The organism is Herbidospora galbida, assembly GCF_005233835.1.
GTDB classification, from domain to species: domain Bacteria; phylum Actinomycetota; class Actinomycetes; order Streptosporangiales; family Streptosporangiaceae; genus Herbidospora; species Herbidospora galbida.
The window spans coordinates 57,356-110,165 of sequence record NZ_SZQA01000017.1; the positions used below are offsets into that span (position 1 = coordinate 57,356).

The 52,810-nt window shown below is 70.7% G+C and carries 65 protein-coding genes, 1 tRNA gene and 1 pseudogene (2 of these 67 cut by a window edge); 29 read left to right on the top strand and 38 right to left on the bottom strand.

The genetic code is table 11. The features are described 5' to 3' along the window. Positions 1 to 310: the beginning of an ACP S-malonyltransferase gene (locus FDA94_RS18595; RefSeq protein WP_137248334.1), read on the bottom strand. It extends 602 nt beyond the left edge of the window; only the first 310 of its 912 coding nucleotides appear in the window; it begins with the start codon at positions 308 to 310; the stop codon falls past the left edge of the window. 116 nt (positions 311 to 426) lie between these two features. Continuing rightward, on the bottom strand, positions 427 to 1,527 hold the full coding sequence (locus FDA94_RS18600) for a PucR family transcriptional regulator (protein WP_137248432.1): 1,101 nt from the start codon (positions 1,525 to 1,527) through the stop codon (positions 427 to 429). 112 nt (positions 1,528 to 1,639) lie between these two features. Between FDA94_RS18600 and FDA94_RS18605 the strand changes: the two genes are divergently transcribed. Continuing rightward, positions 1,640 to 2,314 carry a helix-turn-helix domain-containing protein gene (locus tag FDA94_RS18605; RefSeq protein ID WP_212735381.1) on the top strand — a complete coding sequence of 225 codons (675 nt, stop codon included), beginning with the start codon at positions 1,640 to 1,642 and terminating at the stop codon, positions 2,312 to 2,314. On the opposite strand, the gene FDA94_RS18610 is transcribed toward FDA94_RS18605, so the two are convergent. From FDA94_RS18610 to FDA94_RS18625, 4 genes are read right to left on the bottom strand one after another with little or no spacing between them, the layout of a single operon-like run. Then, complete coding sequence (locus FDA94_RS18610; RefSeq protein ID WP_137248335.1) at positions 2,274 to 2,660, bottom strand: VOC family protein; 387 nt, start codon at positions 2,658 to 2,660, stop codon at positions 2,274 to 2,276. The two genes, FDA94_RS18605 and FDA94_RS18610, sit on opposite strands and share 41 nt — an antisense overlap. Positions 2,661 to 2,719: 59 nt before the next feature. Then, positions 2,720 to 3,160, bottom strand: a complete 441-nt coding sequence (locus FDA94_RS18615) for a DUF350 domain-containing protein (protein WP_170991013.1) — start codon at positions 3,158 to 3,160, stop codon at positions 2,720 to 2,722. Positions 3,161 to 3,189: 29 nt separating this feature from the next. Beyond that, positions 3,190 to 4,350, bottom strand: a complete 1,161-nt coding sequence (locus tag FDA94_RS18620) for a glutathionylspermidine synthase family protein (RefSeq protein ID WP_137248337.1) — start codon at positions 4,348 to 4,350, stop codon at positions 3,190 to 3,192. Between the two features lie 3 nt (positions 4,351 to 4,353). Then, positions 4,354 to 4,782: a hypothetical protein gene (locus FDA94_RS18625; protein WP_246060029.1), complete on the bottom strand. Its 429-nt coding sequence runs from the start codon at positions 4,780 to 4,782 to the stop codon at positions 4,354 to 4,356. 93 nt (positions 4,783 to 4,875) lie between these two features. Between FDA94_RS18625 and FDA94_RS18630 the strand changes: the two genes are divergently transcribed. Beyond that, positions 4,876 to 5,880 carry a PHP domain-containing protein gene (locus FDA94_RS18630; protein WP_137248338.1) on the top strand — a complete coding sequence of 335 codons (1,005 nt, stop codon included), beginning with the start codon at positions 4,876 to 4,878 and terminating at the stop codon, positions 5,878 to 5,880. A 47-nt stretch (positions 5,881 to 5,927) separates the two neighbouring features. Continuing rightward, complete coding sequence (locus FDA94_RS18635) at positions 5,928 to 6,386, top strand: helix-turn-helix transcriptional regulator (protein WP_170991014.1); 459 nt, start codon at positions 5,928 to 5,930, stop codon at positions 6,384 to 6,386. Between the two features lie 13 nt (positions 6,387 to 6,399). Here FDA94_RS18635 and FDA94_RS18640 read toward each other — a convergent pair whose 3' ends face one another. Then, positions 6,400 to 6,867: a MarR family winged helix-turn-helix transcriptional regulator gene (locus tag FDA94_RS18640; RefSeq protein WP_137248340.1), complete on the bottom strand. Its 468-nt coding sequence runs from the start codon at positions 6,865 to 6,867 to the stop codon at positions 6,400 to 6,402. A gap of 45 nt (positions 6,868 to 6,912) precedes the next feature. Here FDA94_RS18640 and FDA94_RS18645 point away from each other — a divergent pair, with 45 nt between their 5' ends. The 4 genes from FDA94_RS18645 to FDA94_RS41135 are packed head-to-tail and all read left to right on the top strand — an operon-like array spanning position 6,913 to position 8,897. Next, a complete protein-coding gene (locus tag FDA94_RS18645) occupies positions 6,913 to 7,368 on the top strand; it encodes a hemerythrin domain-containing protein (protein ID WP_137248341.1) in 456 nt (151 codons plus the stop codon). A 10-nt stretch (positions 7,369 to 7,378) separates the two neighbouring features. After that, entirely contained in the window at positions 7,379 to 8,116 is a 738-nt protein-coding gene (locus tag FDA94_RS18650) for an alanyl-tRNA editing protein (RefSeq protein WP_137248342.1), read from the top strand. 60 nt (positions 8,117 to 8,176) lie between these two features. After that, on the top strand, positions 8,177 to 8,713 hold the full coding sequence (locus FDA94_RS18655) for a PDDEXK family nuclease (protein ID WP_137248343.1): 537 nt from the start codon (positions 8,177 to 8,179) through the stop codon (positions 8,711 to 8,713). A 49-nt stretch (positions 8,714 to 8,762) separates the two neighbouring features. Beyond that, complete coding sequence (locus FDA94_RS41135) at positions 8,763 to 8,897, top strand: hypothetical protein (RefSeq protein WP_281286595.1); 135 nt, start codon at positions 8,763 to 8,765, stop codon at positions 8,895 to 8,897. A gap of 4 nt (positions 8,898 to 8,901) precedes the next feature. On the opposite strand, the gene FDA94_RS18660 is transcribed toward FDA94_RS41135, so the two are convergent. Then, positions 8,902 to 9,786, bottom strand: a complete 885-nt coding sequence (locus FDA94_RS18660; protein WP_137248344.1) for an LLM class flavin-dependent oxidoreductase — start codon at positions 9,784 to 9,786, stop codon at positions 8,902 to 8,904. A gap of 32 nt (positions 9,787 to 9,818) precedes the next feature. Between FDA94_RS18660 and FDA94_RS18665 the strand changes: the two genes are divergently transcribed. Next, complete coding sequence (locus FDA94_RS18665; protein ID WP_137248345.1) at positions 9,819 to 10,292, top strand: MarR family winged helix-turn-helix transcriptional regulator; 474 nt, start codon at positions 9,819 to 9,821, stop codon at positions 10,290 to 10,292. Between the two features lie 39 nt (positions 10,293 to 10,331). Here FDA94_RS18665 and FDA94_RS39945 read toward each other — a convergent pair whose 3' ends face one another. The 9 genes from FDA94_RS39945 to FDA94_RS18710 all read right to left on the bottom strand — a co-directional run bounded on the left by FDA94_RS39945 (position 10,332) and on the right by FDA94_RS18710 (position 18,144). Further along, positions 10,332 to 10,658: a hypothetical protein gene (locus tag FDA94_RS39945; RefSeq protein ID WP_212735382.1), complete on the bottom strand. Its 327-nt coding sequence runs from the start codon at positions 10,656 to 10,658 to the stop codon at positions 10,332 to 10,334. Positions 10,659 to 10,815: 157 nt separating this feature from the next. Then, positions 10,816 to 11,925, bottom strand: coding sequence for an alpha/beta hydrolase family protein (locus FDA94_RS18675; protein ID WP_137248346.1), 1,110 nt, complete (start codon positions 11,923 to 11,925; stop codon positions 10,816 to 10,818). Continuing rightward, entirely contained in the window at positions 11,922 to 13,229 is a 1,308-nt protein-coding gene (locus tag FDA94_RS18680; protein ID WP_137248347.1) for a S41 family peptidase, read from the bottom strand. Before FDA94_RS18680 ends, FDA94_RS18675 begins: the two co-directional genes overlap by 4 nt. Continuing rightward, positions 13,226 to 14,278 carry an ABC-2 transporter permease gene (locus tag FDA94_RS18685; protein WP_137248348.1) on the bottom strand — a complete coding sequence of 351 codons (1,053 nt, stop codon included), beginning with the start codon at positions 14,276 to 14,278 and terminating at the stop codon, positions 13,226 to 13,228. Before FDA94_RS18685 ends, FDA94_RS18680 begins: the two co-directional genes overlap by 4 nt. Beyond that, complete coding sequence (locus FDA94_RS18690) at positions 14,275 to 15,156, bottom strand: ABC transporter ATP-binding protein (RefSeq protein WP_137248349.1); 882 nt, start codon at positions 15,154 to 15,156, stop codon at positions 14,275 to 14,277. The genes FDA94_RS18685 and FDA94_RS18690 overlap by 4 nt, the downstream gene beginning before the upstream one ends. After that, entirely contained in the window at positions 15,153 to 15,560 is a 408-nt protein-coding gene (locus FDA94_RS18695; protein WP_170991015.1) for a GntR family transcriptional regulator, read from the bottom strand. Before FDA94_RS18695 ends, FDA94_RS18690 begins: the two co-directional genes overlap by 4 nt. A 58-nt stretch (positions 15,561 to 15,618) precedes the next feature. Continuing rightward, entirely contained in the window at positions 15,619 to 15,849 is a 231-nt protein-coding gene (locus FDA94_RS18700; protein ID WP_137248350.1) for a hypothetical protein, read from the bottom strand. A 40-nt stretch (positions 15,850 to 15,889) separates the two neighbouring features. Beyond that, positions 15,890 to 16,549, bottom strand: a complete 660-nt coding sequence (locus tag FDA94_RS18705) for a DNA alkylation repair protein (RefSeq protein WP_137248437.1) — start codon at positions 16,547 to 16,549, stop codon at positions 15,890 to 15,892. A 98-nt stretch (positions 16,550 to 16,647) separates the two neighbouring features. Next, on the bottom strand, positions 16,648 to 18,144 hold the full coding sequence (locus FDA94_RS18710; RefSeq protein ID WP_137248351.1) for an alkaline phosphatase PhoX: 1,497 nt from the start codon (positions 18,142 to 18,144) through the stop codon (positions 16,648 to 16,650). 117 nt (positions 18,145 to 18,261) lie between these two features. Between FDA94_RS18710 and FDA94_RS18715 the strand changes: the two genes are divergently transcribed. The 3 genes from FDA94_RS18715 to FDA94_RS18725 all read left to right on the top strand — a co-directional run bounded on the left by FDA94_RS18715 (position 18,262) and on the right by FDA94_RS18725 (position 22,462). Continuing rightward, positions 18,262 to 20,376 carry a TerD family protein gene (locus FDA94_RS18715; protein WP_137248352.1) on the top strand — a complete coding sequence of 705 codons (2,115 nt, stop codon included), beginning with the start codon at positions 18,262 to 18,264 and terminating at the stop codon, positions 20,374 to 20,376. 175 nt (positions 20,377 to 20,551) lie between these two features. Beyond that, positions 20,552 to 21,469 (top strand): RNA polymerase sigma factor, encoded by a 918-nt coding sequence (locus tag FDA94_RS18720; protein WP_212735384.1) that lies wholly within the window; start codon positions 20,552 to 20,554, stop codon positions 21,467 to 21,469. 99 nt (positions 21,470 to 21,568) lie between these two features. Next, entirely contained in the window at positions 21,569 to 22,462 is an 894-nt protein-coding gene (locus FDA94_RS18725) for an alpha/beta fold hydrolase (protein WP_212735385.1), read from the top strand. Here the strand turns inward: FDA94_RS18725 and FDA94_RS18730 are convergent. After that, positions 22,437 to 22,847: a nucleoside triphosphate pyrophosphohydrolase gene (locus FDA94_RS18730; protein WP_212735386.1), complete on the bottom strand. Its 411-nt coding sequence runs from the start codon at positions 22,845 to 22,847 to the stop codon at positions 22,437 to 22,439. The genes FDA94_RS18725 and FDA94_RS18730 overlap by 26 nt on opposite strands. A 128-nt stretch (positions 22,848 to 22,975) precedes the next feature. Next, positions 22,976 to 23,347: a DUF5997 family protein gene (locus FDA94_RS18735; protein ID WP_137248355.1), complete on the bottom strand. Its 372-nt coding sequence runs from the start codon at positions 23,345 to 23,347 to the stop codon at positions 22,976 to 22,978. Positions 23,348 to 23,402: 55 nt separating this feature from the next. Here FDA94_RS18735 and FDA94_RS18740 point away from each other — a divergent pair, with 55 nt between their 5' ends. Beyond that, positions 23,403 to 24,134 (top strand): LysR family substrate-binding domain-containing protein, encoded by a 732-nt coding sequence (locus tag FDA94_RS18740; protein ID WP_246060030.1) that lies wholly within the window; start codon positions 23,403 to 23,405, stop codon positions 24,132 to 24,134. Between the two features lie 63 nt (positions 24,135 to 24,197). Here the strand turns inward: FDA94_RS18740 and FDA94_RS18745 are convergent, their stop codons facing one another. Both FDA94_RS18745 and FDA94_RS18750 read right to left on the bottom strand, forming a co-directional pair. Then, entirely contained in the window at positions 24,198 to 24,680 is a 483-nt protein-coding gene (locus FDA94_RS18745) for a hypothetical protein (protein ID WP_137248357.1), read from the bottom strand. A 49-nt stretch (positions 24,681 to 24,729) separates the two neighbouring features. After that, positions 24,730 to 25,119: pseudogene (locus tag FDA94_RS18750) on the bottom strand (DUF4352 domain-containing protein); the annotation flags it as partial. A 303-nt stretch (positions 25,120 to 25,422) separates the two neighbouring features. Here FDA94_RS18750 and FDA94_RS18755 point away from each other — a divergent pair. Next, on the top strand, positions 25,423 to 25,740 hold the full coding sequence (locus FDA94_RS18755; protein ID WP_137248359.1) for a hypothetical protein: 318 nt from the start codon (positions 25,423 to 25,425) through the stop codon (positions 25,738 to 25,740). A 24-nt stretch (positions 25,741 to 25,764) separates the two neighbouring features. Here FDA94_RS18755 and FDA94_RS18760 read toward each other — a convergent pair whose 3' ends face one another. After that, positions 25,765 to 26,019: a hypothetical protein gene (locus tag FDA94_RS18760; protein WP_137248360.1), complete on the bottom strand. Its 255-nt coding sequence runs from the start codon at positions 26,017 to 26,019 to the stop codon at positions 25,765 to 25,767. A gap of 329 nt (positions 26,020 to 26,348) precedes the next feature. Between FDA94_RS18760 and FDA94_RS18765 the strand changes: the two genes are divergently transcribed. From FDA94_RS18765 to FDA94_RS41565, 8 genes are all read left to right on the top strand, one after another. Next, on the top strand, positions 26,349 to 26,762 hold the full coding sequence (locus FDA94_RS18765; protein ID WP_246060031.1) for an Asp23/Gls24 family envelope stress response protein: 414 nt from the start codon (positions 26,349 to 26,351) through the stop codon (positions 26,760 to 26,762). Continuing rightward, positions 26,759 to 27,115 (top strand): Asp23/Gls24 family envelope stress response protein, encoded by a 357-nt coding sequence (locus tag FDA94_RS18770; RefSeq protein WP_246060032.1) that lies wholly within the window; start codon positions 26,759 to 26,761, stop codon positions 27,113 to 27,115. The genes FDA94_RS18765 and FDA94_RS18770 overlap by 4 nt, the downstream gene beginning before the upstream one ends. Continuing rightward, entirely contained in the window at positions 27,112 to 27,297 is a 186-nt protein-coding gene (locus FDA94_RS18775; protein ID WP_137248362.1) for a hypothetical protein, read from the top strand. The genes FDA94_RS18770 and FDA94_RS18775 overlap by 4 nt, the downstream gene beginning before the upstream one ends. After that, positions 27,294 to 27,620, top strand: a complete 327-nt coding sequence (locus FDA94_RS18780) for an Asp23/Gls24 family envelope stress response protein (protein WP_170991016.1) — start codon at positions 27,294 to 27,296, stop codon at positions 27,618 to 27,620. The genes FDA94_RS18775 and FDA94_RS18780 overlap by 4 nt, the downstream gene beginning before the upstream one ends. Further along, positions 27,595 to 28,230, top strand: a complete 636-nt coding sequence (locus FDA94_RS18785; RefSeq protein ID WP_137248364.1) for a DUF6286 domain-containing protein — start codon at positions 27,595 to 27,597, stop codon at positions 28,228 to 28,230. The genes FDA94_RS18780 and FDA94_RS18785 overlap by 26 nt, the downstream gene beginning before the upstream one ends. Further along, positions 28,227 to 28,820, top strand: a complete 594-nt coding sequence (locus tag FDA94_RS18790) for an Asp23/Gls24 family envelope stress response protein (protein ID WP_137248365.1) — start codon at positions 28,227 to 28,229, stop codon at positions 28,818 to 28,820. The genes FDA94_RS18785 and FDA94_RS18790 overlap by 4 nt, the downstream gene beginning before the upstream one ends. Positions 28,821 to 28,901: 81 nt before the next feature. After that, positions 28,902 to 29,669 (top strand): protein phosphatase 2C domain-containing protein, encoded by a 768-nt coding sequence (locus FDA94_RS18795; RefSeq protein WP_137248366.1) that lies wholly within the window; start codon positions 28,902 to 28,904, stop codon positions 29,667 to 29,669. A 247-nt stretch (positions 29,670 to 29,916) separates the two neighbouring features. Further along, complete coding sequence (locus tag FDA94_RS41565; protein WP_137248367.1) at positions 29,917 to 30,414, top strand: transposase; 498 nt, start codon at positions 29,917 to 29,919, stop codon at positions 30,412 to 30,414. Here the strand turns inward: FDA94_RS41565 and FDA94_RS18805 are convergent. Next, complete coding sequence (locus tag FDA94_RS18805) at positions 30,403 to 31,125, bottom strand: DUF305 domain-containing protein (RefSeq protein ID WP_137248368.1); 723 nt, start codon at positions 31,123 to 31,125, stop codon at positions 30,403 to 30,405. The genes FDA94_RS41565 and FDA94_RS18805 overlap by 12 nt on opposite strands. A gap of 226 nt (positions 31,126 to 31,351) precedes the next feature. On the opposite strand from FDA94_RS18805, the gene FDA94_RS18810 reads away from it, so the two are divergent. Next, entirely contained in the window at positions 31,352 to 32,743 is a 1,392-nt protein-coding gene (locus FDA94_RS18810; RefSeq protein ID WP_137248369.1) for an LVIVD repeat-containing protein, read from the top strand. Positions 32,744 to 33,241: 498 nt separating this feature from the next. On the opposite strand, the gene FDA94_RS18820 is transcribed toward FDA94_RS18810, so the two are convergent. The 7 genes from FDA94_RS18820 to FDA94_RS18850 all read right to left on the bottom strand — a co-directional run bounded on the left by FDA94_RS18820 (position 33,242) and on the right by FDA94_RS18850 (position 38,246). Then, positions 33,242 to 33,313, bottom strand: a tRNA-Val gene (locus FDA94_RS18820). A gap of 15 nt (positions 33,314 to 33,328) precedes the next feature. Continuing rightward, on the bottom strand, positions 33,329 to 34,276 hold the full coding sequence (locus FDA94_RS18825) for a quinone oxidoreductase family protein (protein ID WP_137248370.1): 948 nt from the start codon (positions 34,274 to 34,276) through the stop codon (positions 33,329 to 33,331). Further along, a complete protein-coding gene (locus tag FDA94_RS18830) occupies positions 34,273 to 34,635 on the bottom strand; it encodes a hypothetical protein (protein WP_137248371.1) in 363 nt (120 codons plus the stop codon). The genes FDA94_RS18825 and FDA94_RS18830 overlap by 4 nt, the downstream gene beginning before the upstream one ends. Further along, a complete protein-coding gene (locus FDA94_RS18835) occupies positions 34,632 to 35,495 on the bottom strand; it encodes a DODA-type extradiol aromatic ring-opening family dioxygenase (protein ID WP_137248372.1) in 864 nt (287 codons plus the stop codon). The genes FDA94_RS18830 and FDA94_RS18835 overlap by 4 nt, the downstream gene beginning before the upstream one ends. Before the next feature lie 13 nt (positions 35,496 to 35,508). Then, positions 35,509 to 36,264, bottom strand: a complete 756-nt coding sequence (locus FDA94_RS18840; protein ID WP_137248373.1) for a citryl-CoA lyase — start codon at positions 36,262 to 36,264, stop codon at positions 35,509 to 35,511. After that, positions 36,261 to 37,367 carry a CaiB/BaiF CoA transferase family protein gene (locus tag FDA94_RS18845; protein ID WP_137248374.1) on the bottom strand — a complete coding sequence of 369 codons (1,107 nt, stop codon included), beginning with the start codon at positions 37,365 to 37,367 and terminating at the stop codon, positions 36,261 to 36,263. Before FDA94_RS18845 ends, FDA94_RS18840 begins: the two co-directional genes overlap by 4 nt. Before the next feature lie 69 nt (positions 37,368 to 37,436). Continuing rightward, on the bottom strand, positions 37,437 to 38,246 hold the full coding sequence (locus FDA94_RS18850) for an IclR family transcriptional regulator domain-containing protein (protein WP_137248375.1): 810 nt from the start codon (positions 38,244 to 38,246) through the stop codon (positions 37,437 to 37,439). 118 nt (positions 38,247 to 38,364) lie between these two features. On the opposite strand from FDA94_RS18850, the gene FDA94_RS18855 reads away from it, so the two are divergent. Beyond that, entirely contained in the window at positions 38,365 to 39,756 is a 1,392-nt protein-coding gene (locus tag FDA94_RS18855; protein WP_137248376.1) for an amidohydrolase family protein, read from the top strand. 120 nt (positions 39,757 to 39,876) lie between these two features. On the opposite strand, the gene FDA94_RS18860 is transcribed toward FDA94_RS18855, so the two are convergent. From FDA94_RS18860 to FDA94_RS18880, 5 genes are all read right to left on the bottom strand, one after another. Beyond that, positions 39,877 to 40,791: an ROK family protein gene (locus FDA94_RS18860; protein WP_137248377.1), complete on the bottom strand. Its 915-nt coding sequence runs from the start codon at positions 40,789 to 40,791 to the stop codon at positions 39,877 to 39,879. Between the two features lie 14 nt (positions 40,792 to 40,805). Further along, positions 40,806 to 41,114, bottom strand: a complete 309-nt coding sequence (locus FDA94_RS18865; protein WP_137248378.1) for a hypothetical protein — start codon at positions 41,112 to 41,114, stop codon at positions 40,806 to 40,808. A gap of 11 nt (positions 41,115 to 41,125) precedes the next feature. Beyond that, a complete protein-coding gene (locus FDA94_RS18870; protein WP_137248379.1) occupies positions 41,126 to 41,566 on the bottom strand; it encodes a peroxiredoxin in 441 nt (146 codons plus the stop codon). Positions 41,567 to 41,632: 66 nt separating this feature from the next. Next, a complete protein-coding gene (locus tag FDA94_RS18875; protein ID WP_062334571.1) occupies positions 41,633 to 42,058 on the bottom strand; it encodes a DUF3052 domain-containing protein in 426 nt (141 codons plus the stop codon). A 122-nt stretch (positions 42,059 to 42,180) separates the two neighbouring features. Further along, on the bottom strand, positions 42,181 to 42,591 hold the full coding sequence (locus FDA94_RS18880; protein WP_062334568.1) for a secondary thiamine-phosphate synthase enzyme YjbQ: 411 nt from the start codon (positions 42,589 to 42,591) through the stop codon (positions 42,181 to 42,183). Between the two features lie 268 nt (positions 42,592 to 42,859). Between FDA94_RS18880 and aceE the strand changes: the two genes are divergently transcribed. Next, positions 42,860 to 45,607, top strand: a complete 2,748-nt coding sequence (aceE, locus tag FDA94_RS18885) for a pyruvate dehydrogenase (acetyl-transferring), homodimeric type (protein ID WP_137248380.1) — start codon at positions 42,860 to 42,862, stop codon at positions 45,605 to 45,607. 13 nt (positions 45,608 to 45,620) lie between these two features. Here the strand turns inward: aceE and FDA94_RS18890 are convergent, their stop codons facing one another. Genes FDA94_RS18890 through FDA94_RS18900 form a run of 3 tightly spaced genes read right to left on the bottom strand, consistent with a single transcriptional unit; the run spans position 45,621 to position 48,562 of the window. Then, positions 45,621 to 46,205: a TetR/AcrR family transcriptional regulator gene (locus FDA94_RS18890; RefSeq protein WP_137248381.1), complete on the bottom strand. Its 585-nt coding sequence runs from the start codon at positions 46,203 to 46,205 to the stop codon at positions 45,621 to 45,623. Beyond that, positions 46,205 to 46,687 carry a hypothetical protein gene (locus tag FDA94_RS18895; protein ID WP_137248382.1) on the bottom strand — a complete coding sequence of 161 codons (483 nt, stop codon included), beginning with the start codon at positions 46,685 to 46,687 and terminating at the stop codon, positions 46,205 to 46,207. Before FDA94_RS18895 ends, FDA94_RS18890 begins: the two co-directional genes overlap by 1 nt. A 30-nt stretch (positions 46,688 to 46,717) precedes the next feature. Then, a complete protein-coding gene (locus tag FDA94_RS18900; protein ID WP_137248383.1) occupies positions 46,718 to 48,562 on the bottom strand; it encodes a C1 family peptidase in 1,845 nt (614 codons plus the stop codon). Positions 48,563 to 48,688: 126 nt separating this feature from the next. On the opposite strand from FDA94_RS18900, the gene FDA94_RS18905 reads away from it, so the two are divergent. The 5 genes from FDA94_RS18905 to FDA94_RS18925 all read left to right on the top strand — a co-directional run. Beyond that, on the top strand, positions 48,689 to 50,425 hold the full coding sequence (locus FDA94_RS18905) for a S1 family peptidase (protein WP_137248384.1): 1,737 nt from the start codon (positions 48,689 to 48,691) through the stop codon (positions 50,423 to 50,425). A 114-nt stretch (positions 50,426 to 50,539) separates the two neighbouring features. Further along, positions 50,540 to 51,046, top strand: a complete 507-nt coding sequence (locus tag FDA94_RS18910; RefSeq protein ID WP_137248385.1) for a hypothetical protein — start codon at positions 50,540 to 50,542, stop codon at positions 51,044 to 51,046. Beyond that, positions 51,043 to 52,056 carry a peptidoglycan-binding protein gene (locus tag FDA94_RS18915; RefSeq protein ID WP_137248386.1) on the top strand — a complete coding sequence of 338 codons (1,014 nt, stop codon included), beginning with the start codon at positions 51,043 to 51,045 and terminating at the stop codon, positions 52,054 to 52,056. The genes FDA94_RS18910 and FDA94_RS18915 overlap by 4 nt, the downstream gene beginning before the upstream one ends. Beyond that, positions 52,053 to 52,721: an ABC transporter ATP-binding protein gene (locus FDA94_RS18920; protein WP_137248387.1), complete on the top strand. Its 669-nt coding sequence runs from the start codon at positions 52,053 to 52,055 to the stop codon at positions 52,719 to 52,721. The genes FDA94_RS18915 and FDA94_RS18920 overlap by 4 nt, the downstream gene beginning before the upstream one ends. Further along, a protein-coding gene (locus FDA94_RS18925) for an ABC transporter permease (protein WP_137248388.1) crosses the window boundary here: on the top strand, positions 52,714 to 52,810 show its 5' end (the start). Its footprint extends 1,091 nt past the window's final position; only the first 97 of its 1,188 coding nucleotides appear in the window; its start codon is at positions 52,714 to 52,716; the stop codon falls past the right edge of the window. Before FDA94_RS18920 ends, FDA94_RS18925 begins: the two co-directional genes overlap by 8 nt.

The window sequence follows — 52,810 nt, forward strand, 5'->3', positions numbered from 1 at the left end:
CGGCCTGGTCGGCGGTGATGACCCCGGCCAGAGCGGCCGCGGCGAACTCGCCGACGCTGTGGCCGGCGACGAGGTCGGGGGTGACGCCGAGCTCCTCGAAGGCGGCCAGCGCGGCGGCCACCAGAAGCGGCTGCGCGACGGCCGTGTCGCGGATCTCCTCGGCTTCGGCGGTGGTGCCGTAGGCGATGAGGTCGAGCTTCGCGATCTCGGACCATGCTGACAGACGGTCACGGAATCCGGGGAGCTCCAGCCACGGACTCAGGAAGCCTGGAGTTTGGGCGCCTTGTCCCGGCGCGACGATGACGAGCACGGTACCACCCTGCCCTGTAGCCCTTCGACACAGAGCTGGGGATCCGAACGAACTTCGGCCTGCCTCTGTTGTGGAATCCCTACAGTTCTGGTTTCTCCGCAATTAACATGCGGCGGTCAGATTACGGTCAGTCGACCGAGTATCAACCCAACCTGAAGGGTGAATGCGGACCGCCCCTCCGTCGGGGTGTAGCCGGTCAGCTCGGCGATCTTCCGGAGCCGGTAACGCACCGTGTTCGGGTGGACGAACAGCAGCCGCGCCGTCGCCTCCAGCGAGGTGCCCTGTTCGAGGTAGGTCGCCAGGGTGTCGAGCAGCGGCGTGCCGGCCAGCGGCTTGAACACGTTCTCGACCAGCGCCGCGCGGGCGTCCTCGTCGCCGTCGATGGCCCGTTCGGCGAGCAGGTCGTCGGCGAGCACGGGCCGGGGCGCGTCGGGCCACCCGGCGGCGGCCCGCAGCCCGGCGATGGCGGCCCGCGCCGACCGGGCGGCGGCGTGCAGGTCGGGCACCTCGGGGCCGATCACGATCGGGCCGGCGGCGAACCTCGGGACGACCAGGCGGGCGGCCTCACGCAGGCTGTCGGCCCCGCCGACGATCACGATCAGCCGGTCGCCCTGGACCCCGGCGAGCAGGTCGTGGCCCGCCCGCCGGCCCCGGTCGCGCAATCCGTCGATGACGCTCTGGGGGTCGTCGCCCGGGGCGTGCCCGGCGAAGACGACCACGGGCGCGGAGGTCCAGCCGAGGGCGGCGGCCCAGGAGTGGAGGCCGTCGTCGACCTCGCCCCGCACCAGCGCGTCGACGATCAGGGCCTCCAGCCGGGCGTCCCAGGACCCGCGGGCCTCGGCCTCGCGGGCGTAGACCTGGGCGGCGGCGAAGGCGACGTCGCGGGTGTAGCGCAGCATCGCGTTGCGCAGCACCTCCTCGCCGCCGGGCGCGGCGAGTTCCTCGACCTCGGCCTCGACGACCTCGACCACGATGCGGACGAGGTCGACGGTCTGCTGGAGGGAGACGCTGCGTTTGAGCTCGCGGGGCGCGGTGCCGAAGAACTCGATGCTCGGGGTCGGGCGGCCCTGCCCGGCGTGGCCGAACCACTCGACGAAGGCGGCGATCCCGGCCTGCGCGACCAGGCCGACCCAGGAACGGTCTTCGGCCGACAGGGCGCGGTACCAGGCGAGCTGCTCCTCCATGCGGGCCATCGCGGCGGTGCCCAGACTCCCCATCGCGCGGTCGAGCCGCCGCGCCGTGTCTTCACGCACCCTCTCGTTCACGGTTATAGCGTGCCAGGTCGCCTGCGCGGATTCGTCAACGGTACGGGCGTGGCAAGCTGGGACGGTGTACCGGGAACGGCCGTCGGTCATTCCGGGCGCGGTCGTGTGGCACACGCCTGCGGTGTCCGCCGAGGCCGCGCGCCGGGTCCTCCCCGACGGCTGCATGGATCTGCTCTGGACGTCGGGCCGGCTCGTCGTGGCGGGGCCCGATTCGGTCGCGTACGTCACCTCGATCGTCCCCGGCGCCGACTACACCGGCCTGCGGTTCGCCCCCGGCGACCTGCCCGGGCTGCTCGGCGTGCCGGCCTGCGAACTGCGTGACCGCCGGGTCCCGCTCGACGAGGTCTGGTCGGCCCGCCGGGTGCGCGCCCTGGAGAACCGGCTGCGGAGAGGCGGCGGGATCGAGGCCGTGGCCGACGGTCTCACCGCCGACCCGGTGGTCCGCGGCGCGGTCGCGCTGATCGGCGGAGGGCTGGGCGTGGCCGCCGCGGCCGACCGCCTAGACCTGGGCGAACGCCGCTTCCACCGGCTCTGCCTGCGCGCCTTCGGCTACGGGCCGAAGACGCTGGGCCGCATCCTGCGGATGAACCGGGCGCTCGGGAAGGCCCGCGCCGGGGGAGGGTTCGCCCAGGTCGCGCACGACGAGGGCTACGCCGACCAGGCCCACCTCGCGCGGGAGGTGCGGGCGCTGGCCGGGGTCACGCTGACTGATCTAGTGCGGCGTACAGATCGACGCTGATGCCGTCGGGGTCGCTCAGGACCGCGTAGCGCTGGCCCCAGAAGGCGTCCCACGGCGGGAGGTGGCCGAACTCCGACATCTCGGCGTAGGTCTTGTCGACCTCGGCCGGGCCGTCGCACTGGAACGCCAGGCCCGTCCGGCCGGGGCCCGGCGTCCATTCGGGGTCGAACGACCTGATGGTCTCCTCGGTGTCCCAGCAGAGGCGGAAGCCGCCGGGCAGGGTCACCTCGACGTGGGGCTCGCCGTCGGCCTCGGCCGGGATGTCGAGGCCGAGGCGACGGTAGAAGGCGAGCGAGCGGCCCATGTCGCTGACGACCAGGCCGATGACGTTGAACTGAATAGCCATGGTCCGACGGTACGCAGCCACGTACCGGCCTGTCTTGAAGGAATCGGACGGGGGACCCGTCAGATGACCGCCACCGCCGTGATGAGGCCGATGGCGACGTGGGTGACCGAGAGCAGGATGGCGGCGGGCTGGAGCTGCGGTTCGGCGACCAGGGCGCGGATGGAGATGCCGGCCACCTTGTCGAAGGCGAACATGCCGAGCGTCTGCACGGCGATGCCGAGCACGCCGAACACGGCGGTGGCGATGAGGCCCTCCTGGAGCCGGCCGCCGGAGGAGAAGATCGAGGCGGCCACGATCAGCCCGACGGCCGCCAGGCCCGCCGAGGTGAGGGCGGTCGCGTTGGGGTTGCGGTCTTCGCGGATGAGCTTGCTGAGTTTGCCCGGCGTGGCCATGTCGATGACGTAGAAACCGACGATCAGCAGCAGCACGCCGAGGACGGCGTAGGCGGCGATGGCCAGGGCGCCGTTGCCGAGGACCTCTCCGAACGAAGTGGTGTCCATTGTCATTGACCCTGCTCCTATGGGGGGTGTTAACCGTTGATTCGATGGGGGACGAACGACGAGGTGTCGTCGGTGATCAGGCCGGCCGTCTCTCGGATGCCGAGCCCGGCCGACTCGTCCTCCACCACCCAGGCGCCCAAGACGGGCCGCTGGCCCTCGAAATCGGGCAGGGCCTGGAACTCCTGGAAGACGAACCCTTCGGCGCCGTAGGCGCCTCCGGTCTCCAGGGAGTGTTCGGGCGACAGGATCGTCATCGAGGCGCCCTCGCGGCCCAAGAGCGGCTTCCGGATGAATCCTGCCAGGTCACGGGGGCCGTCGAGGTAGGCCGGCAGCAGGTTGGGGTGACCGGGGTAGAGCTCCCAGAGCACCGCCAGCAGGGCCTTGTTCGACAGCAGCATCTTCCACGCCGGTTCGATCCAGGTCATCGACGGCATCAGCCGCAGCGCGTGCGCGCCGAACGGCTCGTGGACGATCCACTCCCACGGGTAGAGCTTGCAGAGCGACCGGATGACCCGTTCCTCGACGTCGACGAAGCGGCGGTTGAGGGCGTCCCAGCCGATGTCCTCCATCGCGATGGAGACGGTGGTCAGCCCGGCCTGGGTGGCGGTCTCCTGCAGATAGCCGAGGGTCATCGCCTCCTCGCCGGAGGTGTCGAGGCTCGTCCAGGCGAAGTGGGAGGGGCCCGTCGGGAGGGTCGCGGCGATGGCCTTCCAGCGGTCGACCAGGCGTTCGTGGATGGAGTTCCACTGGTCGTCGTCGGGGAAGACGTCCTGCAGCCAGTACCACTGGACGACCGAGCTTTCGAGCAGGCTGGTCGGGGTGTCGGCGTTGTATTCGAGCATCTTCGCCGGGCCGGAGCCGTCGTAGCGGAGGTCGAAGCGGCCGAACAGGTGGGGTTCGCGGCGGTACCAGGAGTCCTTGATCGCCTGCGTCCACTCGGGCGGCACGGCGAAGTCGTGGAAGCGGCCGGTGACCACGACGTGGTCGACCGCCTCCAGGCACATCCGGTGCAGCTCCTCGACCTGGGCCTCCAGCGCGAGCACCTCGTCCATCGAGAAGACGTAGTGGACGCTCTCGTCCCAGTAGGGCCGGTCGACTCCGCGCGGATGGGCCGACCGGTGGTAGGCCAGGCCGTGGCTCTCGACCGTGCTCTCCCAGCCGGGCCGGGGTGCGGACCGTTCCCTTCGCACGGGTCAGCTGCCGCCGCTGCTGCGCGAGCCGAAGCCGCCCCGCTGGATGACCTTGCCGGACCGGGTGGAGATCTGCGCGTTCGACGGGCGCAGCGTGGTGCCCCCGCGGATGTGCGTGCCGTTGCGGACGCCGCCGTAGTACCAGCCGTAGGCGCCGTGCGAGCCGTGGTATACCCGGCCGTCGTCGTCACACAGGTCGTCGTCGACGACCGGGAAGGACCCGTCGGGAAGAGGGTTGTTCACGTCGACGCAGTCGGCGTCGACCTCCTCGTAGTCGTCGTCGACGGCCGCGCAGAAGCCCACGACCAGCACCGACAGCACGCCGATGGCGCCCAGCTTGACGGCGGTGGAGGCCTTCTTGTTCTTCTTCGGCGGCGGGCCGCCGGCCATGGGGAACGTCGGCGGTCCCGGCGGTGGGGGTGAGGCGGCCATAAGGCTCCATGATTCCTTGAGGTCGGGCAAGCCTATCGGTGTCTGTTTGAACGGTACAAACATCAATTCTGGCCGGTTGATAACGTCTTCGGCATGGAGCCTCTTGACGCCTTGCGCCAAATCGCGTTCCTGCTCGAACGGGCCGGTGAACCCACCTATCGGGTCCGCGCCTTCCGGGGCGCCGCCAAGGTCATCGAGGACTTGCCGCGCGAGGAACTGGAGGAGCGCGCCCTCGCCGAGACGCTGACCGAGCTGCCCGGCGTCGGCAAGGTGACCGCGCTGGCGATCACCGAGGCGCTGGCCGGCCAGACGCCCACCTACCTGCGCCGCCTGGAGGCGACGTCCGGGACCGACCTGTCCGAGGCGGCCGACTCGCTGCGGCGGGCCCTGAAGGGCGACCTGCACAGCCACACGACGTGGAGCGACGGCGGGTCGCCGATCGAGGAGATGGCCGAGGCGGCGCGGGCCATCGGGCACTCCTACCTGACGATCACCGACCACTCGCCCCGGCTGACGGTGGCGCGCGGCCTGTCGGCCGAGCGGCTGACCGAGCAGATCGAGGTCATCGAGGGGTTGCGCGAGCGGTTCGCGCCCTTCCAAATTCGGACCGGCATCGAGGTCGACATCCTGGCCGACGGGTCGCTCGACCAGGATCCGGCCCTGCTGGCCCGGCTCGACTGCGTGGTCGCCTCGGTGCACTCCTCGCTGAAGATGGACGCCGGCGAGATGACCCGCCGGATGGTCACCGCCGTCGCGAACCCGCACGTCGACGTGCTCGGCCACTGCACCGGCCGGATCGTGAAGGCGGGCGGGAAGCGCGGCGGCCTGCGCGCCGAGTCGTCCTTCGACGCCGAGATCGTCTTCGAGGCGTGCCGGCGGTTCGACGTCGCGGTCGAGATCAACTCCCGCCCCGACCGGCTCGACCCGCCCAAACGGCTGCTGCGCCTGGCCTACGAGATGGGCTGCGTGTTCGCGATCGACAGCGACGCCCACGCTCCGGGTCAGCTCGACTGGCTCATGTACGGATGTGAGCGCGCCGCCCTGTGTGGTGTGGAACCGGAACGAGTGGTCAATACGGGTATATGGCCGCGGAGTTAGGTGGGAAATACCAGGATTTGTCGCTCACCGCACGTAACGTCGGCGTTATGGACCGTCGACGTGCGCTGGTAGAGGAGTTACGGAGCAACGGGCAGCTGTCGGCCAAAGACCTCGCCGACCGGCTCGGGGTGAGCAAACGGACGGTGATCCGCGACATCGCCAGACTCCAGGGCGAGGGCGTGCCGATCCGGCTCGACCCGGCCGGCTACACGATCGACGGGGCCGAAGAGGTCAAACGCGCCATCGACCGCGCGCTCACGGGCCGCCGGGTCCTGCGCATCGACTACCTGAACAGCAAGAGCGAGGTCAGCACCCGCGATCTGGAGCCCAGCATCATGCTGGGCGGGCGCGGCGGGTTCTGGTATCTGGTGGCGTGGTGCCGGTTACGTGAGGACGTGCGGGTGTTCCGGGTCGACCGGATCACTCGGGCGGAGGTCCTCGACGAGCGCTACCCGGAGCCCGACAAGCAGCGGCTGTCGGAGATGACGTCGGCCTTGCCGCTCTGACGCGGCGGTCTCCCTACAGGTCCTCCACGAGCTGGCACCGGTGGCTGACGGGGTCGGCCGCGTCGGCCCGCCGGGCCAGGTGTTCGAGGGTCTGCCGGAAGGCCGTCGCCTCCGCCTCCGGCAGGTCGCCCAGCAGGTGGGCGCCGACCGCCCTGAGGCGGCGCTCGGCGTGCTCCCAGGTCTCGCGGCCGCCTTCGGTGATCACGATCCGGCGGTTGCGGCGGTCTCTCGGGTCGGGCTCGCGTCTGACCAGGCCCGCCTTCTCCAGGTCGTCGACCAGGTAGGTCATGACCGTCCGGTCGACGCCCAGTTCCCGGCACAGGGCCACCTGGCTGCCGGCGTCGCCGTGGACGGCCGCCGTCAGGATCTGGTAGCCACGCGGGCCGCCCGGGATGTCGGCGAGCACCACGTTGGACGCCTTCACGTAGGCCCGGAAGAGCACCCCCAGGTTGAATCCGAGGTCCTGCCGCAGTCCCTTCATGATTCCATAATAATCTGTACGACAGATGATCTGGGGGACTGAACGATGTCGCTGCTGTCCGAACTGACCTTCGTCCACAACATGCTCCGCCGCGACCTCGCCACGATCCGGCGGATGGCCGAGTCCGCCGCCGCCGGGGGAGACCTCGCCGAGGTGCGGCAGGGGCTGCGCGAGCTGGCCACGCGTGGGCCGTTGTTCCAGCTCAAGGCCAACTGCCTCAGCTACTGCTCGATCGTGCACACCCACCACGGCATCGAGAGTGCCACGCTGTTCCCGCGCATCCGGGTGCTGGCGCCCGAGCTGAACGCGGCGGTCGACCGGCTGGAGGCCGACCACGTCGCCGTCTCGGGGCTGCTCGACGAGGTCGAGGCGGCCGCGCGGGCCGACGACGACCGGGCGCGGCTGGTCAAGGCGCTCGACGCGCTCGCCGACCGGTTCCTGGAGCATCTGGCGTACGAGGAGGAGGCGCTCGGAGCGGTGTTGTCGCAGATGACGCACTAGGCTGCCGCGCATGCGGACGGAACGGCTCGAACTCGCCGACCAGGACCTGCGCGACTGGGAGGCGACGGTGCTCGACGCCACTCCCGACGGCATCGTGCTGAACCGGTCGGCCTTCTATCCCGGCGGGGGCGGGCAGCCCGCCGACCAGGGGACCCTGCTGTGGCAGGGCGTGGAGACCCGCATCGCCGGGGTGCGCAAGGGCGACGACCTCGTGCTCATCCCCGCCGAGGGCGATCCGCTGCCGGCGGCCGGGACGGTCGTCCGGGCGGCGCTGGCCGATGAGCGGCGCAGCGCGCTGATGCGCACCCACTCCGGGCTCCACGTGCTCTGTGGCGTGGTGTTCCGCGACTACGGGTCGCTGGTGACCGGCGGGAACATGGACGTCGCCGCCACCCCGGGCGTGGTGGGCACCGCGCGCATGGACTTCAACCTGCCGGAGGTGCCGCCCGGCTTCAAGGAGGCCGTCGAGGCCGCCTGCAACGCCGAGATCGAGGCCGACCGGCGGATCGACGTGCGGGTGCTGCCGAGGGCCGAGGCGTTCGCCATCCCCGACATCATCCGGACCGCGACCAACCTGGTGCCCGACGACGTGGCCGAGGTGCGGATCGTCGACATCGTCGGGCTCGACTGCCAGGCCGACGGCGGGACCCACGTCGCCTCCACCCGGCAGATCGGCCGGGTGCGGGTCGCCAAGATCGAGAGCAAGGGCAGGGGGTTCCGGCGGGTCCGGCTGGAGGTGTCCGACTAGTTGTCCACAGGGCGTCCCGAGGCCGGTCGCGGCCCTTCGCGGCGGTGACAGGGTGCCCGGATGGACCTCAGCGCGGTGCCGCTCGTCTACAACGGCGTCATGTTCCGGTCGACGCTGGAGGCCGACTGGGCGGCCACCCTCGACGCCCTGGGCGTCTACTGGCAGTACGAACCGATCGCGCTCCGGCTGCCGAGCGGGGCCGTCTACGTGCCCGACTTCTACCTGCCGGCGTTGAACGCCTGGGCCGAGGTGAAAGGGCCCCACTGGGAGCGGCTGGCCAAGCCCGTCGAGCTGCGGGCGACCCTGGCCGTCGCCGGCGGGGCCGGGTGGTGGGAGCAGGTCCACGTGGTGGTGCTGGAGGCGCCCGGACCGGGCGACGCCGCGAGCTGGCACGTGCCGGTGGGGTCGTGCTGGCTGGTCGAGTGCGGCGAGCGGCAGAACCGGTTCGCCTGGGACGACGGGCGGTGCTGGGCCTGCCAGCGGGAGGACCTCGGCGGATCCCACTACTTCTACCGGCCGGCCCGCGCCCCGGCCGCCGGGCCGACGTGGCGGATGACGCGGGCGCCCCGGCCCGAACCCCTGCGGCGGGCCGCCTGAGTTTCGGCGATGGCCGGTAGGTGACCGGAAAGATGCGTACCGTGATCGCATGGCGAACGAGGACCTGCCGCCGATCTGCCGCACGTGCGGAGGCGAGGGCGGCGAATGGATCAGCAAGGACGGCGAAGAGGTGTGGGTGAGCTGCACGCCCTGCGGCGGGGTGGGGCGGCAATCTCCCCGGTGACGTGTCAGTTCACCGCCGCGCGCACCCTCGGCACGACCTCTTCCGCCCAGCGCCGCCTCATCGTCTCGGCCGACGGCCCGCCCGGCGGGAAGTAGACGAAGCCGCCCGCGCCGTGGTCGAGCACCGCTCCCGTGAGTTCCTCGGCCCACTGCTCGGCGGAGCCGCCGATCCACCGGCCCTCGTCGTCGCGGGTGGCGTCGAGCGGGGCCGGGGTGATGCGGCCCGGGAGGTTGTAGACGGTCGCGACGTCGGCCGGGCTGCGTCCGGCCGACGTGGCCGCCTCGTCGATCAGGGGGCGGGAGGTCCGGAAGCGCTCGCTGAGCCAGTCGGCCGCGTGGCCCGGGATCCAGCCGTCGGCCAGCCTGCCGGTCACGGCCAGTGACTTGGGGGCGCCCGAGCCGGTCCAGATCGGCGGGGTCGGCGCCTCGGCCGGGGCCAGGTCGGTGACCTGGTAGAACTCGCCGTCGAAGGTCACCCGGTCGCCGCCGCCCGACAGGGCCCTGATCAGGGTGATGGCCTCGGCCAGGGCGCGGACCGCCTCGCCCGGGGTCCGGCGCGGGGCGCCGAGGCGGGCGATGTCGTCCCACAGGCCGCCGGCGCCCATGCCGAGGACGATCCGCCCGCCGGTCAGCGCCGACAGGGAGGTGACCGTCCGGGCCAGCATCGGGGCCGGTCGGCTCGGCAGGTTGGTGACGTTGACCAGGCCGGAGATCCGGCTGGTCGCGCCGAGTGCGGTGCCGACCACGGCGTAGGCGTCGAGCCGGTCGCCGTAGTAGGGGTGGTCGGAGACGCTGAACAGGTCGAGGCCGTCGGCGTCGGCCGTGACCACCTCGCGCAACGTCTGCGTGGCCGCCGGGGCGGCGCTGGAAACTCCTATGCCGAACCACATGGGTCGCTTCTTTCCGTACTAGTTTGGCCCGCATGGGTGGGCAGGAAGAGAATCTCGGGGTCGTCGCGGCCCTGGTGCGGGCGTCGTTCCTGATCTCCGCCGTCTACGCCGAATCGGCGCGCGACCACGGCTTGACCCCGCAGCAGGGGCAGTTGCTGTGCGTGCTGATGGGCCGCCCCTACCGCATGAACGACCTGGGCGCGACGCTGCGGCTGGCCAAGTCGAGCCTGACCGAACTCGTCGACCGGACGTCGCAGCGCGGGCTGGTCAGGCGGGAACCCGACCCCTCCGACGGCCGGGCGGTGCTGGTGACCCTCACCGACCAGGGCGCCGCCGCCGCGGAGACCTTCTACGCCGAGACGTGCGACCGCGTCGCCCGGGTGCCCGGGAGCCTCGGGGCGGGGGAGCAGGGGGTGCTGGCCGAGCTGCTCGGACGGGTCGTCAAAGACAACACGGTGGGCACGGTGTTCCTCGATTGGGACGACGACGTTCACCCCCCGGCTTGAAGTTCGTACTACGAACAATATTGGTTCGGGTCACGAACTTCAATCGCGCTGCCAGGCGATGACGTCTTCTCTCGCCCAGAGGGGGCCGGAGGCCAGGTCGTACAGAGCGGGCGGGAAGTCGGGCCGGGCGGTCAGCTCGCGCGCCTGCTCGGGAGGCACGCCGAGGAGTTCGGCCGCGCCCGACCGCCCGACCAGGCCGGTGAGGCGTTCCAGGGCCACCAGCAGGAGTTCGCTGTTCTCCCAGTCGAGCCGCCCCTCGGCGGCCAGTTCGACGGCGAGGAGGTTCGCGTCGGCGGGATCGTGGCCGAGCGCACGGGCGACGGCCTTGGCGGCGGCGAGAACCTGGTAGTTACGGCTGCGCGTCATGGTCTCGTCGTACCAGAGGGCCCGCCGTTCCGCTGACCGCCCAGGCGCGTGCGGTCATCTCCAGCGGGCCCGGGCCCAGACGCGACCGCAGCAGGTCGCGCACGGCCGCTCTGCCGTCGTCGTGGCGCGGCCTCCCATGTCTCCATGGGAGACGTCCCTACGATCCGAACTTCACCTCGGGATAGCGGGACGACGGGCCCGCCCAGAGGGGCTGCGGGCGTGACCTCAGGTGCTCGTCCAGGAACGCCGCCACATAGGTGCGGGTGATCTCGGCCAGGCGGGCGGCGCCCGGCGTTCCGGCGAGCGGCTTCAGGCCGAGGGCGCTCTGCAGCTGGGGCAGGTCGGTGAACGACTGGTGGTCGGCGCCGGTCACCGTGAGCCAGCGTTTCCAGCCTTTCAGCAGGTTCCAGTCGCGGTCCCACGAGTGGTCGCGGCCGCCGGGGGCGTGCTGGGGGGTGCCCACGAACAGGAACGGGCGGGCGAAGCCGCGCGGGAGGCGGGCGTAGGTCGTGCCGTCGAAGTTGATCCCGGCGTCGATCCGGGGGTCGGCGGCCATGGCGGCCAGGGCGCTCGCGCCGCCGATCGACTGGCCGGCCATCGCGATCCGGGTGGGGTCGATCATCGCGGGCTTCTTCTTCAGGAGTTCGTCCAGGACGAAGGAGACGTCCGCCGCGCGGTTGCCGACGACGCCCGTCCCGAAGCCAGGGTCGGTGTCGCTGTCGCAGGCCAGGCACTCGGCCACCGCGCCATCGGCGAGGGTCGTGGCGTAGTTCTCGTAGGTGTGGTCGACGCCGGCCACGACGTAGCCCCGGCTGGCCAGGTCTTCGGCCAGCGAGGTCAGGGTGCTGACCGGTTTGGTGAAGCCGGGCGACAGGACCACCAGGGGGTGGCGGCCCGGTGCGGGGGCGTCGGTGGTGGCGTACACGACCGTTCTGCTCAGGATGTCGGGCGGGACGCCGGCGGCGCCGGAGCCCGCCAGCGTGAGCTCCGACTCCCGGGGGCTCATGTACGCCGCCCGCTCGCCCGCCCCCCGCCCGCTCGGATACCACAGGGTGACCCTGAGCTCTCTGGCCCCGGCGTCGAGGTTCCACGGGTCGGGCCGGGAGGCGTCGGTCAGGTGCAGGACCGTCGTGCCGACCGGATGCTCCCCGGTCGGGGCCGCCAGCGTGGCGGGCCGGGGCGGGGTCGGCGAGGGGGCGGCCGAGCGCGGCGGGGCGGGGGCCGAGCAGGCGGTCAGCACGATCAAGACCGCGAGGGTTCGTCTCATCGGGTGTCCAGCAGGGTCAGGGCCTTGGCGAGCGCGGCGTCGCGTCCGGCCGCCGCGTCGTCGGGGGTCGGCGGGACGAAATGGTGGGGCGCGACGCCGATCCGGTCGACGATCTCCCGGTTCGGGCCGAGATGACGGCGGGTCGGGAAGCTCAGGACGGTGTTGTCGCGGAGCAGGAACGGCTCCCCCGGGCCGGAGATCAGCCCGGCCGTGCGGGTGCCGACCAGCAGGCCGGCCGCGTGGGCCTTGACCGCCGAGCTGAAGTGCTCGCACGCCGAGGCGCACCCTCCGTCGACGAGGACCACGAGAGGCAGGCCGACCAGGCCGACGGTGTCGTCGGTCTGACCGGGCTCGCACTGGTCGTCGACCGTGCAGAGATGGGAGGTGACCTTCCCGTGCACGAACGCGCTCACCAGCCGGGTCGCCTCCACCGGGCTGCCACCGCCGTTCCCGCGCACGTCGAGCACGACCCCGCGCACGCTCCGGCCGGCCCGCAGCCGGTCGATCGCCCGGAAGGCCCGGTTCGCCGCGTCGGGGGAGAAACCGCGGACCCGTACATAGACCACCTCGTCGTCGATCAGCCGTGACTGGACCACCTGAAGCGTGGCCAGGTCACGTGGGTAGAGGCCGGGCGTGAGGGTGACGCTCCAGCGGCGGTCGCCGCGCCGCAGGCGCAGTTCGACCGGCTGTCCGTCGGGATATCTCGGCCGCAGCAGTCCGGGGTCGTCGACGTTCTCGATGACGTCGCCCGGCCGCAGCCCGGCCTTCCGCGCCGCGCCGCCCTCCACGGCCGAGACGAACAGCGGGTCGTCGCCGGTCACCTGGAAGCCCAGCCCGTAGCCGTCGCCGTCGTAGTAGCCGGGCGGCCGCTCAACGTCGTGCATCCAGCGGGCGTGGTTGTCGTCTAGCGCGGCCACCATGGCCTCCAGGGTGACCTCGGCCAGGTCCTCCCGGTCGGTGATCTTCCGGTACGTCGCCTCGAACGCCGCCCAGTCGCCCCGCGGGTCGCCGGTCAGCGGCGGCAGGGACAGCGGGGCCCCGGGCAGCGCCCGGGTCAGCGCGGTGAACCCGGCGACGAGCAGGTCACGGGGGTCCATGGCCGGCGCCCGCCAGTACTCGTCGAGGATGCAGAAGTAGGCCTGCTCGACGACGTCGATCGTGGTGGGGGCCTCCTCGCGGGGCGGACCCTTGGGCGGCGCGCAGGTGGTGCTCTCGGGGGAGCCCGCCTGGGCTCGGGGCGGTTCGGGGGTCGTACAGGAGACCGCCAGCAGGAGCAGCAGCCCCGCCGCAACCGCCCTGGTCATGACAGCCGTCTCCGGATCAGCCAGAAGGAGAACCAGGTCAGGCCGAGGGTGAGCGCGGCGTAGATGCCGGTCTCGATCCACTGGAACGGCCAGAACCGCTCGATCGGATGGTAGACCGCCTGCTGCCGGTAGCCCAGCCCGTTGATCTCGGCCCAGCAGGCGTCGGGCCCTCCTCCGCCGCCGCCCTGCGGCGAACAGGGTCCCGACGTCCCCGACACCGAGACCGGCGTCTCCTGGCCGTCGGCCGGCACCACCTTCCCGGACGGATCGAGCAACCGGCTCGACAGCACCCACGCGCCGCCCTCACCGGGCACGGCGAGCTCCACCGAGACCCGCACCTCGCCGCCGCCCTGCTGGATGTGCAGCCCGCCCATGTTGGCGCGGCCGAGCTCGTGCGTCGTGGTGACCGGCGCCATGAAGTGGGGCCGGACCAGCGTGGGCATCGCGACCTGCACGGCCACGAAGACGACCAGGGTGAGCGCCATGGCGGGCAGCGTGCGCCGCACCAGCATGCCGACGGTCACCCCGAGCACGAACGCGAACGCGGCGTACCCCATCGGCACCACGCCGCGCGCGCCGAACACGAGCGGGGTCATCTGCGCGAGCTCCGGCACGGCCGAACCGTCGAGCGGCCGCGACCACCAGGTGACGACGAGCCCCGCCACACAGGCCATGCCCACCGCGATCAGCCCGATGAACCCCAGCTTGACGGCCAGCCAGCGCACCCGGCCGACGCCCTGGCTCCACGCCAGCAGGTGAGTGCCGGACTCCAGCTCCCGGGTGATCAGCGGCGCTCCCCAGAAGAGCCCGATGAAGGCGGGCAGGGCCAGCAGCACGAAGCCGACGAGCACGAAGAGCAGCTGGTATTCGTCGAAGAAGAGGTCGAAGAAGCGGTCGCAGGTGTCGTCGGCCACGCAGTCGGCGAGGCCCTGCGCGTAGTGGTCGGCCAGTCCGGGCCCGGTCAGCGCCAGGACCCCGGCGCACACGGCGACCACCGCCGCCGTCATCACGGCCGAGCCGCGGAACTGCCGCCAGGTCAGCCAGATCATCGCAGCGCCTCCAGCCCGGCCCGGCGGCCTGCGGCGGGACGCCGTTCCATGTAGGCGAGGACGAGATCCTCCAGCGTGAGGGGGGTGACGACCCAGGCCGGGTCGAGAATCGGTTCGTCGGTACGGATGACGTAGGTGCTCTGCCGGTCGGTGTGCCGGGCGGAGACGACGTACTGGTTCGAGGGCAGCCGGTCCGGGTCGCGGCGCGGCCCGGTCAGGCGATGGTGGGTGCCGAGCAGTTCGTCCACCTCTCCGGCCACCTGGACGCGCGAGTCGACCAGCACGACGAGGAAGTCGCAGACGCGTTCCAGGTCGGCGACCAGGTGCGACGACAGGACGACGCCGAACTCGTCGGCCGCCGTCGCCTCCATGAGCCCCTGCAGGAACTCACGCCGGGCCAGCGGGTCGAGCGAGGCCACCGGTTCGTCGAGGATCAGCAGCTCCGGCCGTTTGGCCAGGCCCAGCGTGAGGGCCAGCTGGGCCCTCTCGCCGCCCGACAGTCTGCGGGCCTTCTGCCGGGGGTCCAGACCCAACTGGGCGATGCGGTCTTCGGCCAGGCGGGCGTCCCAGGTCGGGTTGAGCCGGGCGCCCAGCGTGAGGTGGTCGCCGACGCTGAGGCCGGCGTAGACGGGGGTGTCCTGGGCGACGAAGCCGACTCTGGAGAGGATGCTCTCCGGCTCCTCGCCCAGCACCCGCAGATCGCCCTCCGACGGGGTGAGCTGGCCGGCGGCCAGCTTCAGGAGCGTCGTCTTGCCCGCTCCGTTGGGGCCGACGAGGCCGGTCACGTGGCCTTTCGGGATCTCCAGCGTGCAGTCGCGGAGGGCCCAGCGCCTGCCGTACCTCTTGCCTAATTCCCGGGCCTGCAGGACGGGGGTCACGCGATGTCCTCCTGGGCCGCCGAGCGGAACGTGGTCATGAAGAGGGCCTCGATGGACTCGTCGTCGAGACCGGCCTTGCGGGCCTTGGTGAGCCAGCGCCGCAGGTCCTGGCGCAGCGGGGCCTGGGCGGCCCGGCTGGAGGCGTCGGTGAGGGTCCGGGTGATGAACGTGCCCACGCCCGGCCGGGCCGCCGCGAGGCCCTCGTGTTCGAGCTCGCGGTAGGCCTTCAGGACGGTGTTGGGGTTGATGGCGAGCTGCGCGACGACCTCTTTGACGGTCGGGAGCTGGTCGCCCTCGCGGAGCAGGCCGAGGCGCATGGCCTGGCGGACCTGGTGGACGAGCTGCAGGTAGGACGAGACGCCGGACCTGCCGTCCAGGTGGAACTCGATCACGGTGCGCTCCATTTATCTAGTCTCCTAGTACTTTAGGGGTCTAGTTGTTAAGAGCGCATAAGGTTCGTGTTCAGCGACTCCGCGACCTCGACCGGCGGCGCAGCAGCACCCACGCGATCAGCACGGCCGACACCACGCCGGGGCCGCAGTGCACCGCGAGGACGCCCGCGAGGCTGGGGCCGCCCCAGTCGTCCCGGTACGTCGCGGGGTCGGACATGTCGATGACGAACGGTTCGGCGAGGGCCCGAACGATCAGATAGGCGCCCAGGACGAAGCCGAGAACTCCCAAGACCTTGCGCATGCCCACACGGTACGTTCGCGATCAGCCCGGTGGGCGGCCGTTACTTCGCCGCCTGCCGGCGGACGATCTCGGCGATCCAGACCGGCGCGAACGGGGACGTGCACCCCGGAGAGGTCGGATAGTCCTTGAGCACTTCGAGGCGCTCACCGATGGCGACCGCGCGGGCGCGGTGCTCGGCGTGGTCGATGCCGATCTGGGCCAGGCAGTGGTTCATCGCCCACTGCAGCCGGTCGGGGGCGCCCTTCATCTCGGCCTCGATGACGTCGAGCAGGCCGGGCAGGTCGAGGACCCCGGGCTTCTTCGTCACGTTCTCGGTGGTCAGCGCCCAGCCGGCGCTCGCGACCACCGGATCGGGGTCGGCCGTCCAGGCCAGGCGCAGCTGCTCGGCGTGCGGGTTCTTCTTCACGACGTAGTTCACGAGCCAGTCGTGCACCTTGGGCGCGCGGGCCTCGCGCAGCATGGCGTCGAGCTCGCCCGCGCCGAACGCCTTCGGGCGGCAGATCAGCAGCGCCACCAGCCGCGCCGCGGTGTCGCCGGTCGCCCAGAGGTCGAGGGCGAGTTCGTGCTGCGTCTTCAGGCGCTTCGCGAGCGCGCGCAGCCTGCCGAGGTTGACGCCGTGGTCGTCGCCGTGCCGCTCGTTCACCGCGCGCGTCTTCGGGTCTTCGAGTTCGGCCAGCTCGGCCAGCACCTCAGCCACCATCGGGGCCACTTCCTGTACGTCGGTCACGCCCAGGATAGCCACCGGACCTCCCCGCCGGCGGTACGGCGTCCGCACCGCCGGCGAGGCCGGTCGTCGTTCTAGCGCAGGTAGTCCTGCCACGGGCCGGTGATGGCCAGGGTGATGCCCGGGGTCTGGATGTTCACGAAGAGGACCTTGCCGTCAGGGGAGAAGGTCGGCCCGGTGAACTCCGAGTAGGTCGGGTTGCCGTTGCTGGTGCCGATCTGGAGCTGGTTGCGGGCGATGGCGTAGGTCGGGCCGCCCGGGACCGAGCTGAGCACGTGGGAGGCGCGGGCGCCGTCCTCGGCCAGGACCAGCGTGCCCCACGGCGTGACGGTCACGTTGTCGGGGCTGTCGAAGGTCATGTCGACGTACTTGGGGTTCACGCCCTCGCCCTCGGAGAAGGGGTTGTGCGGGAAGTACGTGACCAGCGTGATGGTCTCGTCCTTGTAGTCGTAGAACCAGACCATGCCGTCGTGCTTGGCGGCGTCGGCGGGCAGGTCGGCGGTGGCGAAGGCGTAGCTGTTGACGATGTAGCAGCCGTCGCCGTTGCTCCACACGCCCTCGAACTTCTTGCCGCGGGTGACGGTGCCGTCGGCGAACTGGAGGCGCGTCGGCGTCGTCTTGGCGTCGCGGTCGGGGACCGGCGCCCAGGTCACGTTGAACGGGCGGCCGAGCTGCGCCGAGGTGATGTAGGCGACGTCGGGGACGATGCTGCCGTCGTCCAGGCGGATCTGCATCGCCTCAAGGGTGCCCTCGGTGTCGCCGAGCTGGTCGGCGATGCCCTTCTCCAGACGGCCCTGGCTGGCCGTCCACCGGTAGAAGAGGCCGTTGGGGCCGCTGGCGTCCTCCGAGAGGTACACGCGGCGCTGCTTCGGCTCGACGGCGAGGGCCTCGTGGTCGAAGCGGCCGAACGCCTTGATCGGCTTGGGCAGCTGCGCGCCCGACGGGTCGGGGTAGACCTCGAAGACGTAGCCGTGGTCCTTCTGGTAGGTGCCGGTCTGGCCGCCGCCCGACCAGGTGCCGCCCGCGCGGGTCGACGACTCCTCGCAGGTCAGCCAGGTGCCCCACGGGGTGACGCCGCCGGCGCAGTTGCGGATCGTGCCGGAGATGCCGACCCACTGACCCGTCAGGTTGCCGTTGGGGTCGGTGGTGACCACGGTGCAGCCGCCCGCGTTGGGCGCGCCCGGGTCGTACACGGTGCCGGGGATGTGCGGGACGCCGTTGGTGATCGCGTGCGGCGCCGACTCGTGGTTCAGGATGAACGTCAGCCCCGCGTGCCTGCTGCCCACGACGCCGGTGCCGTCGTGCAGGCCGGGCGTCTTGCCCTGGCCGAACGACATGTCGGTCTGGCCCTCACGAGTGACGATCTTGTACGAGAAGCCGTCGGGCAGCGCGAGGATCCCGTTGGGGTCGTCCTTCAACGGCGGGAAGGGACGCAGCGGCCGCCCTGCGGTCCCGGTGCTGGTGGCGGCCGACGCCGGGGTCGCGCCAAGGGTCGGCAGCACGCCCCCGACGGCGAGGCCGACGGCGGTGGCGGCGCTTCCGGAAAAGATCTGGCGGCGAGAAATGCTCATTCTTAAACTCCTGCGGTACGGCCAGGCGATGTGTCCCCGACCTGAAGAGCTTTGGAGTCTCACCTGAACCCCGGGCCAACGGGGCGTTGCCGCAGAATGCACCTCACATGGAAGGCTATGCCCGTGGAAACGCTGGAGAGCCTCGTCATCACGCGCCGACTGAAGGTGCCCATGAAGCCCCCGGCCGGGGAGCCGGAGGGCGCCCCCGGAGAGGTCGCCGCCCGTCAGCTGGACGCCGCCCTGCTCAGCGTCGGGTTCGCCTGCTCCACCGCCCTGCTCGACCGGCTGGGCAGGCTGCCCCCCGGTGAGGTGCTGGACCTCGGCGTCCGCGTCCTGGCCGCCGTCCGCACGCTCGTCGGTGACCACGTCCGGCACAACGCCTACTTCGTCGACTTCCCCAGGAACGTCCCCGACACGGTCGAGTTCTGGGCCGGCCTGCTGGCCGAGGCGCTGCGCGACCCGGTCGCCGCCGGGCGGGTCTCGCCCGGCAACCTGCTGACCCTCCCCGGCTACGGCGTCTACCGCCACACCTACGCCGACCTGCTGGCCGCGCACGCCGAACTCGTCCCGCTCGCCGGCGACCGGGTGACCGTGCTCGACCTGGGCGGCGCCCTGGCCGACGAGGTCGAGGCGCTGTTCGCCTCGCTGGCCGGGTCGGAGGTCCCCCTGTCGGCCGAGGACGTGGTGCTGCTCCGCGACCTCGCCAGGGTCTGCGCGGGGGAGCCCGACCGCATCCCCGTACGGGAGAACCGGGCCGTCGTCAACGAGGCCCGGCTGGCCGCCGGGCGTGCGCCGCTCGTGGACACCGTCACCGACGTGCTGCGGCTGGCCTGCGGCATCTCGGGCGGCGACATCACGCTGACCGACCCGACCCGCTTCCGGTCGTTCACCCGGGCCGAGCGGCGCACCCTGCTGGCCGCCCTCGACGGCGTCGCGACCACGGCCAAGCTGGGCGACGTCCCCCGTCACCGAGAGCAGTGGAAGCGCCTCGGCGAGCGGCTGCACGCCCACGACTACCCGAGGTTCCCCCGCGCCGCCCGCGTCTTCGAGGTCGCCCGCGGCGAGCGCCCGGCCGTCAGCCTGACCGGCAGGGTCGAGGTCGCCCTGGCGGCGGGCCGCACCGCCGAGGCCCTCGAACTCCTCACGAACACCCCGGGCGCGCTGCTGCGCCGCCTCGACCACCTGCTGCGGGTCGGGGAGTCGCCTTCTTCGGTCCTGTACGCCGCCCGTCAGGCCGCCGGGAGCGCGTCGGGCCGGGTGCTGCTGTCGCTCCGCGAGCACCTGCAGAACCGCGCCGCCGCCTTTCCGGCCCGGGTCTTCGCCAACCAGCGGAGCCGCGCCTGGGTCGCCCCCGACACGCGGGACCCGCTCGCCGGAGAGGTCGTCGCCGAGGCGCTCGCCCTCCTCGACGAGGAGATCGCCCGCCGCCTCCCCGACCCGGGGGTGCTGGTCGTCGACGACGACGTGCTCGACGTCGCCCTGCCCCTGTCGGGCAAGGCGGTCGCACCGGGACTGGGCCTGCTGCCGCGCGGCTCGATCTCGGCGGTGGACGGGGAACTGCTGCGCTTCTTCGTCCACTGGCGCCAGAGCGAGCGGACCACCGACTACGACCTGTCGGCGCTCATGCTCGACGCCGAGTACGGCGACGAGCAGCACGTGTCGTGGACCAACTACAGCACCGGCTTCGCCCAGTACTCCGGCGATCTCACCGAAGCGCCCCAGGGCGCGTCGGAGTTCATCGACATCCGCCTGGCCCAGTCGACCCGGCCGATCATCATCCCGCAGGTCAACATCTTCAGCGGAGAGGCCTTCGACCAGGCGGCCGAGGCCTTCTTCGGTTTCATGGTCCGGAGCGAGGAACAGCACGGCAGGCCGTTCGAGCCGCGCACGGTACGGGCCAAGTCGGACCTCCGGGGGGCCGGGCGGGTCGCCCTCCCGCTGGCCTTCCTCCGCGACGAGGCCGGCGGGTGGCGGGCGAAGTGGCTGCACCTGTACCTGAAGGGGCATCCGGCCTTCAACCGGGTGGAGGTCAACCGGCTGACCACGAGCCTGCTGGTGCGCTCGATCGTCGAACGCGACCACCTCCGCGTCGGCTACCTCGTCGACCTGCTGCGCGCCAAGAGCGCGACGACCGACCGCACGACCTTCATCGGCCTGGCCGCGCCCACCGACCCTCCGCAGGGAGCGAGAGTGATCACCGCGGCGACGCTGCACGAGCTCATTCCCGCCTGATACGGTCATCCTCGCGAGGCCATGGGAGACGCTTCCTTCTCAACTCACTGGACTGCTAGCTTTCCCGCTTTCCTCGCCTTCGGTTCGCTCGAAAAGCCCGCCGGCCCTTCCGAGGGCGGCGGGCTTTTCGCATGCGCGTAGGCTTGCCCAGGTCAGAGGCCTGAAAGGGGGAAAGGTGCCGGGCGCCCTTTCGGACGCGGACCTGGTGCGGGCCGCCGTGGCGGGCGACGTCACCGGGCTCGGGCTGCTCCTCTCGCGGCACCGGGCCGGCATGCACGCGGTCGCGCTCAGCATCCTGGGCCACGGCCCCGACGCCGAGGACGCCGTCCAGGACGCCATGCTCCTCGCCCTGCGAAAAATCGACGGGCTGCGCGATCCGGCCGCCGCGGGGCCGTGGCTGCGGGCGATCGTCCGCAACGCCTGCCGGGCCCGGCTGCGGACGACGGGCACCGTCCCCTTCCCCGACGGGGAGATCCCCGCGCCCGGCCCCACCCCGGAGGAACTGCTGGAGCGCCGGGCCCTGCGCGACTGGGTCTGGCACGCGATGGACGACCTCTCCGAACCCGTCCGGCTGGTCGCCCTGCTGCGCTACTTCAGCGACGTCTCCTCCTACGACCAGATCGCCGCCCTGTGCGAGGTGCCCGTCGGCACCGTCCGCAGCCGCTTGAGCCAGGCCAGGGCGAAGCTGGCGACTGCCTTGGCGGGCACGGCCGACCTGGCCCACGACGACGCCGCGGCGCTGACCCGGACCCGCCGCCGGGAGGCCGAGGAGATGCTGGCGGCGGCCCAGCGCGGCGCGTTCGCCGAGGTGGTGCGCGACCACTGGCGGCCCGACGTCGAGTTCGTCGGACCGGGCGGCGAACGGGCCGCCGACGACCGCGCCTTCGCCATCAGGGGCATGGAGGCCGACCTGGCCGCCGGGGTCCGGCAGCGCCTGGTCGAGGTGGTGGCCGGCCGCGACCTGACCATCTGGCGGGCCGACCTGATCAGCCCGCCCGACGACCCCGGGCACTGCCCGCCCAGCCTGGTGTGGCTGCACCACCTCCGCGAGGGGCGGGTCCGGCGGCTGCGGCTGTTCCACCCGGTGACGTAGAACACAGGGAAACGACCGAACTTCTCCGCGGGCTTCCGCGTCCCGTTCACGTCAGCCGGGCCCTGACCTGGGGCCCGGCGCGGAACGCAAGGGATGACGATGACTCTCGTACAGGGCACCCATGAGATCACTGTGGACGGCGTGCGCCAGGTCTTCCACGTCGCGGGGGCCGGGCCGGTGTGCCTGGTGCATTCGGGCGGGCCCGGCATCGAATGGAGGTATCTGCGGCTGCCGGCCCTGGAAGAGCACCTGACCATGGTGTACCTCGAACCGATCGGCACCGGGTCGTCCGGCCGCCTCGACGACCCCCGCGACTACCGGATCGACACCTACGCCCGGTTCGTCCACGGCGTGGTCGAGCACCTGGACGTGCCCTCTGTCTTCCTGCTCGGCCATTCGCACGGCGGGTTCGTCGTCCAGCGCTACGCCCTCGACCACCCCGGCCGCGTCGCCGGGGCCATCCTCTACTCCACCTCACCGGTCACCGGAGAGGAGTTCTGGAACGACGCGATGGCCCGCATCGCCGCCTTCCCCGAGCGGCTCCCGCACCGCCCGGCGGCGGCCGAGATCCCGGCGGCGTTCCAGCGGGCCCTGGCGGCCCAGGACGACGAGGCGTACACGACGTCCTTGCGGGAGATCCTCCCGGCGTACTTCGCCGACTACTGGACGCGGGAGCAGGACCTCGAACCGCTGCGCGCCGCCCTCAGGGCGTGGATCGACCCGATGCGCGGCGAGGAGCCCGCGCCGTTCGACGTGCGCGGGGAACTCCGCTCCCTCGTGGTCCCCGTGCTGATCATCTCCGGCGTGCACGACTTCTTCGGCGGCACCCGCTGGGCACGCCTCGCCCAGGAGCTCATCCCAGGGTCGCGTCTGGCGGTGCTCGAAGAGAGCGGCCACATGGGCCATCTCGAACAGCCGGAGGAGTTCACCCGCGTGATCGCCGGGTTCGCGGTCGCCGGGGCGGACGTCAGTGCAGGTAGAACCGCTCGGTGAAGGCGCCGCGCCGAGCACGTTTCTCCGCGGCGACCCGCTCGACGTCGTGCCACGAGTGGCCGTGGACGTCGGCGATCGCCCGGAGCACCTCGAGGAGGTCGGCGAGTTCCTCGGCGACCTCCGCACCGGTGGCCTCGGCGAGCTCGCCGGCCTCCTCGGCCAGTTTGTCCTGGAGCGCTTCGCGGTAGGCGTCCGCGCCGAGCACGGAGACCGTGGGCTCTTCACCGCCCAGGCGGATGATGTCGGGGATCCGGTCGCGTACCAGCTTGCCCATACGTCGATACTCTCTTCGCTTCTCGCCCGCGGTGGGTGATGCTGTGGCGATGCCGGTGCTGACCGAGGTGAAGTACGAGCGGACGATCGCCCGGATGCGCGGCAGCCGCATCCGGGGGGTCGTCTACCACCCGTTGACGCCGGCTGAGCTCAAGGGACACGGACGTGTGGATCGCCGCCGGAAGGCGGCTACCTGTTGGGTACGGACGACGTGATGGTCGTCTTCACCCCCGGCGTTCTCTAGCGCTGCTTGAGGCGGAGCGCCTCTTTGCGGGCCTCCTTCTGGACGGCCCGCTCGCGCTCCAGCCACGCCGGGTTCTCCGCCTTCAGCGCCTCGATCTCGGCGGTGGTCAGCGGTTCGGTGATCCCGCCTCTGATCAGGCCGGAGATGGAGACTCCGAGCTTCGCGGCGACGACCTGCTTGGGGTGCGGGCCGTTGCGGCGCAGGTCGACGAGCCAGGCGGGCGGCGCCGACTGCAGCGCGTTCAGCTCGTCCCTGGAGACGACACCCTCCTGGAACTCGGCGGGAGTGGCCGACAGCAGAACGTCCAGTTTCTTGGCCGCGGTCTCGGGCTTCATCGTCTGGACGGTCTTCGGCTTGGACGAGGTCATGGCGTCGAGAATAGTCAGTCGGAGCGGGTCTCCCCGACATCGATACCCTGAGGCGGTGACTGATGGGGAGACCGGCAGGGTGTTCAGGCTGGCGTACGTGCCCGGGGTGACCCCCGCGAAATGGGTCAACGTCTGGACCGAGAGGGTGCCCGACGTACCGATCAGCCTGCTCGCGGTCCCCGCGGCCGAGGTGGTGGAACTCCTGCGCGACGGCGGCGCCGACGCGGGGTTCGTCCGGCTGCCGGTCGACCGCGACGGGCTCAGCGTGATCCCGCTCTACGTGGAGACCACGGTGGTCGTGGTGCCCAAAGACCACGCGATGGCCGCCGCTGAAGAGGTGGCCGTCGCCGACCTGGCCGACGACGACGTGTTCCATCCTCTGGACGACACCATCGAATGGACGGCCCGGCCCGGCCGGCCCGCGTTCACCCGCCCGGCCACGACGGCCGACGCGGTCGAGCTGGTGGCGGCAGAAAGCGGGCTGCTCGTGGTTCCGCAGTCGCTGGCCCGCCTCCACCACCGGAGGGATCTGACATATCGGCCGGTGGGAGACGCTCCGCAGTCCCAGGTCGGCCTGGCCTGGCGCACCGACGCGACCACCGACCTGGTGGAAGACTTCATCGGCGTCGTACGGGGCCGGACGGTGAACAGCACGCGCGGCCGTGTCACCGCTTCCCCCGCGGAGAAGCCGGCCCAGCGGCAGGAGCGGAAACCGGCGCGGAGCGGCTCCGGCCGCAAGGCCGTGCCGACGACGGGCCGTAAGAAGAGGGGCAACCGGCCTCGCTGACCTCGGGAAGCGAGGAGGGGCGGTCCGGGCGCGGAAGGGGGAGCGCCGGACCATCGGTCGGCATCAGTAGATGCCTTCCTCGATGTTGGATTCGGCGGTGATGGTCGCGCCGTCGCCGTCGATGAACTTCGCGACGATGTAGACCTCGTCGCCGTTGTTGACCCAGCTGTCGTCCTCGTTGAGGAACGAGCCCTGGGGGACCTCCCAGCCGTAGTCGAGGCGGATGCCGTCCGGGCCCGCCGTCAGGCCGTAGTCGCCCCGGTACCAGGTGACCGGGCCGTAGATCACCGGGTCGGTGCCCGAGTCGCTGCCGTAGAAGCGGACCTGGATCCTGCCGCCGTGGATGAGGTAGCCGTTGGCGTCGTACTCGTCCATGGGGACGTGGACGCTGAGGTTGATGGTCCGGGCGGCGGGCACGCCGGTGTTGAACCCGATCTCCAGGTGGGCGGTGATCACGGTCGCCGCCTGGGCGGGCGGCGTCATGAGCCCGATGACGCCGACGGTGGCCACCGCGGCGGCGGCCAGCCGGTTGAGAACGCTTTTCATGATCTGTCCTTCTTGAATTGATCAAGGGTGAAGAAGAGACGTGGCCGTCTCACACAGATAAGGCGTTCCATCCCGTTCCGCCGGGTTCCAGGCGTGGAACTGATCGCGGGCATGGCGCGCCGCGGGCCCAGCTGAGGGGGTCAGATCGAATGACCACCAGGGCCTCAGGAGATCGTCCATTCGCCCTTCTCGCTGGCTTCAGGGCCAGCTGGAGCGTCGTGAGCTTGGCGTCCTGCGGCACCTCGAACAACCCCACGCCCTTACGCGAGTCCCCGGGATTGGCCGTGACGGCCGAGAAGATCACCCCCTCCTTCACGTCCCCGAAGGTCTGGGAGTACCTGGCCCTCTTGAGGCCGTTGCCGAGCGCGTCGCTGTACACGGCCGCTCCCGTGTTCTTCACCTGCAGCTCCACCGCCACCCAGCGGGCACCCGCATCGAGCTTGAGAAGTCGTTCGAGGGCGTGGCCGGGTCGACGACCTGAGTCACGGTGGCATCAAACCGCAGGTCGGAGTCCAGCCCGTGCAGGGCGATCGGGAAGCCGACGGCCACCCCGGGAAACTGGAGGGCAAGTCGTATTCCTATATCCTGTCGGACCTGATCCGCCTTACCCGGGCGAACTGTGCGGGCCCGGCGACGGCGAAGCCCCTCGCCTGTCCTCGCAGGTGGGTGATCTTCAACAGGACGGCCGTCGAAAACCATGTCTCTGGACAGCCAAGGGGCGATCCGACGAGTGTCGCGTGTCGTGTTCTTCGTGATCTTCTATGGAGTCTCGCTGCTCTGCGGCCTTGTGGCGTTCGGCATGGATTATTACCGCTACTCGTTCATTCCTGGAAATGAACGCATGGCGGATCCTGACACCGTGCTGGCCGGCACGGCGGGTGCGGTGATCGGGCTGGTCTCCGCATTGCTGGCGGCCTTGCTGTTCTTTCGATCGTGGAAGATCTGGTTGTTGACCGGCCTGCTGTTCGTTCTGTCGGGCGTCGGGTTGTGGAGGGCCGGGAATGCGTCCTCCGAATTTCCTCCCAGTGGAACGTCGGCTGCGCCCACGGCATCTGAGTGACGGTGCGCGGCCACGCCGCTCGCGTCACGCAGGGGGCGACCAGTTCTCGGGTATCGGCTCCTTGAGGCGGCCGGTCAGGTGTGCCCAGTCGAGGACATCTGAGAGCCACCACCAGTCCCGGCCGGAGATCTTCCCTGCCGGAGTCGGGAACTTCGGCACGTTCACCCACTCTTTCGCCGAGCGCCGCCGCCAGGCGATGACGGTGTTCTCGGACACGCTGAGATGTGCGGCGACCGCGTCGATGCCTACAGGGATCCATGGCGACTTGGGGCGTTCCATGCTCAGAGTGTACGTCTGATACATGCGCATGGCTAAGCCATACAGGCGAATGGGTGCCGGGTACTCGACGATCAGCCCGTTCCAGGGCGACGCCGTGTCCGCGCGGCCGGCCTCAAATGAAGCTCGCCCCGACGGGTCGGCGCCTATCGCGGTCCGGCGTCGCTTTGGCAAGTCAAGGCAGGTCCGTGACGCAACCTAACCCTGACATTCAGGCTTTCCTTCGCCAAAAGGGGTACTAGGGGATGAAGACGGCCAAAACCGATAAGGCCGTCAAAAGGTCGAAGTGGGGGATTCATATGACGCAGACCAATGCGCCATCGGCCCAGGGCATGTCAGTCCCGCGAGAGCGCGCCCCCGACCACGGCCGCACCACCATCGCGGGGGACGTCGTCGCGAAGATCGCCGGCGTGGCCGCCCGGGAGATCTCCGGCGTCCACGACTTCGGCACCGCCCCGGCCCGCGCGTTCGGCGCGTTCAAGGGCAGACTCGGCGCCGAGGAAGGCGTCACCCGCGGCATCGCCGTCGAGGTCGGCGAGCGCCAGGCGGCCGTGGACATCGATCTGGTCGTCGACTACGGCGTGGCCATTCCGGGCCTCGCGGCAGCGGTCCGAGACAACGTGATCTCAGCCGTCGGTGAGATGTGCGGGCTCGAAGTGACCGAGGTGAACGTCGCGGTGGACGACGTCTACCTGCCGAGCCAGGACGAGTCCTCGGGCGCCAGGGAAGGTGCGCGGGTCCAATGACCAGGGGCAGGGGCCGTACAGCCCCCCGGAACCCGGGGGTCACGCGGCCCCGGACCGCTCCGGACGCGAGGCGGATCGCCGAGACGGTGGTCTCGTGTCCCGGCGTCGCGGCGCTCACCCGCGGCCGGTTCGGGACGGCCACCACGTACCTTCCCGGCGGATCCGTGCCGGGGGTGCGCCTGCACGACGAGGCGGTCGAGATCCATGTGGCCGTCCGGTACGGCAGACCGATCCCGGAGATCGTGGCCGAGGTCCGCGAAGCCGTCAGCCCGCTGTCCGGCGACAGGCGTGTGGACGTGACGGTCGAAGACGTCACCGACACCGAAGAAGCCAGGAAGGTAGGTTCACCATGAACCAGTTCCCAGTTTGGTCCATCGTCGGACTCACGTTCGGCACGATCCTCGGAATCGTCGGCGCCTTCGGCGGCCTCAACGCCTTCCTCATCGTGCTCGTCCTCGGGGTCGTCGGCTTCTTCGTCGGGCTCATCCTCGAAGGCGGCGTCGAGATTCCCAAGCTCCGGGCAAGGCGGCAGTGACCGCCCCGGCCGGGCCCGGCGCCACCAGGGTCTCGGAGCGCACGTTCGTGAAGATCGCCACAGAGGTGGCCGCAGATGACGACCGGCTCGCGGAGCGGCCACAAGTGGCGGCGTCCGTCAGCGGAGCGGTCGCCGCCGTGCGGCTCGGCATCGCCGTCCGCTACCCGGCACCAGTGCGTCAGGTCGCGGCGGAGGCGCGCGAGCGGCTCATGAGCCGGATGCGCGATCTGACCGGCATCACCGTGGAGAACGTCGACGTCGACGTCGTCCGGCTGGTGCCAGAACCGAGGAGCGGCTATGACGACTCTCGACGCGGGAGCTGAATCTCCCGAACCCCGTCACATCACCGGAGAGACCCTTGAACCGCCGTCCCGCGCGTCCGCGCGCGGGAAGGGCGCGACGCGCTTCCTGCGCCCCAAGCGGAAGGTGCCCGCGGCGATCGCCGCGCTCGTCCTGCTCGCCACCGGGCTGCTGATCGCGGTGGAGACGATCTCGGCGCTGTTCGGCCACCCGGCACGGATCGTGCCCTACGACCGGGTGGCCGACTGGGCCCGTGCGACGACCTGGCAGGACAACGCGGTCATGGCGGGTGCCGGGGCCATCGCGATCGTGGGGTTGCTGCTCATCCTGATCGGGACGGTCTCCGGGCGACCCCGGCTGGTGGCGCTGCGCAGCGGTGACCCCGACATGATCATCAGCACGCCGCGGCGCATGCTGGCCCGGGTGCTCGGCACGGTCGCGGCCCAGGTGGACGGTGTTCGCCGGGCACGGGCGCAGATACGCGGGCGGCAGGTGACCGTACACGCGGGCACCGACCTGCGCGACACGGCCGCAGTGCGCGAACGCGTGCGGCACGCCGTGGAGGACGAGCTGGCCAAGCTCGCACCGGTCGGCCGCTACACGGTCAAGACCAAGGTGAGGGGTGCGTCATGACACGAGGTAGGGCCTTCGGCCGGGGCATCGCGTGGGGCAACCGAACCGGTCTGGTGCTGCTCGGCCTGATCCTTCTGGTGGCGGGCGCCGCCGCATTGGCGTGCGGCCTGGGCGTCTTCGGCGCGAACGCCGCCCGGTCGCCCCTGCTGCCCGGTCCCGTCTCCACCTTCGCCGGCTCCACCTCCTGGTTCTGGCCGGCCGTCGCCGCCGGGGGCTTCGTGATCGGCGCCGTCGGGCTGGGCTGGCTGCTCGCCCAGTTCCGACTCGACCGGCTGGGCCGCATGCGCCTGGATTCCGGCCCGTCCGGGATCACCGAGATCGGCGGCAAGCAGGCCGGCGAAACCCTGGCCGATCAGGTGAGCACCTACGAGGGCGTGCGGCACGCCCGGGCCTCCCTGCGCGGGAAGCCGGACGCACCCGCCCTCGACCTGCGGGTGACCTCACAAGACCCGGCGCATCCTGACGCCCTGATCACCCGCCTGCACGACGAGGCGCTCCCCAACCTGCGGACGGCGTTGGGCCTGGAACGCCTGCCCGTCCTGATACGGCTCCGCTTCGACCCGGGCAGACGGACCCGCGTGGTCCACTGAAACGGCGCTGAGCCGCAGGGCCGGGCTGTTCATGGTCCGGTGGCCTGGACATCGAGGTCAGCGTCATGCGCATGATCGCTCGTGCGCATCACCTACGAATCCAGGCCGGCACCTGATCGGCGGAACGAGGACTTCGTCGTCGGCGGCCCTACCTGGGTCGCCGTCCTCGATGGGGCCACGGCCCCGGCCGGGGTCGACTCCGGGTGCGTGCACGACGTGCCCTGGCTCGTCTCCCGACTCGCGAGCGACCTCGCCCGGGGCATGATCACGCGCGGGGAGGCCTCGCTCGCCGACATCCTCGAACAGGCCATCCGCTCCACCGTCGCCGCGCACGTCGACACCTGCGACATCGCGAACCCCGATTCCCCATCGTCGACCGTGGCGATCGTGCGTCGTCGTCGCGACCTCGTCGACTATCTGGTGCTGTGCGACTCTCCGATCGTGCTGCGCCGGTGCGACGGCACTCTCACGGTGGTCGACGACGGTCGGACGGAACAACTGCCGGGCGGCCGGCCGTACAGCCTCGAGCTTGTCAGATCACTGCGTAACCGGCCCGGGGGCTTCTGGGTGGCGAGCACTCGGCCGGAAGCCGCGCGGGAGGCGCTGACAGGGACGATCGATGCTGATCGAGTGAACGGCGTCCTGCTCATGACCGACGGGGTGAGCCGGCTTGTGACATGGTTCGGGCGATCCTGGCGAGATCTGGTCGACCTCGCGGAAGGCCATGGCCCGAGCGGCCTCATCGAGCAGGTCCGCGCAGCGGAGGAAGGCCATGAACCTCCCCATGGAGCCAAGCGGCACGACGACGCGACGGCGGCGTGGATGACGTGGGCGGAAGATGCGATGTGAAACGGCCTGTGCGTCTGGTCGCACTGCGGATGCACTTTCTGTGCCCAAGCCTTGCGCCGCGACGTCGCCGTGGACGGGCACCAGGTACATGAGTACGTGACGCCGGTGCCACGAACCCTCAGCGGTAAGCGCCGCTTCAACGTCGCCGGCCAAATGGGCCTGGATGCGGGCTCGGAGAAACGAAAGAAAGTCCCTCGCCTGCTTTTACAGGTGAGAGGCTCAAAGTGGGCGGCCTGCGGGCCGACACGTGATTCCAGAAGATAACCGAGCTCGCCCCTCACCGGGGACTGTCCACCGACACCTTCGGAAAACGCGATGCCGCCTATTCCACTGGGCCCTGCCGTCACGCGCTGACCTCGGCGGGACATCGCGCGGTGATCAAACCCGCGCCGTTGCGCCCGGCGGGTTCGACCTGGACCAGGTTCCGCTGTCGGCGCCCTCAGGCCGCAACCGGCAGCGTAAAACGTTCTGCACCGGCCAGTGCGCCGGCTGCCCGCTGCGCCCGCGCTGCACCAAGGCCGAAGCCGGGCGCGTCCTCACCATTCGCCCCCACCGCGACGAACTCGCCGCCGCCCGCCGGAAAGCGGCAACCGATCCGGCCCGGCAAGAGGACTACCGGCGCTGGCGGCCTCCCGTCGAACGGGCCATCGCCTGGATCGTCGCACGGGGCAACGGAACCCGAGGTCAGCACAGGTGCAGGGCGCCACACGCCAACAAGATCTTCAGCGGCCTTCTAGCCGAGTAGGCGTTGGAGGCGGGTGATTTCGGCGCTTTGTTCGGCGACGACGTCCTGGGCCCAGGTGAGGACGCGGTCGTGGGAGCCGTTGATCAATTGGGTTTCGGCCATGGTGATGGCGCCCTTGTGGTGGGCGATCATCAGGGTGAGGAAGAGGGTGTCGAAGGATTCGCCCTTGGCGTTGCGGAGGTCGGTGAGCTGGGCGGGGGTGGCCATGCCGGGCATCGTGGCGTGGTCGGCGTGGTGGTCGGGTTCGCGCAGACCCTCTTCTTCGAGCCAGGTGGTCATGGCGTTGATTTCGGGGCCCTGGGCGTCGTAGATGCGGTCGGCCAGGGACTTCAGGCGGGGGGATTGGGCGCGGTCGGGGGCCAGCGCGGCCATTTCGAGGGCCTGGCGGTGGTGGACGATCATGTCTTGGACGTAGCGGACGTCGGTGGCGTTGATCGTGGGGGAGGGCAGGGGGGCGAAGGTCTGGCCGGGGGTGAGGGTGGCGGCGACCTCGCCCGGTTTGCCGGGGACGATGACCGGGGCGTCGGTGATGACGTTGGCCGGCTCGGTGGGAGACGAGCAGGCAGTCAAGAGCAGGGTGGCCCCCGCGATGCTCAGGAAGGCTTTGACCGCGGTGGTCCCGGCCTGTCGGAGCGGGAGAGCTCTGAGCACATGGGGATCGGCGCTCGGGGCGGGAACGCGGCTCGTGATGACGGCGGGAGCTCTGCGCATTTCGGTCCTTTCGGCTGTGGTCGCGGAGCGATCGTGCCTGGTCATGATGAGGGGAGCTGTGCGCACCCGTCCCCCTTTCGGTCCTTCTGAGGAACCTATGGCCTGGGCTTGTGACAGTAAAGGAGACGGATCGTAGGAAATATGTGACATATTGACGACTTGCTTGAGGGCCTGGGTAAAGTCACCATCAGGGGTGTTTGCATCCTTTTACCCGGAGGTTCCCTCAATGTCCCCCCTCCGCAGGGTTGGGCGTTTACTCGCCGTGCTCGGTGCCGCCGGAGCGCTCGCGCTCTCCACGACACCGGCTCAGGCCGCTGACACCCTGCCCCCTGGCGCTATCGACATGAGCGATAACGTTCAGCACGTCGCGAACCTACCGCGACCCGACTCCCTGCTCACCACCATCAACACCGACATCGCCTTCCAGGGCGACTATGCCTACGTCGGCAACTACGGCGGCTTCTCCGTCTACGACATCAAGCACCCGAAGAAGCCGAAGCTGGTCAGTTCGGTGCTGTGTCCCGGGTCGCAGATGGACATCTCCGTCTACGGCAACCTGCTGTTCGGTTCCGTTGACTCCTCCCGCAGCGACGACTCCTGCACCAGCGTGAGCCAGTCGGCCGCGAACAAGGCGTCGTGGGAGGGCATCCGGGTCTTCGACATCAGCGACAAGGCCAACCCGCGCTACGTCAAGTCGATCGAGACCAACTGCGGTTCGCACACCCACACGCTCGTCCCTGGCACGGACAAGGCGAGCGTCTACCTGTACATCTCCTCCTACAGCCCGTCGGCGTCGTTCCCGGACTGTCAGCCGCCCCATGACCTGATCTCGATCGTCAAGGTGCCGCTGAACGACCCGGCCGCCGCCTCGGTCGTCGCCACGCCGAACCTGTTCCCGGACGGCGGCAACCCGGGTGAGAGCCTCCCCTACCCCTACCGCACGTCGGCCACCAGCGGCTGCCACGACATCACCGCGTACCCGGAGAAGGGTGTCGCGGCGGGCGCGTGCATGGGCGAGGGCATCCTGCTGGACATCCGCAACCCGGAGGCCCCCGCCGTTCTCGACGTCGTTCGTGACGACGAGAACTTCGCCTTCTGGCACTCCGCCACGTTCAACAACGAGGGCGACAAGGTCATCTTCACCGACGAGCTGGGCGGCGGCAGCGCCGCCACCTGCAACGAGGCGATCGGACCGAACCGCGGCGCGGACGCCATCTTCGACATCGCGGACGGTCAGATGACTTTCCGCAGCTACTTCAAGATCTCCCGCCACCAGGCCGACACCGAGAACTGCGTGGCCCACAACGGCTCGCTGATCCCGGTCAAGGGCCGCGACATCATGGTTCAGGCCTGGTACCAGGGAGGCATCTCGATCTGGGACTTCACCGACTCCGCCAACCCGCACGAGATCGGCTACTTCGAGCGCGGTCCCGGTGAGAACCTCGGTGACGGTTACTGGTCGGCCTACTACTACAACGGTTACATCTACGGTTCCGAGTTCACCCGGGGCTTCGATGTGTTCAAGATCAACGACCACCGTACGAACCAGGCCAACAGCGTGAAGATGGACGACTTCAACGCGCAGACGCAGCCGTCCTACAAGGACAAGAAGCACTAGTCAGCCCTGATTCGCGGCCCTCGCCTCGTTGGGCGAGGGCCGCATTCGCCTCCGACGGTCGTCGCCGCGAAGTCGCCTTCGGCCGGGTGCCGAGCCGAATCGGAGGGTACTCAAGCTGCCGCGCCTGTGCGTGGAAGCCCTCAAGGCTCTCCACGAGGAACAGGCCGGCCTCGGATCTCGTCTTCCGCACGAAGACGGGAAACGCCCTCACAGCGCACAACGTGAGGCGCGACTTCCGCAAGGTCATCAAGTCTCCCGGAACGCGACTGGTCGCCGCGCGAGATGGCACAGCTTCGTCTCGCTGCTCTCCGACCCGGGAGTCCCGATCAAGGACATCTCCCGCCTGGTGGGCCATCGCACGACGGTCGTCACGGAGACCGTCTATCGCAAGCAGATCCGCCCGGTCCTCATGGAAGGCGCCGAGGCCATGGACGACATCTTCGGGAGTTAGTCACCCAGACCCGATTTCCAAGATCAGCAATCGGGTCTATGTGCAGGTGGGCGGTACTGGGTTCGAACCAGTGACCCCTCGCTTGTAAGGCGAGTGCTCTACCGCTGAGCTAACCGCCCCGGACCGCTTACACCTTACGGCACTCCCACGGCCGAAGGCACCTCGGTAAGCCGCACGACCGCGCGTCCTCCCCGCGTACCCTCCCAAGCCGCGCCGACGTCATCAAGACCGACCACATAGTGATCAACCGACAGCTCTCCCCGCGCGGCATGCCCGAAGATCGCCCCAAGCGCCGCGGCCCGCTGTTCCCGGCTCACCGCGTTGTTCGAGTAGCCCAGCACCGAGACCGCCCGGCTCCGCAGCCCGGCCGACGACAGCACCGCCGAGTCGGAGGCGGACCCGCCCAGGTTGACCAGCCGCCCGCCGGGCGCGAGCACCTGCAGAGCCGCCTCGGCGGGCTCTCCGAACACCGGGTCGATCACCACGTCGGCGGCCCCGATCACCTCCCGGAGCCGGGCGGCCAGCGTCGGCACCGGGTCCAGGGGAATGCACCCCTCCCGAGGCGCCCGGGACACGCCCACCACGTCACCGGCGCCCAGCAGCCGGGCCGCCCGCAGCGCCACCTGGCCCACCGTCCCGCCGGCCCCGAGGACCACCACCTTCTCGCCGGGCTCCAGCCGGGCCCGCCACGTCAGGGCCAGCCACGCCGCCACCGCCGACAGGCCGAGGGCCGCCGCCGTGACATCGTCGCAGCCTTCGGGCAGGCGTACGAGATCGGAAGAGGGCACGGCGCAGAACTCGGCCATGCTCCCGTCGCCCGGAGCCATCCCGGCCGACGTGGGGAACCACACCCGCTCCCCGGCGGGCGTGATCCCGACGCCCTGGACGCCGGGCACGTACGGCAGCGCCGGCTCGCCGAAGTAGGAGGTCCCCGTCGCGCACAGCAGGTCCAGGGGGGTGATCGGCGCGCAGGTGACGGACAGGAGAACGTCCCCGGCCCCCGCAAGAGGCCGGGGGACGTTTCCCACCACCGGGGGGCGGCCGCAGCATTCGACCAGGGCCGCCCGCATCGGTGAGCTCATGTGGCGATGTCCGGGTAGGGCAGGGTGAAGTGGGAGAGCCGGGCCGCGTACTCCTTCTGGAACGCCAGCGGCTCCTCGTAGTCGCGCTCGAACATCGCGATGAACAGCGTCAGCGTCAGGAACGGGTGGGCGCCCAGCTCGAACAGCTTCACGTAGTCGTGGCCCGTCAGCGCGTCCCGCTCGACGTCGTCGAAGGCCAGCCACGTGCTGGCCTCGCCGCCGTGGCAGTTCAGGAGCTCGTTGGCCATGGTCGACTCCCACCACGCCACCGTCTCGTGGGGGGCGGCGCGGTAGCGCTCGACCAGGTCGGGGTCGCGGTCGACGGTGAACAGGAACTTGTTCAGCAGGTATTTGCTCATGCCGGGACCCCGTTCGGATACCAGGTGAAGTAGGCCTCCATCGTGTGGAACAGGTCGAGCGAGTCGGCGTAGTCGGCCTTGGCGCCCTCTCCGGCCACGCCCATCATGAGCATGAAGTCCATGAACCCGTGGGTGGCGTTGCCGGGCGTCCACAGCGAATCGAGGGTCACCTCGGCCAGGGCGCGTTCGATGTCGCCCGAGGCGATCCACTCGACCGCCTTGCGGTCGAACTCCGGGTCGGGGCCGTGGGGGCCGAACTGCCTCGGGCCGCCCAGTTCCAGCGACAGGTGGCCGGTGCCGATGACCGCGACGCGCAGGTCGGAGGGCCAGGTCTCGATCAGGCGTCTGATCGAGTGGCCCAGTTCCACGAAGCGGGCGGGCCTCGGCAGGGGCGGGGCGAAGATGTTGGTGTAGATCGGCACGATCGGCAGGTCGGCCTCGGGGCGCAGCGTGATGATCGGGCAGGTGATGCTGTGGTCGATCCGCAGCTCGTTGGAGAAGGCCAGGTCGAAGCCCTCGTCGAGGCCGCCGCGCAGGATGTGGGACGACAGCTCCTCGTGGCCGCGCAGCAGCATGCGGGGCAGGCCGAACTCGCGCTCCTCGTTGTACCAGTTGGCGTCGTAGAAGGGCGCCTTGCCCACCAGGAACTGCGGCATGTTGTCGAGCCACAGCTGGTGGAAGTGGTCGGAGCCGACCATGACCAGCACGTCGGCGCGGGCCCTGGTCAGGGTCTCGCGGAAGGCCGTGATCTTGGCGACCCACTCGTCGGCGAACGGCGGGCGTTCCTCCGGGGGCGCGGTGCTGGCCTTGTAGTAGAACGGGTGGTGCGTGGACGCGATCACGGCGGCCAGTGTTGCCATGCGGACACCTTCTCTACGGTTCGTACGTCGCGTTCCGGTCGACGGTCAGGTAGACATCCATGCCGATGGGGCGGCGGCGCTCCTCGGCCAGGTGACCGAGCAGGCCGGCGGCGCGGGCCAGCAGGGCGAAGCCGCGCAGCAGGTCGACCGGGAGGCCGAGGTCGGCCAGGGCCGCCCCGCAGACCCCGGCGCCGTTCAGCGGCAGCTTGCGGCCCAGGACCTCGGGGTGGACCCGTCCGATGGCCTCGAACAGCGCCAGGTGGGGGCCGAAGACGCCCTCTTCGCGGGCCAGGGCGAACAGCACGGGGGTGCGGGGGTCCTCGACCTTGTGCACGGGGTGTCCCAGGCCGGGGATCAGCCGCTTCTCGGCCCGCGCCTCGCGCACGGCCTCGCGCGCCACGCCGTCCCAGTCGTCCCCGTCGGAGAACTCGACCAGTTCGTGGAGGAAGCGGCCGGCGTCCTCGGTCACGCCGAGAAAGCGGGATCCGCCGCCCAGCAGCCCGGCGGCCAGCGCCCCCTGGACGCTCTCGGGGGCGCTCAGCAGGGTCAGCCGGGCCGCGATGGCCGTGGGAGTGAAGCCGTGGTCGGCCAAGGCGACCAGGACCGCCTCGAACACCCGGGTCTCCCCGGGAGTGGGGCGGCGGCCGGCCACCAGCCAGAACGCCAGTTCGCCGAAGCCGACCTTGCCCATCAGGTCGTGGGCGAGGTCCTGCCCGAGCAGGCTGATGGAGTCGGCGTCGGACGTGCCGATGCCGGTGGGAAAGTTCATCGCAGCCACTTCCTGATCTCGTCCCCGTGTTCGTCCAAGGCGGGCGGCGGCAGCCGGTAGCCCGCGGGCGTGCCGGAGAAGCGGATGGGGTGGCGGACCGACGGCACGCCGCCAGGCCCGACCACCGGTTCCAGGCCCAGGTCCTCGGCCAGGGCGACCCCCTCGGTCACCGTGTTGATCGGCCCGCAGGCCACGCCGACCGCGCTGAGCTGCGCGAACAGCTCAGCTCGCGTCCGCTTCTTCAGCTCCGCGACCAGCAGCGGCTTCAGTGCGGCCCGGTTCGCGGTCCGGTCGCGGGTACGCGCGAAGCGCGCGTCGTCGGCCAGTTCGGGCACCCCCAGGACCTCGCACAGCTTCCGGAACTGACCGTCGTTGCCCGCCGCGACGACCAGGTCGCCGTCGGCGCACTCCAGCGGCTCGTAGGGGAACAGCGAGGGGTGGGCGTTGCCCATCCGGTGGGGGGTGACCTCTCCGGCGACCACGGCGCTCGTGTGGTTCACCAGCGCCGACAGGGCCGACGACATCAGGTTGACCTCGACGCGCTGGCCGCCGCCGGCGTAGAGCGCGGCGAGGATGCCCGACACCGCGTGCAGGCCGGTGATCACGTCGAAGACCGACATGCCCGCCCGGTAGGGCGGACCGTCGGCCGAACCGGTGAGGCTCATCAGCCCGGAGACCGCCTGCACAATCAGGTCATACCCGGGCAGATGGGCGCCGCCCTCCGCGCCGAAGCCGGTGATGGAGGCGTACACCACCTTGGGGTTGCGCTCCCGCACGGCCGGATAGTCGAGCCCGTAGGCCGACAGGCCGCCGGGCTTGAAGTTCTCGATGAAGACGTCGGCGCGGGCCGAGAGCTCATGGGCCAGCGCCCGGTCGGCGGGGTCTTTCAGGTCGAGGGCGACCGAGCGCTTCCCCCGGTTGACGCCCAGGTAGTACGTCGAGACGCCGTCGCGCTCGGGGGGCAGCCAGTTGCGGGTGTCGTCGCCGCCGGGCGCCTCGACCTTGATGACGTCGGCGCCCATGTCGGCCAGCAACATCGTGGCGTAGGGCCCGGCGAGCACCCGGGAGAAATCGGCCACGAGGATGCCGTCGAGTGCGCCCATGTGATCCCTTCGTCCGTCACGCGGACACTTGTCCGCGATCCCGAGTCTTGTCGGGCGGCGAAGGTGATGTCAAGCGGGGACCTGTGAGGTCGACTGGGGGATCGACTCGTGCAGGGCGACGTCGGCGCCGATCGCGCCGGCCGTGCGGAGCAGGGCGGGCAGGAACTCCTCGGTCAGCCTCTCCATCGAGGTCTCGGCCGAGTGGGCGTTCACGTTGATCGCCGCGATCACCTTGCCGTGGCCGTCGCGCAGCGGCGCGGCCACCGAGCGGATGCCCGGCGCGAGCTGCTCGTCGGTCACCGCCCAGCCGCTGGCCCGGACCGCGCGCAGCGCCGCGTGCCGCTCCTCGGTGGAGGGACGCCAGCGCGGCGTGATGCCCGACTGGCTGGGCGTCTCCAGCACCGCGTCGGCCTCGGCGGTCGGCAGCGCCGCCAGCAGGACCTTGCCCAGCGACGTCTGGAGCGCCGGGAACCTGGTCCCGATGCTGACCGACAGGGTGACGATCTTGGGCACGGCGACGCGGGCGACGTACACGATGTCGGAGCCGTCGAGCTGCGCGATCGAGCACGATTCGCGCGTCAGCGCCGAGAGCTGCTCCAGGTGGGGCCGGGCGATCTCCCACAGCCCCATCGAGTGGACGTAGGCCACCCCCAGCTCCAGCACCCGGGGCGTGAGCGCGAAACCCCCCTCGGCGGCCCTGACGTAGCCGAGCTCCTCCAGGGTCAGCAGGATGCGGCGGGCGGTCGGGCGGGCCAGTCCGGTCGCCGTGGCGACCTCGGTGAGGGTCATCGCCCGCTGGCGCGGGCCGAACGCCTTGATCACATCGAGCCCCCTGGCCAGGGCCTCGATGAAGTCGGGTCCGGTGTCCTTGCGTGGCATGGGTCGACTTTAGACGGCCCTGAGTGTCTTGACATCGGCCAAGGGGGCTCGCATTGTTGCATTCACGTTTCTGCGACCGCCAGGCGGACGTTGGTCCGCGACTCTGGGAGGCAGCTCTATGCCCATCGTCCTCCGCAACGGACTCGTGCTGACCATGGACGACCGGCGAACCGTGCTGGCGCGCGGCGACGTGCTGGCCGACGGGGAAATCATCGTCGCCGTCGGGCCCGATCTGGAGGTGCCCGAGGGCGCCGAGGAGATCGACGCGTCCGGCGGCATCGTGATGCCCGGCATGATCGACACCCACCGCCACCTGTGGCAGACCGCGATGCGCGGCTACGGCGCCGACTGGACCCTCACCCAGTACTTCGTCTGGTACTACCTCGAATGGGGCAAGAAGTTCCGCCCCCAGGACGTCTACGCGGGCAACCTGCTGGGCGGCGTCGAAGCCCTCGACGCCGGGGTCACCACCACCGTCGACTGGTCGCACGGGCTGCAGACCGTCGACCACGCCGAGGCGGCCGTCGACGCGCTGGAGGCGGTGCCTGGGCGGTTCGTGCTCGCGTACGGCAACATCCAGCAGGCCCCCTGGGACTGGGCGCCCTCGGCCGACCTGCGCGCCTTCATCGGCCGGCGGTCATGGGGCGACTTGCTGGGGCTCCAGCTGGCCTTCGACGTCACCGGCGACCCCGCCTTCCCCGAGAAGGCCGCCTTCGAGGCCGCCCGCGACCTCGGGCTCCCCGTGACCACCCACGCGGGGGTGTGGGGCGCGACCAACGACGACGGCATCCGGCTCATGTACGAGAACGGCTTCATGACCCCCGAGACCACGTACGTCCACGCGGCGACGCTCAGCCCCGACTCCTACCACCGGATCGCCGCCACCGGCGGCTCGGTGTCGGTCTCGACCGAGAGCGAGCAGAGCGCCGGGCAGGGCTACCCGCCCACGTGGCAGCTCCGGCACCACGGCATCCCCGTGTCGCTGTCGATGGACACCAGCGTGTGGTGGAGCGGCGACCTGTTCTCGGCCATGCGGGCCACCCTGGGCGCCGACCGGTCGCGCGAGCACCTGGAGGCCCACCTCAAGTCGGAGACCGTGACGCACTGCCACCTGCGGGCCGAGCAGGTCGTCGAATGGGCCACCCGGGGCGGCGCGGCGGCCCTGGGCCTGTCGGACAAGATCGGCAGCCTGGAGCCCGGGAAGAAGGCGGACATCGTCCTGATCAAGAACGACGCCTCGCCCGTGATGTTCCCGATCCTCAACCCCTACGGCCACATCGCCTTCCAGGCCCAGCGCGGCGACGTCCACACCGTCGTGGTCGACGGCCGGATCGTGAAGCGCGAGGGCAGGGTCGAGGGCGTCGACGCCGCCCGCGCCGCCGTGACGCAGACGGTCGACCACCTCATGAGCGAACTGGGCGACGCCTGGCTCACCGGGATGAACCCGGACATTCCGGAGACCAAGATTCTCGACAATCCGTACATGTACACGGACTACAGGTCGAGCTGAGCCGCCGAACCGAGGACGCCTTTCTCGACAATCCACTGTGCATATGCACGGACTACAGGTCGAGCTGAGCCGCCGAACCGGGGACGCCTTTCTCGACAATCCACTGTGCATATGCACGGACTACAGGTCGAGCTGAGGCGCCCAGTTCCGTACCCCCGCCGCGCGCCAGCCGAGGATGCCCGCTCCCAGCATCCCCGCGCGGACGCCCAGTGCCGTCTGGCGCAGCGGCGGGGGCTTGCGGAAGCTCAGGCGCTCGGTCATGCGGTCGCGGAGCGGCATCAGCAGGGCCTCGCCGGCCTCGCCGAGGCCGCCGCCGATGACGATCATCGCCGGGTCCATGAGCAGCGTGTACGACGCCAGCGAGATCGCCAGGGCCTCGACGGCCTCGGCCAGCACCGCGTAGGCGTGGGGATCGGTGGCCGCGTTGGCCATGACGTCGACCGCCGTGGCCGGTTTTCCGGTGCGCTCGGTGTAGCGGCGGCCGAGGGAGGCCGCCGAGGCGTAGGTCTCCAGGCAGCCGGTCTGGCCGCAGGCGCACCGCTCGCCGTCGGGCCACACGGGGGTGTGGCCGATCTCGCCGCCCCAGCCGTTGACGCCCCCGTAGGGCTCGCCCTTGATGATCAGGGCGCCGGCGATACCCGTACCGATGGGCAGGAAGAGGAAGTCGGTCACGTCGCGCCCGGCCCCGAAGACGCTCTCGGCCAGGCCCGCCGTCTGCACGTCGTGGCCCAGGCTCACCGGCAGCCCCTCGGGCACGAACGCGCCCGCCGGGACGTCACGCCAGCCGATGTTGGCCGAGAACAGGGCCGTGTCGGCGTCGACGATGCCGGGCACCGCCAGGCCCACGCCGCGCGGCGGCCCGTCGCCGGAGGCGGCGAGTTCGGCCACATAGGCGCGGATGTTGGCGACCACGGCCTCGGGCCCGTCCTCCCGCCCGGTCGGACGACCGGGGAAACCGGTCACCTCGCCCGATTCGCTGACGAGGCCGCCCTTCATCGATGTTCCGCCCACATCCAGGGCGACCACGTAACTCATCCGGACATCTAATCTCACGACCGGCCGAGTACGCGAGACAGGGCCGCCTCCACCTCCGCCGCCAGGTCGGCGGGCACCGAAGGCCGCCCGGGGCCGCTCTCGCCGGCGCTGCGGACGTGGCCGCAGGAGCGGCACTCGACCTCGCCCAGGCGGCAGACCAGGGCCGTCGAGCCGCACGAGGAACAGGCGTCGAGTTCGAGGTCATGGGCTCGCTGGCAGTCCGGGCAGATCAGGACCTGGGTGTCAGAGCGGACCCCGCGCCTCCACGGGCTCGCGCCACGAACCGGGTCGGTCTGCCGGGCCCCGCATCGGTAGCAGGGCATGTCGGCCTCCCCTACAGCTCGCTGAGGACTTTCCGATAGTCGGCGACGTCGCGCGCCTGCCCGATCGCGGTCGCGACCGTCCAGCGCACCACGCCCTCGCCGTCGATGATGAAGGTCCCCCGAGAGGCGACCCCCTTCACCTCATCGAAAACACCATAAAGACGCGCGACCTGACCGTGGGGCCAGAAATCCGAGAGCAGGGTGACGTCCCAGCCCTCGCGGTCGGCCCAGGCCCGCTGCGCGAACATCGAGTCGACCGAGACGGCAAGCACGGCCGCGTCGTCGAACCCGTGGAGATCGTGGAGTTCGCCCTGGCAGACGCCGGTGAAGGCGAACGGGAAGAAGACCAGCAGCACCTTCCGGCCGCGGAGACCCGACAGCCGGACCGGCGTGCCGTGCTGGTCGGTCAGTTCGAAGTCGGGCGCGACAGACCCGGCGGTCGGCATGTCCATGATCGCTCCGCCCGTAGTGAGCCTGCCGTACGGCGGCGGCCGTACGGCAGGACGGGGCCCAGCCGGCTAGCGGCGGCCCTTGAAGACGAGTCTCGTGCCCGACCAGTCTCTGGCCGCGCTGATGCTGCTGGTCTGCGCGAGGCCGGCGGTCGTGGCATCCTCACCGATGTCGCTCGGCTCGACGTGGCCGTCACGGCCCGCCTTGGGGGTCAGCAGCCAGATCTGGCCGCCGTCCGCCAGCGCCGTGGTCACACCGCTCAGGATGTCGAACAGATCGTCATCCCCGTCGCGGTACCACAGGAGCACCACGTCGACGACCTCTTCATAGTCCTCGTCGACCATCTCGTTGCCGGTCAGCTCCTCGATGGACTGACGAAGCGCCTCGTCGCTGTCCTCGTCCCAGCCGACCTCCTGCACCACCTGACCCGGCTTGAGGCCGAGTCGTTCGGCCAGGCCGCGCTCGCCCTGCGCCTGACCCGCGGTCGCGCTCACTCTCATCCCTCCTGCTCGGATCGACCCCGCTCGGAAACCGCTGCGGGTATCGTTCGGCACAGTCCACACGCTGTGACCCATCGTCGTCAACGGTCGCCACGGTCAGTGACCCGCACCGTTATCTACGATTCGGACAAATAGGACAAACGAACACGACGTTCCATGTTGTCCACGTTGAGATCCACGATGGCGATCGACTGCCAGGTGCCCAGAGCCAGCCGCCCCCCGATGACGGGCACCGTCGCATAGGGCGGAATCAGGGCCGGCATCACGTGAGACCGCCCGTGGCCCCGGGAGCCGTGGGCGTGCCGCCAGCGGTCGTCGGCCGGGAGCAGGTCGCCCAGCGCGGCCAGCAGGTCGTCGTCACTGCCGGCGCCCAGTTCGATCAGCGCCACGCCCGCCGTCGCGTGAGGGACGAAGACGTTGAGAAGACCGTCGCCTCCGGCGTCTCCGACGAACCTCGCGCATTCCGCGGTGATGTCGTGCACCCGTTCCCGGGAGCCCGTCCGCACCTCGATGACCTGAGATCTCACATCGGGATACTAAGGTGCGGCCTGCCCGTAAATCGGGGCCGTGCGACCAGGTGAGGGACAACCTAGGTCAAAACGTTACGCTGACGAAGTGAGCACACCCGGTGGTGGCGGGATGTGCAAGCTTGGGCGAAAATCGTCCTACCATCGGTGGTCTAGGCCAAAGACCACCCGGTTACCCCGCGGTAGAGATGCATCTTCCGCAGGGAGCAGCCAGGATGGAACCCGAACCCTAGACCGACAAAAGTCCATTCTCGGAAGGCGAGACCCAGTGGCTTCCGGACGCCAGCGTTTCTCGATCATCAGTGACGGCCTACCCAGCCAGTTCCCTGATGTCGATCCAAGCGAGACCCAGGAGTGGCTTGAGTCGCTCGACAACGTCGTCAGGACGGAGGGGCGAACCCGAGCGCGCTATCTGATGCTCCGCCTGCTCGAACGGGCGCGTGAGCATCAGGTCGGCGTCCCGGGTCTGCGCAGCACCGACTACATCAACACGATCGCCCCCGAGCGCGAGCCGTGGTTCCCCGGCGACGAGTACGTCGAGCGGCGCATCCGCGCCTACAGCAGGTGGAACGCCGCGATCATGGTGACCAGGGCCAACGCCCGCACCAACGTGGGCGGCCACATCGCCACCTACGCCTCGGCCGCGTCCCTCTACGAGGTGGGCTTCAACCACTTCTTCCGCGGCAAGGACCACGGCGAGTCGGGCGACCAGGTGTTCTTCCAGGGCCACGCGGCCCCCGGAATCTACGCGCGCGCCTTCCTCGAGGGCCGCCTCACCGAGACCCAGCTCGACGCCTTCCGGCAGGAGCTGTCGCACGGGTTCAAGGGGCTGCCCTCCTACCCCCACCCGCGCCTGATGCCCGACTTCTGGGAGTTCCCCACGGTCTCCATGGGCCTGGGCCCGATCGGCGCGATCTACCAGGCGCGGTTCAACCGCTACCTGCACGACCGCAAGATCAAGGACACCTCGCGCAGCCACGTGTGGGCCTTCCTCGGCGACGGAGAGATGGACGAGCCCGAGTCGCTCGGCGCCATCGGTCTCGCGGCCCGCGAGGAGCTCGACAACCTGACCTTCGTCATCAACTGCAACCTGCAGCGGCTCGACGGCCCGGTCCGGGGCAACGGCAAGATCATCCAGGAGCTCGAGTCGTACTTCCGGGGCGCCGGATGGAACGTCATCAAGGTCGTCTGGGGCCGTGACTGGGATCCGCTGCTGGCGGCCGACGTCGACGGCGTGCTGGTCAACCAGATGAACACCACGCCTGACGGCCAGTTCCAGACCTACTCGGTCGAGAACGGCGGCTACATCCGCGACCACTTCTTCGGCGGCGACCCGCGCCTGCGCAAGATGGTCGAGCACCTGTCCGACGACGAGATCCGCAAGCTCTCGCGCGGCGGTCACGACTACCGCAAGGTCTACGCGGCCTTCAAGGCGGCCCGCGACCACGTCGGCCAGCCGACGGTCATCCTGGCGCAGACGATCAAGGGCTGGACGCTGGGCAAGGACTTCGAGGCCCGCAACGCCACCCACCAGATGAAGAAGCTGAGCAAGGCCGAGCTCAAGGAGTTCCGCGACCGGCTCTACCTTCCGATCCCCGACAAGGACCTCGAAGGCGACCTGCCGCCCTACTTCCACCCGGGCGCCGACAGCGACGAGATCGCGTACATGAAGGAGCGGCGCCACGCGCTGGGCGGGTTCCTGCCCAAGCGGGTCATCCGCGCCAAGAGCCTCAAGCTGCCGGGCGACGACGCCTACAAGCAGCTCTCCAAGGGCTCGGGCAAGCAGAACGTCGCCACCACCATGGCGTTCGTCCGCCTGCTGAAAGACCTCATGCGCGACAAGGAGATCGGCAACCGCTTCGTGCCGATCATCCCCGACGAGGCCCGCACCTTCGGCATCGACGCCATGTTCCCGACCGCCAAGATCTACTCGCCGTACGGGCAGACCTACGAGGCGGTCGACCGCGACCTGCTGCTGTCCTACAAGGAGTCGACCGAGGGTCAGATCCTCCACGAGGGCATCACCGAGTCGGGCTCGATGGCCTCCACGATCGCGGTCGGCTCGGCGTACGCCACGCACGGCGAGCACATGATCCCGATCTACATCTTCTACTCGATGTTCGGCTGGCAGCGGACGGCCGACCAGATGTGGCAGCTGGCCGACCAGATGGGCCGGGGCTTCCTGCTCGGCGCCACCGCCGGCCGCACCACCCTGAACGGCGAGGGCCTCCAGCACGAAGACGGCCACACGCCGCTCATCGCCTCGACCAACCCCGCCGCGATCTCCTACGACCCGGCGTGGGCCTACGAGGTGGCCCACATCGTGCGCGACGGCCTGCGGAGGATGTACGGCGAGAACGCCGAAGACGTCTTCTACTACCTGACCGTCTACAACGAGCCCTACCAGCAGCCCGCCGAGCCGGCCGACCTCGACGTCGAGGGCCTGCTCAAGGGTCTCTACCTCTTCGCCCCCGCCAAGGGTGACGGCCCCAAGGCCAACATCCTCGTGTCGGGCGTCGCCGGGCCGTGGGCCCTGGAGGCGCAGCGCATGCTGGCCGAAGAGTGGGGCGTGGCCGCCTCGGTGTGGTCGACCACCTCGTGGTCGGAGCTGCGCCGCGACGCCCTCGCCTGCGAGGAGCACAACCTGCTCAACCCTGAGGCCGAGCCCAAGGTCCCCTACGTCACGGCCAAGCTGTCGAACGTACCCGGGCCCTTCGTGGGCGTCAGCGACTACATGCGGGCCGTACAGGACCAGATCGCGCAGTGGGTGCCGGGCGACTGGACCTCGCTCGGGACCGACGGCTTCGGCCTGTCCGACACGCGGTCGGCGCTGCGGCGGCACTTCCACGTCGACGCGGCCTCGATCACCCTGGCGGTGCTGACCCAGCTCGCCAAGCGCGGCGAGGTGAAGCCGGAGACGCTGAAGGACGCGATCGCCCGCTACCACCTCAAGAACGGCGTCACCGAGATCGGCACCACCGCCGAGTCGAACGACACCGAGGCGATGGGCGTCTGAGCCCAGGCGTCTCTCAGAAGGCCCCCGAGTGTCTCGGGGGCCTTTCTGTTTCCGGTACGCCCCAGAGCCGGGCCAGCAGCACGAGGAGCGGCCCGGCGGGGTCGGGCTCCGACGGGTCGTCGAGGGCCCACCGGTCGACGGCCGCGAACACCCCGGCCGTGGCGGCCTCGATGCCCGGGACGACGTCGATCACCCCGATGCGGGCCCCGTCGGCGACCAGGTCGGCGATCCAGCCGTCGCCCCCGGAGCCGCCGCCCGCCGCCAGCACGGCCCGGTCGTCGGGATGGTCGCGCAGGTGGGCCGACAGGCGCAGCGAGCCCGCCCGGAGCCGCTCCCAGAGGTCGGCGGCCGACTCGGCCGGCCGCCACGGGCCGAGCACGTCCAGGGCCCGTCCGGAGGCGTCGGCGACGACGGCCGACCACAGGTCGTCCTTGCCGTCGAAGTAGTGGTAGGCCGAGGTCTTGGAGATGTGGGCGTCGGCGATGATCTGGTTGAACGAGGCCGCGTCCTTCCCGTCTCGGGCGAAGTGGGCGCGCGCGACCGCCAGGATCGCGGCCCGGGACTCGGCGGGCAGCCGGTCGAAGCGAGGCAGCGGCATCAGGTTCCCCAGGTGTGCTGGACGCGGGACGTCATGATCCAGTGTGCCGCCCAGAGCGGGATGGCCACGGCCCCTCCGGCGTAGCCGGGCAGGCCGGGGAGCAGCGACAGGATCTGGAAGGCGCACCAGCCGTACCCGAGGATCGACCACCACCGCAGGAACTCCGGCGTCACGCGCCCGGTCAGCGCGGCGCGGACCTTCCCGACGATGAAGAAGTCCTCGGTGAAGTTGTACGGGATCGCGAACATCCACCACACCGACCCGGGCCGGTCGGCGCCCGCCAGGACGAGGGTCCGCCGCAGGGTCCGGCAGTAGAGGGCGACCAGGCCGAAGAAGACCGCGACGAAGGCGGTCCCGCCGACCGGCCCGGCGGCGGTGACCTCGCCGAGGATGCCCGTGCCCCATTGCGGGGCGTAGAGGGGGTAGGCGATCAGGGCGGTCACCAGCACGGTGCCTGTAACTTTCACTAAGACAGTCCGCATGTACTGATGGTACACACACCTGGTTCCCGTCTAGTGGTACGGGATGAGGGCCTCGTCCAGGGCCGTCCGGTTCAGGATGCGGAGGAGGGCCGAGGTCATGGTCGCCGTGTCGGTGTCGAAGTCGGAGTGGCTCCGGGCGGCGCAGTGGTCGGTGATCGGGGTCATCGTCCCGGCCAGCACGACCGGGACGTCCAGGCCGGTCAGATGCTTGGCCATGCCGAGGATCGGCACCTCGCCGCCCGCCTGGGCGGGCCGCTCGAAGGCGCGGGAGACCAGGTAGAGGATCGACTTGCGGTAGACGGCGCCGCACACGTCGCCGAGCTCCAGGTCGTCGGTCAGGGCGAACGTGGTGAACCGGCCGATCCGGGGGAGCAGGGGCGCGAGGGTGCGCCGGAAGTCGTCCACAGTGATCGCGGGGGCCAGGAACGTCGTGGACGCGATCGGGACCTCCGCCGCCACCAGGCGTTCGGCCAGGGCGGTCAGGAAGATCGAACCGGCGCTGTGGCCCACCAGGTGGACGCGGGTGCCCGGGTGCAGGTGGTTGCGCAGCGCCAGCGCGGTCAGGGTGGCGCCGGGGTGCGGCGACCGGGTGGCGGTCCAGTCGATCTCGGCCGCCACCGGCTCCGAGGCGGCGCGGGCGTTCTGCTTCATCTGGTCCCAGGCCCAGGCCAGGCTGCCCCGCGCCAGCACCTCCACCGCGCGGTCGGCCTGCTCGGTCAGCCACTCCGCCGGGCCGCCGGCGGGCAGGAAGCGGCGGGCCAGATCGGCCAGCTGGTCGAGGAGGGTCTCGACCGGGCCCGTCTGCCAGGCGAAGGTGATCGGGTAGATCCGGTTGGCCAGCCACCAGTCCAGGTCCCGCCGGGCGATGTCCTGGCCCCGGCCGCCGCTGGTCAGGCCGCCGTGGGCGTAGAGGACCACGTGGCGTTCCGCGCCGCCCCACTTGGCGTGCGTGGCGTCCATCTGGGTGAGGGCGGCCTCGATCTGGCGGGGGGAGCTCTCGAAGGTCCCGATCCTGGCCAGGCGGCCGTCGTTGCCCAGGTTCACGACGTAGGGGGCCAGGTCGACGCCTGAGGCGGCGGCGGCGGCCTCCGGGGCCGGCCGGGTGCGGGTGCCCAGCGGGGTGCCCCGGACGCCGGGGCGGACGGCGAAGGCGTCGTAGGCGGTGGCGAGCCACTCGTCGTAGGGGAGGGTGGCGAAGCCCCCGCCGGCCCACGACGGGCCCCACGAGTTCTGCACCAGGAAGCCCGTCTCGTCGTAGCCGACCAGCGCGAAGGCGTGGCCGCCCAGCGACGCGTGGCCGCCCAGACGGCGGATGACGTGGGCGCCGTTCTCCAGGCACGGCTCGCGCCAGCCCTCGTGGACGAGCGCCGACACGCACACCGCGCCCGCCTCGGCGATGGCCGACTGCATGTCGTCGAGGTTGCCGGGGGTCACCCGGTAGTAGGCGCCCATCGGGATGCGGGCGGCCTCCGCCGCGACCAGCGGGTCGTTCAGGTCGGGTTCCGGGACGGTCCAGGCGTCCTCCTGGAGGACGCCGTGGTGGTACCAGCCCTTCAGGACGCCGCGGAGCGAGGAGCCGATGTCCTCCTCCCCGGCGAACTCGTCGTAGCGGCGGCCGAGGCGGTAGAGCATGTACGGGCTCACCGCCAGCCCTTCGCGCGCCGAGGCGATGACGGCGGCCAGGGCGTGGCCGGTGCAGGAGGCCCCCTCCTGGGTGAGGACCCGCCGGCCGGCGCGGTTGTCGACCGCGTCGGGCAGCGGCCGCAGGAGGGGGCGGTAGGGGAGGTCGCGGGCGTCGTACACGTCGGGGAGCACCGCCGCGACGAAGGCGCGGCCGTCGACGAGGATGGTCCCGGGAGGGACGGCTCTGGCCATGTCCGCAACGGTAGGAACGGGCCAACGGGCCTGCCACCGGGTCTGCCCTGGGGTTTTCCCTCGGGTAATGGAAACCCCAAGTCACTCACAAGTGGTGGACAAGGCGACTGTCCGACGATCAGTGCCGTGAACCTCAGAAGAATCATCGTCGCCACTGCGGCGGTGTCGGTGCTCGCCGCATCTCCCGCGTACGCGGATGAGACGCCTGACGTCCCGATCGGGACCCGGCTCGCCGCGCAGACCCACCCCGCCGTCCAGCTCACCAGCCTCACCTACACGGGCAAGGTCAGCGTGCCCACCCCGGCCGTCAACGAGGCCAACCTCTACGCCCTCGTCGACAAGATCACCGCCGACGTCGTGGCCGGCAAGGTCGCCTCCGACCAGCGGACCATCGCCAAGTACATGTTCGAGCAGATGAACGCCAACGTGGGCGCCTACCTCGTGCCCGGCACCCCGAACCGCGTCGTGGACGCCGAGGTCGGCGGCATGTGCACCGGCTGGTGGGTCACCCCCGACGGCTACATGGTCACCGGCGCGCACTGCGTCGAGATGGGCGAGAAGGAGCTCCACGACGTCTTCGCCCAGCAGGCGCTCTCCAAGTTCTACGAGGAGGACGCCCAGGGGATCCTGGAGATGGTCAAGGACCTCTCGCCCGACGAAGAGATGATCAAGCTCGCCGAGAACCTCTTCATCAACTTCAACGCGGCCAACATGCAGGTCAACGGTCTCAAGAAGGAGATCGCGGTGCTGCAGGCCCACCCCGGCGGCGGCGTCGACAAGACCGCCAAGCCGATCGTGGCCGAGCTCGTCGACGTCGGCGAGAGCTACCCCGGCAAGGACTACGCGCTGCTCAAGGTCAACGGGCAGCAGAACCTGCCGACCGTGCCGCTGGGCGGCGACGCCGACGTCCAGGTCGGTTCGACGCTGTACATCAGCGGGTTCCCCGGACTGGTCACCAACACCCCGTTCTTCAGCCTGGAGTCGAAGCTCGACCCGGCGCTGACCGAGGGGCCGTACAACGCGCTGCGGACGACCGACAAGGGCGTGCCGTACATCCAGACGCAGGCGCCCTCCTACCACGGCAACTCCGGCGGGCCGGTCTTCTCCAAGGACGGCGACGTCATCGGCATGCTGATCGCGGGCACGGTCTCCGAGGGCGGGGAGGCGTCGGAGAACGAGTCGTTCGTGCTCCCGATCTCGGTGATCAAGGAGAAGCTGAACGAGAAGGGCATCAAGCCGACCGCGTCGGCCACCACGACGCGCTGGAACACCGCCCTGGACGCCTTCTTCCTGAAGCACTACTCCGAGGCGCTGCCCATCTTCCGCGAGGTCCAGGCGCTGCACCCGACCCACCCGTGGGTCGCCGAGTACATCACCAACTCGCAGCAGGCCATCACGGCCGGCAAGGACGAGTCGCCGCAGTCGTCGGGCTTCTGGCTGCTCATCGGCGCCGGGGTGATCGTCGCGATCCTGCTCGGCCTGGTGCTGCTCCGCCTGCTGGTGAAGAGCGCCAAGCGCAAGAAGCGCGCCCAGATCCCGGTCTACAACGGCGCCCCGCCCTACCAGGCGCAGGCCCAGCAGATCCCGGCCTACCAGCCGCCGCAGGCCCACTCGCTGCCCCCGGCCGAGAGCACGACCCGCTACCGGCCGCCGTCGCAGCCCTACCAGGCCTACCAGCAGGCCCACGGCGGGCAGCAGCACGGGCAGCAGCACGGGCAGCAGCCGAACGGTGGACCGGTTCCGCAGCCCCAGCCCTACGGCCACCAGCCCCAGCAGCCGCAGCCGCGGGACCGGAACGTCGCCGACCTGGAGCGCGAGCTGGAGCAGCTCCGCCGCCAGCTCGGCAACCGGCCGCCGCAGTAGCGGGCCGGACGCGAGAAAGGCCCGTCTTCTCCACGGGCCTTTTCTGTTCGCATAAACACGGGATAAGCGAATTCGCTTAACGGGTGTTTAGCGGGGTCTCGCTAGAAATTGCGCATGACCCGATTCAGAATGGCTTTGGTCGCGGCGGTGCCGCTGTTCCTGGCCGCGTGCGGAACCGCCCAGCAGAGCGGCGTCGCGACCGCCGGAGGCGCGTCCGCCTCCGCCCCGGCGCCCAGCCCGGCCGCGTCCGGAGACGCCGTCAAGTTCGCCCAGTGCATGCGTGAGCACGGCATCGACGTGCCCGATCCGGAGCCGGGCGGCAACGCCGTCAGGGTGCGGATCAAGGAGGGGGTCGACCCGGCGACCGTCGAGAAGGCCAACGAGGCGTGCGAACAGTTCCGGCCGATCGGGGCCGGGCCGGGAATGGGCGACGCGCAGTTCGCGGACGCCGTGCAGAAATACACCGACTGCATGCGGGACAACGGCGTCGACATGCCCGATCCGAAGGTCGACGGCGGGCGGATGCTCATCCGGGCGCCCAAGGACGTCATGGACTCCCCGGAGGCGAAGAAGGCACAGGCGACCTGCGAGAAGCACCTGCCCGGCGGGGGCCCTAAGTGAGGAAGGGGCTGCTCGCCGGGGGAGTGGCGGTCGCCGCGCTGGCCGGCGGCGGCGTCGCGGCGGCCACCCGTGACACGCCCCCGCCGCCCGCGCCGGTCGTGGCGGAGACGGCCGACATCACCCGCGGCGACCTGGCCGACGCAGAGACCGTCGGCGGCACCCTCGGCTACGAGAACCGGCGCGACCTGCCCAACGCCGCCCGCGGCACGGTCACCTGGACGCCCGAGGAGGGCGCCGTCATCCGGCGCGGCAAGCGGCTCTACGCCGTCTCCGGCAAACCCGTCATCCTCATGTACGGCGCCACGCCCATGTACCGCCGGCTCGACACCGCCACGTCGGGGCACGACGTCCGGCAGCTGGAGCGCAACCTCAAGGCGCTCGGCTACGACCCCGGCACGGTCGACGACGACTTCACCTGGACGACCCGGGAGGCCGTACGGGACTGGCAGGAGGACCTGAACCTCGACGAGACCGGCACGGTCGGGCCCGAGGAGGTGGTGGTCGCCTCCGGCCCGGTGCGGGTCGCCCAGGTCACGGGCGAGCCGGGCATGCCCGCCGGACGGTCGGTCATCGCCACGACCGGCACCAAGCGCGTCGTCCACGTCGACCTCGCCGCCTCCGACCAGCAGCTCGCCCGGCTCGGCGCGGCGGTGACGCTGGAGACCCCCGACGGGCGGACCGGGAAGGGGAGGATCACCTCGATCGGCACCGTCGCCCGGCCGCCCGCGCAGGAGGGCGGCGAGGCGACGATCGACGTCGAGATCACCGCCGAGGGCCGGCTCGGCCGGTTCGACCAGGCCCCCGTCGACGTCGGCCTGACCGGCGAGACCCGCAAGGACGTGCTGTCGGTGCCGGTCGAGGCGCTGCTGGCTTTGCGCGAGGGCGGCTACGGCGTGCGGATCGCCGGCACGGTCACCAAGGTCACGACCGGGCTGTTCGCGGCCGGTCGGGTCGAGATCGAGGGCGCCGGGCTGACCGAGGGGATGAAGGTCGAGGTGCCCGCCGAATGACCGCCGTCATCGAACTGACCGGCGCCGCCAAGACCTACCCGGGGGGCGTGCACGCCCTGCGCGGCGTCGACCTGCGCGTCGCGACAGGCGAACTGGTCGCCATCGCCGGGCCGTCGGGGTCGGGCAAGTCGACGATGCTGCACCTCATCGGCACCCTCGACCGGCCCTCCGAGGGCACCGTGAAGATCGCCGGGTACGACGTCGCCACCCTGTCGGACCGGGAGCTGTCGGCGCTGCGCGCCCGCCGCATCGGCTTCGTCTTCCAGCAGTTCCACCTGGCCGACGGCGTGACCGCGCTCGACAACGTCGCCGACGGCCTCCTGTACGCCGGGGTCGGCCGCCGCGAGCGCCGCGAGAGGGCCGCCGACGCGCTGGCCCGGGTCGGCCTCGGCCACCGGCTGGGCCACCGGCCCAACGAGCTGTCGGGCGGCGAGCGCCAGCGGGTCGCGGTGGCCCGCGCCGTCGTGGGCGATCCGGCGCTGCTGCTCGCCGACGAGCCGACCGGCAACCTCGACTCGGTCTCCGGTACGGGGGTGCTCACCCTATTGGGGGAGCTGAACGCGGCCGGCACCACCGTGGTGATCATCACGCACGACGCCGACGTGGCCGCGGCCGCGCCGCGCCGGATCAGGCTGCGCGACGGCGTGGTGGTCTCCGATGGCTGAGCTGCGTCCGGCCCGGCTCTCCTGGGGCGACCTGGTCAGGGTCGGCGCGGCCGGGCTGCGGGTCCGGCCCGCGCGGGCGGTGCTGTCGG

Coding starts and splice junctions, on each gene's coding strand:
- FDA94_RS18600 (WP_137248432.1), bottom strand. CDS start 1,527: ATGGGGAGTCTGGGCACCGCCGCGATGGCCCGCATGGAGGAGCAGCTC.
- FDA94_RS18610 (WP_137248335.1), bottom strand. CDS start 2,660: ATGGCTATTCAGTTCAACGTCATCGGCCTGGTCGTCAGCGACATGGGC.
- FDA94_RS18615 (WP_170991013.1), bottom strand. CDS start 3,160: ATGGACACCACTTCGTTCGGAGAGGTCCTCGGCAACGGCGCCCTGGCC.
- FDA94_RS18625 (WP_246060029.1), bottom strand. CDS start 4,782: ATGGCCGCCTCACCCCCACCGCCGGGACCGCCGACGTTCCCCATGGCC.
- FDA94_RS18630 (WP_137248338.1), top strand. CDS start 4,876: ATGGAGCCTCTTGACGCCTTGCGCCAAATCGCGTTCCTGCTCGAACGG.
- FDA94_RS18635 (WP_170991014.1), top strand. CDS start 5,928: ATGGACCGTCGACGTGCGCTGGTAGAGGAGTTACGGAGCAACGGGCAG.
- FDA94_RS18640 (WP_137248340.1), bottom strand. CDS start 6,867: ATGAAGGGACTGCGGCAGGACCTCGGATTCAACCTGGGGGTGCTCTTC.
- FDA94_RS18645 (WP_137248341.1), top strand. CDS start 6,913: ATGTCGCTGCTGTCCGAACTGACCTTCGTCCACAACATGCTCCGCCGC.
- FDA94_RS18650 (WP_137248342.1), top strand. CDS start 7,379: ATGCGGACGGAACGGCTCGAACTCGCCGACCAGGACCTGCGCGACTGG.
- FDA94_RS18655 (WP_137248343.1), top strand. CDS start 8,177: ATGGACCTCAGCGCGGTGCCGCTCGTCTACAACGGCGTCATGTTCCGG.
- FDA94_RS41135 (WP_281286595.1), top strand. CDS start 8,763: ATGGCGAACGAGGACCTGCCGCCGATCTGCCGCACGTGCGGAGGCGAG.
- FDA94_RS18660 (WP_137248344.1), bottom strand. CDS start 9,786: ATGTGGTTCGGCATAGGAGTTTCCAGCGCCGCCCCGGCGGCCACGCAG.
- FDA94_RS18665 (WP_137248345.1), top strand. CDS start 9,819: ATGGGTGGGCAGGAAGAGAATCTCGGGGTCGTCGCGGCCCTGGTGCGG.
- FDA94_RS39945 (WP_212735382.1), bottom strand. CDS start 10,658: ATGACGCGCAGCCGTAACTACCAGGTTCTCGCCGCCGCCAAGGCCGTC.
- FDA94_RS18675 (WP_137248346.1), bottom strand. CDS start 11,925: ATGAGACGAACCCTCGCGGTCTTGATCGTGCTGACCGCCTGCTCGGCC.
- FDA94_RS18680 (WP_137248347.1), bottom strand. CDS start 13,229: ATGACCAGGGCGGTTGCGGCGGGGCTGCTGCTCCTGCTGGCGGTCTCC.
- FDA94_RS18685 (WP_137248348.1), bottom strand. CDS start 14,278: ATGATCTGGCTGACCTGGCGGCAGTTCCGCGGCTCGGCCGTGATGACG.
- FDA94_RS18695 (WP_170991015.1), bottom strand. CDS start 15,560: ATGGAGCGCACCGTGATCGAGTTCCACCTGGACGGCAGGTCCGGCGTC.
- FDA94_RS18700 (WP_137248350.1), bottom strand. CDS start 15,849: ATGCGCAAGGTCTTGGGAGTTCTCGGCTTCGTCCTGGGCGCCTATCTG.
- FDA94_RS18705 (WP_137248437.1), bottom strand. CDS start 16,549: ATGGTGGCTGAGGTGCTGGCCGAGCTGGCCGAACTCGAAGACCCGAAG.
- FDA94_RS18710 (WP_137248351.1), bottom strand. CDS start 18,144: ATGAGCATTTCTCGCCGCCAGATCTTTTCCGGAAGCGCCGCCACCGCC.
- FDA94_RS18715 (WP_137248352.1), top strand. CDS start 18,262: ATGCCCGTGGAAACGCTGGAGAGCCTCGTCATCACGCGCCGACTGAAG.
- FDA94_RS18725 (WP_212735385.1), top strand. CDS start 21,569: ATGACTCTCGTACAGGGCACCCATGAGATCACTGTGGACGGCGTGCGC.
- FDA94_RS18730 (WP_212735386.1), bottom strand. CDS start 22,847: ATGCGGCTGCCGCGCATCCGGGCGATCGTCCGCTCGTACTTCACCTCG.
- FDA94_RS18735 (WP_137248355.1), bottom strand. CDS start 23,347: ATGACCTCGTCCAAGCCGAAGACCGTCCAGACGATGAAGCCCGAGACC.
- FDA94_RS18745 (WP_137248357.1), bottom strand. CDS start 24,680: ATGAAAAGCGTTCTCAACCGGCTGGCCGCCGCCGCGGTGGCCACCGTC.
- FDA94_RS18760 (WP_137248360.1), bottom strand. CDS start 26,019: ATGGAACGCCCCAAGTCGCCATGGATCCCTGTAGGCATCGACGCGGTC.
- FDA94_RS18765 (WP_246060031.1), top strand. CDS start 26,349: ATGTCAGTCCCGCGAGAGCGCGCCCCCGACCACGGCCGCACCACCATC.
- FDA94_RS18770 (WP_246060032.1), top strand. CDS start 26,759: ATGACCAGGGGCAGGGGCCGTACAGCCCCCCGGAACCCGGGGGTCACG.
- FDA94_RS18775 (WP_137248362.1), top strand. CDS start 27,112: ATGAACCAGTTCCCAGTTTGGTCCATCGTCGGACTCACGTTCGGCACG.
- FDA94_RS18785 (WP_137248364.1), top strand. CDS start 27,595: ATGACGACTCTCGACGCGGGAGCTGAATCTCCCGAACCCCGTCACATC.
- FDA94_RS18790 (WP_137248365.1), top strand. CDS start 28,227: ATGACACGAGGTAGGGCCTTCGGCCGGGGCATCGCGTGGGGCAACCGA.
- FDA94_RS18805 (WP_137248368.1), bottom strand. CDS start 31,125: ATGCGCAGAGCTCCCGCCGTCATCACGAGCCGCGTTCCCGCCCCGAGC.
- FDA94_RS18810 (WP_137248369.1), top strand. CDS start 31,352: ATGTCCCCCCTCCGCAGGGTTGGGCGTTTACTCGCCGTGCTCGGTGCC.
- FDA94_RS18825 (WP_137248370.1), bottom strand. CDS start 34,276: ATGAGCTCACCGATGCGGGCGGCCCTGGTCGAATGCTGCGGCCGCCCC.
- FDA94_RS18830 (WP_137248371.1), bottom strand. CDS start 34,635: ATGAGCAAATACCTGCTGAACAAGTTCCTGTTCACCGTCGACCGCGAC.
- FDA94_RS18835 (WP_137248372.1), bottom strand. CDS start 35,495: ATGGCAACACTGGCCGCCGTGATCGCGTCCACGCACCACCCGTTCTAC.
- FDA94_RS18840 (WP_137248373.1), bottom strand. CDS start 36,264: ATGAACTTTCCCACCGGCATCGGCACGTCCGACGCCGACTCCATCAGC.
- FDA94_RS18845 (WP_137248374.1), bottom strand. CDS start 37,367: ATGGGCGCACTCGACGGCATCCTCGTGGCCGATTTCTCCCGGGTGCTC.
- FDA94_RS18850 (WP_137248375.1), bottom strand. CDS start 38,246: ATGCCACGCAAGGACACCGGACCCGACTTCATCGAGGCCCTGGCCAGG.
- FDA94_RS18855 (WP_137248376.1), top strand. CDS start 38,365: ATGCCCATCGTCCTCCGCAACGGACTCGTGCTGACCATGGACGACCGG.
- FDA94_RS18860 (WP_137248377.1), bottom strand. CDS start 40,791: ATGAGTTACGTGGTCGCCCTGGATGTGGGCGGAACATCGATGAAGGGC.
- FDA94_RS18865 (WP_137248378.1), bottom strand. CDS start 41,114: ATGCCCTGCTACCGATGCGGGGCCCGGCAGACCGACCCGGTTCGTGGC.
- FDA94_RS18870 (WP_137248379.1), bottom strand. CDS start 41,566: ATGGACATGCCGACCGCCGGGTCTGTCGCGCCCGACTTCGAACTGACC.
- FDA94_RS18890 (WP_137248381.1), bottom strand. CDS start 46,205: ATGCCGCTGCCTCGCTTCGACCGGCTGCCCGCCGAGTCCCGGGCCGCG.
- FDA94_RS18895 (WP_137248382.1), bottom strand. CDS start 46,687: ATGCGGACTGTCTTAGTGAAAGTTACAGGCACCGTGCTGGTGACCGCC.
- FDA94_RS18900 (WP_137248383.1), bottom strand. CDS start 48,562: ATGGCCAGAGCCGTCCCTCCCGGGACCATCCTCGTCGACGGCCGCGCC.
- FDA94_RS18910 (WP_137248385.1), top strand. CDS start 50,540: ATGACCCGATTCAGAATGGCTTTGGTCGCGGCGGTGCCGCTGTTCCTG.
- FDA94_RS18920 (WP_137248387.1), top strand. CDS start 52,053: ATGACCGCCGTCATCGAACTGACCGGCGCCGCCAAGACCTACCCGGGG.